The organism is Pseudomonas lurida, from assembly GCF_002563895.1.
Classification (GTDB): Bacteria; Pseudomonadota; Gammaproteobacteria; order Pseudomonadales; family Pseudomonadaceae; genus Aquipseudomonas; species Aquipseudomonas lurida.
On the sequence record NZ_PDJB01000001.1, the window covers coordinates 911,486 to 967,626 of the forward strand.

Below are 56,141 nucleotides of genomic sequence, written 5' to 3' on the forward strand. Positions count from 1 at the left end.
CGGCGACGTCGCGGGTGCGCGGCGCATTGAGTTCCGGCTGGTAGGGGATGCAGCCGAGCAAACGGAAATCGCCACTGCGCAACAGCGGCGAATGTTCTTTGAGGCGTGCCGCGAAGGCTTCCATGCTTTCGTCGGTGCGCACCTTGTTAAGGATCACGCCGAGTACCTTGGGGTCTTTTGGGCCGCCAAACAGTTGCGCCTGTAATTCCACGCGGCCCGAGAGTTCGGTGAGCACTTCGTTTTCCGGGGCGGACACCAGGATCACTTCCGCATCCAGGCTCTTGGCCAGGTGCAGGTTGACCCGCGCCGCATAGCTGGCGCTGCGGGTCGGCACCATGCCTTCGACAATCAGCACATCCTTGCCCACGGCGGCCTGCTGATACAGGGTGATGATTTCTTCCAGCAGCTCATCGAGCTGGCCGTCGCCGAGCATGCGCTCGACGTGGGCCAGGCCCAACGGCTGTGGCGGCTTCAGGCCGTGGGTGCGCGCCACCAGCTCGGTGGAACGCTCGGGTCCGGTGTCGCCTGGGTGCGGCTGGGCAATCGGTTTGAAAAAGCCGACTTTCAGCCCGGCCCGCTCAAGGGTACGCACCAGCCCAAGGCTGATGGAGGTCAGACCCACACCAAAATCGGTGGGCGCGATAAAAAAAGTTTGCATGCGAATTCTCTGGAGGTGCATGGCTTGGGTGGCGCTCTATGGCTGAGCGTCTACCGCGAATCAGGCGCCAAGGTTATCGTTATTCGCGCTCCTGCGTACACCAGCCGCAGGCAAAGGGCTGGCCTATTTTTTCAAGGCGTTGCGCGGGATCAAGCACCCAGGCGCGCGACTGCCAGGGTGGCTGGTGGCGCAGGTGCTGAGTGTGGCCGCAGGACAGCTCGGCCACCCAGTGCTGGTCCTCATCCTGGTGGAACCCGATGATGAAGGATGCCGTTGATCGGTCCCGTCCGTCCGGGTTCTGTTCGCTTTCGGGCAAATCCTTGTTTAGACTTGTCCGTTCTTCATTCTTATGCAAAAGGTCTCGCCCCATGACGATCGCCGCTAACAAGGCTGTCTCCATCGACTATACCCTGACCAACGACGCTGGTGAGGTCATCGACAGCTCCGCCGGCGGCGCGCCGCTGGTCTACCTGCAAGGCGCAGGTAACATCATCCCAGGCCTGGAAAAGGCGCTGGAAGGCAAGAGCGTCGGTGATGAGCTGACCGTTGCCGTAGAACCTGAAGATGCCTACGGCGAGTACTCGGCCGAACTGGTCAGCACCCTGAGCCGCAGCATGTTCGAAGGTGTTGACGAGCTGGAAGTGGGCATGCAGTTCCACGCTTCCGCGCCGGACGGCCAAATGCAGATCGTCACCATCCGTGATCTGGACGGCGACGACGTGACCGTTGACGGCAACCACCCACTGGCTGGCCAGCGCCTGAATTTCCAAGTGAAGATCGTTGCCATCCGCGACGCTTCCCAAGAAGAAGTGGCTCACGGCCACGTCCACGGTGAAGGCGGTCATCACCATTGATTGCGGTTTGATCAATAGGTAGCAAAAACGCCCCGACTGGTTCGGGGCGTTTTTTTTTGTGCCCTGAAAATGCACGCAGTTCAAAAACGTGGGAGCGGGCTTGCTCGCGAAGGCGCCCCGACAGCCGACCTGGATGTTGGATCAGGCCGGGTACATATCCGTTATTTAGGTTACGGCTGATATTGGTTCCGCTCTTACAGCGGGTCACTTTGGAAAAGAGCCCCAAAGTAACCAAAAGGCTCTTGCCCCAACACTCGGCACCTCGCTCACGCTCGGTGTGCCCGTAATCCGACAGTGATTTGGGTGGCCGCCGCCACGCGCCCTCCATGGCGCGGGGCGGCTAAACCGGCATCCCTGCCGGTTTACCCCCCAAATCCCTGTCGAATTCCGGCCAGCGTGTTTGATGGGGCGCCTGAGATCAAAAGCACGATCAAGATCAAGATCAAGAGCGACTCGCTTCGCATCGTGGTTAGGGTAGGTTGCAGCAAAAACTGTGTAGATACCTGGGCTCATCGCGGGCAAGCCCGCACATGTTGGTCTGCAAACTCCGGATATAAGGCACAAACAAAAATGCCCCGGACCTTTCGGTACGGGGCATTTCTTAACTGTTTCGCAACCGGGGTTGCGTTGCAGTTGTTACCACTTAGGCTGCAGCAGCAACGCTCAGAGCCTTGATGTGGCCATTCAGGCGGCTCTTATGGCGAGCGGCCTTGTTCTTGTGGATGATGCCTTTATCGGCCATACGGTCGATAACTGGCACAGCCAGAACGTAAGCAGCTTGGGCTTTTTCAGCGTCTTTGGTGTCGATGGCTTTAACTACATTCTTGATGTAGGTACGAACCATGGAACGCAGGCTGGCGTTGTGGCTGCGACGCTTCTCAGCCTGTTTTGCACGTTTTTTGGCGGAAGGTGTGTTGGCCACCGTCGAGCTCCTCGAAAGACTTTTTAGGAAATAGCAAACAAAATAGGCCGCGAATCATGCCGATGACTTGATGGGTTGTCAAGGGCGGCTGATGCGAACTGCTGAGTGGTCGATCTGAAGAGGCGGGTGATTTATTTCCGGCGCTTGACCTGTAAACTCGCGAGCTTTGGCTCTGTGCTGTTGCAGGCGCGCAGTATCGCATAAGTGGGCGCTTTGTTCGCCTGCTGTTTACCTATAGGCGCAAACTCTTTCAATGAATCTGCTCAAATCGTTGGCCGCCGTCAGCTCTATCACGATGATCTCCCGGGTTCTGGGGTTTGTGCGTGACACCCTGCTGGCGCGCATTTTTGGCGCCAGCATGGCCACGGATGCCTTCTTTATTGCGTTTAAATTGCCCAACCTGCTGCGACGGATCTTCGCCGAAGGCGCGTTTTCCCAGGCATTCGTGCCGATCCTGGCGGAATACAAGACCCAGCAGGGCGAGGAAGCCACCCGCACCTTTATTGCCTATGTCTCGGGCCTGCTGACCCTGGTGCTGATGCTGGTGACCGTGCTCGGCATGCTCGCCGCGCCTTGGGTGATCTGGGCCACGGCCCCCGGGTTTGCCAACACGCCGGAAAAATTCGCGCTGACCACTGATCTGCTGCGGGTGACCTTTCCTTATATATTGCTGATTTCCCTTTCATCACTGGCCGGCGCGATCCTCAATACCTGGAACCGCTTCTCGGTGCCGGCTTTCGTGCCGACCTTGCTGAACGTCAGCATGATCATCTTCGCGCTGTTTCTTACGCCGTACTTCGATCCGCCCGTCATGGCCCTGGGTTGGGCCGTACTGGCGGGTGGCCTGGCGCAGTTGCTCTACCAGCTGCCCCACCTGAAGAAGATCGGCATGCTCGTACTGCCGCGCTTGAACCTCAAGGACACCGGCGTATGGCGCGTGATGCGCAATATGCTGCCGGCCATCCTGGGGGTGTCGGTCAGCCAGATTTCGCTGATTATCAATACGGCGTTCGCTTCGCTGCTGGTGTCTGGCTCGGTGTCGTGGATGTACTACGCCGACCGCCTGATGGAGTTGCCGTCCGGGGTGCTGGGCGTGGCCCTGGGCACTATTCTGCTGCCAACGCTGGCGCGTACCTATGCGAGCAAGGACCGCCAGGAGTATTCACGCATCCTCGATTGGGGGCTGCGGCTGTGCTTTGTGTTGGTGCTGCCGTGCGCCCTGGCCCTGGGGATCCTGGCCGAGCCGTTGACCGTGTCGCTGTTCCAGTACGGCCAATTCGATGCTCATGACGCGTTGATGACGCAGCATGCGCTGGTCGCTTACTCCGTCGGTCTGCTCGGCATTATCGTGATCAAAGTGCTGGCTCCGGGCTTCTATGCACAGCAAAACATCCGTACACCGGTCAAAATCGCGATTTTCACGCTGATCGTCACGCAATTGCTCAACCTGGTGTTTATCGGCCCGCTGGCCCATGCCGGCCTGGCCCTGGCCATCAGTGCAGGTGCGTGCATCAATGCCGGGCTGTTGTTTTACCAATTGCGCAAACAGCAGATGTTCCAGCCGCAGCCAGGTTGGGGGCTGTTCGCTCTCAAATTGCTGGTCGCGGTGGGAGCGATGTCGGCAGTGCTACTTGGCTTGATGCACTTCATGCCCGCCTGGGACGAGGGCCATATGCTGGAGCGCTTCATGCGCCTTGGTGGACTGGTTGTCGCCGGCGTGGTGGTGTACTTCGGGATGTTGCTGCTGCAAGGTTTCCGGCTGCGGGATTTCAATCGCAAGTCGCTGAGCTAGAGAGTTTTCCGGGATAAAACGGTTGTTTTATCGATTCGATCCATTTGGCCTGTGCTGTTGCCTGTCGTCCGGGGCCGGGTGTGGTTATAATCGACCACTTTATGAGCAAGAAGCGCGTTATGCAGCTGGTTCGAGGTCTCCACAACCTGCGCCCCGAGCATCGGGGCTGCGTCGCCACTATTGGCAACTTTGACGGTGTTCACCGTGGCCACCAGGCTATCCTGGCCCGGCTGCGCGAGCGTGCGGTCGAGTTGGGCGTGCCCAGCTGCGTGGTGATTTTTGAACCACAGCCGCGGGAATACTTCACGCCCGAGACCGCGCCGGCGCGCCTGGCTCGCCTGCGTGACAAGCTGCAACTGCTGGCTGAAGAGGGTGTGGACCGCGTCCTCTGCCTGGCCTTCAACCAGCGTTTGCAAAGCCTGAGCGCCGCCGAGTTTGTCGACCGCATCCTGGTCGATGGCCTGGGCGTGCAGCATTTGGAGGTCGGTGACGACTTCCGTTTCGGTTGCGACCGCGTCGGGGATTTCGATTTCCTGCAACAGGCCGGCGTCAACCAGGGGTTTACCGTCGAAGCCGCGCAAACCGTCGAACTGGACGGCCTGCGCGTGAGCAGCACCCAGGTGCGTAACGCCCTGGCCGCTGCCGACTTCGCCTTGGCCGAGCGTTTGCTCGGCCGTCCGTTCCGCATTGCCGGACGGGTCCTGCACGGCCAGAAGCTGGCGCGCCAATTGGGCACGCCAACCGCCAACGTGCAACTCAAGCGTCGTCGTGTGCCACTGACCGGGGTTTACCTGGTGAGTGTCGACATCGACGGCCAATCGTGGCCGGGAGTCGCCAACATAGGCGTCAGGCCCACGGTTGCAGGTGATGGCAAGGCCCACCTGGAAGTTCATCTGTTGGATTTTGCCGGTGATCTGTATGACCGGCGTTTGACGGTGGTTTTCCACCAGAAGCTGCGTGAAGAGCAGCGTTTCGCCTCCCTTGAGGCGTTGAAAACGGCGATCAATGCGGATGTCGCCGCCGCCCGTGCACTAGCCGCACCTAGCGCCCATCGCTAACCGAAGAGCCTTAAATGACCGACTATAAAGCCACGCTAAACCTTCCGGACACCGCCTTCCCAATGAAGGCCGGCCTGCCACAGCGCGAACCGCAGATCCTGCAGCGCTGGGACAGTATTGGCCTGTACGGAAAGTTGCGCGAGATTGGCAAGGATCGTCCGAAATTCGTCCTGCACGACGGCCCTCCTTATGCCAATGGCACGATTCACATCGGTCATGCGCTGAACAAGATTCTCAAGGACATGATCCTGCGCTCGAAAACCCTGTCGGGCTTCGACGCGCCGTATGTCCCGGGTTGGGACTGCCACGGCCTGCCGATCGAACACAAAGTCGAAGTGACCTACGGCAAGAACCTGGGCGCGGATAAAACCCGCGAACTGTGCCGTGCCTACGCCACCGAGCAGATCGAAGGGCAGAAGTCCGAATTCATCCGCCTGGGCGTGCTCGGCGAATGGGACAACCCGTACAAGACCATGAACTTCAAGAACGAGGCCGGTGAAATCCGCGCCTTGGCCGAGATCGTCAAGGGCGGTTTCGTGTTCAAGGGCCTCAAGCCCGTGAACTGGTGCTTCGACTGTGGGTCGGCCCTGGCCGAAGCGGAAGTCGAGTACGAAGACAAGAAGTCCTCGACCATCGACGTGGCCTTCCCGATCGCCGACGACGCCAAGCTGGCCGAGGCCTTCGGCCTGGCAAGCCTGGGCAAGCCGGCGGCCATCGTGATCTGGACCACCACCCCGTGGACCATCCCGGCCAACCAGGCGCTGAACGTGCACCCTGAGTTCACCTACGCCCTGGTGGATGTCGGTGATCGCCTGCTGGTCTTGGCCGAGGAAATGGTCGAGGCTTGCCTGGCCCGTTACGAGCTGCAAGGTTCGGTGATCGCGACCACTACCGGCTCCGCGCTGGAACTGATCAATTTCCGCCATCCGTTCTATGACCGCCTGTCGCCGGTGTACCTGGCTGACTACGTCGAACTGGGTTCGGGTACTGGCATTGTTCACTGTTCGCCGGCCTATGGCGTGGACGACTTCGTCATCTGCAAGAAGTACGGCCTGGTCAACGACGACATCATCAACCCCGTGCAAAGCAATGGCGTCTACGTGCCTTCGCTCGAGTTCTTCGGCGGCCAGTTCATCTTCAAGGCCGACCAGCCGATCATCGAAAAGCTGCGCGAAGTCGGTGCGCTGATGCAAACCGCCACCATCCAGCACAGCTACATGCACTGCTGGCGCCACAAGACGCCCCTGATCTACCGCGCCACCGCGCAGTGGTTCATCGGCATGGACAAAGAGCCTACCAGCGGCGACACCCTGCGTGTACGCTCGCTCAAAGCCATCGAAGACACTCAGTTCGTGCCGGCCTGGGGCCAGGCGCGCCTGCACTCGATGATCGCCAACCGCCCGGACTGGTGCATCTCCCGCCAGCGTAACTGGGGCGTGCCGATCCCGTTCTTCCTCAACAAGGAAAGCGGCGAACTGCACCCTCGTACCGTCGAACTGATGGAAGCCGTGGCCCAGCGCGTTGAACAGGAGGGCATCGAAGCCTGGTTCAAGCTGGACGCTGCCGAGCTGCTGGGCGATGAAGCGCCGCAGTACGACAAGATCAGCGACACCCTCGACGTGTGGTTTGACTCGGGCACCACTCATTGGCACGTGCTGCGCGGCTCGCACCCGATGGGTCACGAGACCGGCCCGCGTGCCGACCTGTACCTGGAAGGTTCGGACCAACACCGTGGCTGGTTCCACTCGTCGCTGCTGACCGGTTGCGCCATCGACAACCACGCGCCGTACCGCGAACTGCTGACCCACGGCTTCACCGTCGACGAGACGGGCCGCAAGATGTCCAAGTCGCTGAAGAACGTGATCGAGCCGAAAAAGATCAACGAGACCCTGGGCGCCGACATCATGCGTCTTTGGGTCGCGTCGACCGATTACTCGGGCGAAATCGCCGTGTCGGACCAGATCCTGCAGCGCAGTGCCGACGCCTACCGCCGAATCCGTAATACCGCACGCTTCCTGCTGTCGAACCTGACCGGTTTCAACCCGGCCACCGACCTGCTGGCCGCCGAGGACATGCTCGCCCTGGATCGCTGGGCCGTGGACCGTACCCTGCTGCTGCAGCGCGAGTTGCAGGAGCACTACGGCGAATACCGTTTCTGGAACGTCTACTCGAAGATCCACAACTTCTGCGTGCAGGAGCTGGGTGGTTTCTACCTCGACATCATCAAGGACCGCCAGTACACCACTGGCGCCAACAGCAAGGCACGCCGCTCGGCACAGACCGCGCTGTACCACATCTGCGAAGCGCTGGTACGCTGGATCGCTCCGATCCTGGCCTTCACTGCTGACGAACTGTGGGCATACCTGCCGGGCGAGCGTAACGAGTCCGTGATGCTCAACACCTGGTACGAAGGCCTGACCGAACTGCCGGCCGACTTCGAACTGGGTCGCGAGTACTGGGAAGGCGTGATGGCCGTGAAGGTTGCGGTGAACAAAGAGCTGGAAGTGCAACGTGCGGCCAAGGCCGTCGGTGGCAACCTCCAGGCCGAAGTCACCCTGTTTGCCGAGGAAGGCCTGACCGCCGACCTGGCCAAGCTGAGCAACGAGCTGCGCTTCGTACTGATCACCTCCACGGCGAGCCTGGCCCCATTTGCCCAGGCCCCGGCGGATGCGGTCGCCACCGAAGTACCGGGCCTCAAGCTCAAAGTGGTCAAGTCGGCCTTCCCGAAATGCGCCCGTTGCTGGCACTGCCGTGAAGACGTTGGCGTGAACCCTGAGCATCCGGAAATCTGTGGTCGTTGCGTCGACAACATCAGCGGTGAAGGCGAGGTTCGTCACTATGCCTAATTCAGCCAGTCGTTTCGGACGTCTGGGCTGGCTCGTCTTGAGTTTGCTGGTCCTGGTCATCGACCAGGTCAGCAAGGCTCATTTCGAAGGCTCCCTGGAAATGTTCCAGCAGATCGTGGTGATCCCGGATTACTTCAGCTGGACCCTGGCCTACAACACCGGCGCGGCGTTCAGCTTCCTCGCCGACGGTGGTGGCTGGCAGCGCTGGCTGTTTGCCGTGATCGCCGTCGTGGTCAGTGCGGTGCTGGTGGTGTGGCTCAAGCGTCTTGGCCGCGATGATACCTGGCTGGCTATCGCCTTGGCCCTGGTGTTGGGCGGCGCGCTGGGCAACCTGTACGACCGCATTGCCCTGGGCCATGTGATCGACTTCATCCTGGTGCATTGGCAGAACCGCCATTACTTCCCGGCGTTCAACTTTGCCGACAGCGCCATCACCGTCGGTGCAATCATGCTGGCGTTGGATATGTTCAAGAGCAAGAAAACCGGAGAGACCGTCAATGACTGATCAGGTATTGGCTGAGCAACGCATCGGCCAGAACACGGAAGTCACTTTGCATTTCGCATTGCGCCTGGAGAATGGCGACACGGTCGACAGCACGTTCGACAAGGCGCCGGCCACCTTCAAGGTCGGTGATGGCAACCTGCTGCCAGGTTTCGAGGCGGCTTTGTTCGGCTTCAAGGCTGGCGACAAGCGTACCCTGCAGATCCTGCCGGAAAACGCCTTTGGCCAACCCAACCCGCAAAACGTGCAGATTATCCCGCGGTCGCAGTTCCAGGACATGGACCTGTCGGAAGGCCTGCTGGTGATCTTCAACGATGCGGCAAATACCGAGCTGCCAGGTGTGGTGAAAACCTTCGATGACACGCAAGTGACCATCGACTTCAACCACCCGTTGGCCGGTAAAACCTTGACGTTCGACGTTGAAATCATCGACGTTAAAGCGATCTGACTGACAAAACCGGTTCCTGTGGGAGCTGGCGTGTGCGGGAACGGGCTTGCCTGCAATAGCGTCATCCCGGTGTACCTGATACACCGAGGTGTCTGCATCGCAGGCAAACCAGCCCCCACAAGATCCAATTTCTTGCCGAGCAAGACACGAGGCACAGCATGCAAATCAAACTCGCCAACCCCCGTGGCTTCTGCGCCGGTGTGGACCGGGCGATCGAAATCGTCAACCGCGCCCTGGAAGTCTTCGGGCCGCCGATTTATGTGCGCCATGAAGTCGTCCACAATAAATTCGTGGTCGAAGACCTGCGCGCACGCGGCGCCATCTTTGTCGAAGAGCTGGACCAGGTGCCGGACGACGTCATCGTCATCTTCAGCGCCCACGGTGTTTCCCAGGCGGTGCGTACCGAAGCGGCAGGCCGTGGCCTGAAAGTCTTCGACGCCACTTGCCCACTGGTCACCAAGGTGCATATCGAGGTCGCGCGCTACAGCCGTGACGGTCGCGAGTGCATCCTGATCGGCCATGCGGGTCACCCGGAAGTCGAAGGCACCATGGGTCAGTACGACGCCAGCAACGGCGGGGCCATTTACCTGGTGGAAGACGAAAAAGACGTCGCCAACCTGCAGGTGCACAATCCCGATCGCCTGGCATTCGTGACCCAGACCACCTTGTCCATGGACGACACCAGCCGCGTGATCGACGCGCTGCGTACGCGCTTCCCGGCCATCGGTGGGCCACGCAAGGACGACATCTGCTACGCCACCCAGAACCGGCAGGATGCGGTCAAGCAACTGGCCGACGAATGCGACGTTGTCCTGGTAGTCGGCAGCCCTAACAGCTCCAACTCCAACCGCCTGCGAGAGTTGGCTGAACGCATGGCAACACCGGCGTACCTGATCGATGGCGCCGAAGATATGCAGCGCAGTTGGTTCGATGGCGTTGAGCGTATCGGTATCACGGCAGGCGCTTCGGCCCCGGAAGTGCTGGTGCGCGGCGTTATCCAGCAGTTGCATGCCTGGGGCGCCACCGGTGCCGATGAGCTGGCGGGGCGTGAAGAGAACATCACTTTTTCCATGCCCAAGGAACTGCGGGTTCGCTCACTGCTGTGAGTGCCCGCGTGCCGGGCCGGCCCCGGCACAACGCCTGCTCGGCACTGTCGCTGCGCAGGCTGATGCGCCCGCTGGGTGCCAGTACGATCTGATGCAGGCTTTGCGCCTGGTCCGGGGCACACACATGCACAGTGCCCGCACGAAACCCTCCGCCTGCAAATATCGGCTCGCCCAACCCGCTGAAGCGAACCTGGCTCTTAAGTGGCCCATTGCCTACGATTGGAACCCGCCCACTGTCCTGGTGCTCCAGCAGCACCGGGTTGTCATCGTCCGGGTGGCCGCGTCCGCTTATGTCCACGATCACTCGCCAGCCCAGGCTCCAATCATCGCCCAATGCGTGGATCACCACCGCCCGGTTGCGTGCGATGGCCTCTGCGCGTGCGTAGCGCAGCCCTTGCGCCAGTGATTGAGCTGCACCCAGTCGCTGCTGTGAGCCCAGCAGGCTCGTGAAGCTGGGCACTGCCAGGCTGGCCAGGAGGCCGCTCACGATCAGCCCGAGCAACAGTTCGATCAGGGTAAAACCGCGTTGTTTCATGTGCCATCCCTCCGTGGATGTGGGTGCAGTCCTAGGTATAGCGCCAAGGCTGTCGCGCCGAATGGTGGCCTTTATGTCCAAAGTATTTCCCTTTGTTCCCGTCGCAGCACAGGCGAAAAACCGGCGCTAGTCTTGGGTCGCACAGCAGGTGTTGCCTGCTCTTTCTTGGACCTCGACACGGATGACGACGGTAATGCTTGCCTGCACGAACACCTGTTCGCCCTATACCCCGAACCGGCACCAAGCCGGCATGACGCTGATCGAGGTACTGGTCGCGACGCTGATTCTCGCCATTGGCCTGTTGGGCGCAGCGATGATCCAGCTGAATGCGCTCAAGTACACCGACAGTTCCAGGATGACCAGCCAGGCCAGTTTCATCGCCTATGACATGCTTGATCGGATTCGCGCCAATGCTGGCGCTGACTACGCCTGGGGCCAAGCCGAGCGTGCTGCGCCCAACCGCGCTACCGCCAACGTGCGCGACCTGGACCTGCACGATTTCGAAGCCAATATCCTCGGCTTTGCCGGGGAGAGCGCCACAGGCTCGGTGTCGATCAGTGGAGGCGAGGTGACGGTCAGCATCAGTTGGGATGACAGTCGAGGCGCCAACACGTCGGGCGCCCGGGAAACCTTCACCCTGACCAGCCGCATCGTTGATGAGCAGGAGGTGGCGCAGTGAAGTGTCATGCGCAAGGTTTCAGCCTGGTGGAGTTGCTGTTGGCCTTGGCCCTGGGGATTTTGCTGGTATTGGGGGGCAGCCAACTGGTGATCAACTCCAGAATCACCCACGCGAGCCAGCAGGCTGCCATGTTGCTGCAGGAGGATGCTCGGTTCGTGCTGGGCAAGATGATCCAGGATATCCGCCAGGCGGGCATGGTTGGCTGCCTAGCCACCGGCGCCATCGACAATGCGCCTCTGGCGTTTGATCGCCCTGTCAGCTGGAGTGTCGGGTCGGGTACACGCTCGCTGACGCTGGTGACCACGGATGTCGGCGAGGGCAGTGGCAAGCCGGACTGGACGGTATTGTCCGATTGCACGGGGACCGCCCAGGCCTATCCCGGAAACGCCCCGGCTCCCGCACCTGGGCAGATCCGTTTTGCCGTACGCCAACTCACCTACACCTTCGAAGCGGGTCAATTGAAGGTCAGCACGCCCGCATCGCCCGCCAAGGCGGTACTGGTAGATAACGTCAAGGCGTTCGATATCAGTTTTGGTGTGGCCGCCAACCCCGGGTCGTTAAACGTGGTGCGCTATGACGCTGCTCCGCTCGACACGTCGTTGATACGCAGCGTGCGTATCTTGATGACGCTGCAAGACCCCAGCGGCCGCGTAAAAAATCAAACCTACAGCGTCGTGGCAGCACTGCGCAATCGTCTGGGGTAACGCGTTCATGTCGCTTACTGGGGGGAGTCGTGTACAGCAGGCCGGCATGGTGTTGCTGATCAGCCTGGTGTTTTTGCTGCTGTTGTCGCTGATCGGGTTGTCATCGATGCAGGGCGCGGTCGCCCAGCAAAAGGTCGCCGCCAGCGTCTGGTTGCGTCAGCAGTCGCTGCAAAGTGCCGAGAGTGGCCTGAGGCGCGGGGAGGCGGCCGTACAGCGGTCATTTTCGACGCTGCCGTTATGTCGCTCGATTGTGGCGTGTGCACCGCCAGATGCAGCATTTTCGATACTCAGACCCGGAACAGACCCTGTTTCGGGCGTCACTTGGATGGCGCTCAAGAACGGTTTGTACGGCGTTCAATTCCTTGGGCCAGCGATAGGGCTGGCGCATTTACCGCCGCAAACCCCGGCCGCAGTGTATCGGGTGACGGCAGTCGGGCTGAGCGGTCCCTTGCGCACGGTGCTGGAGAGCATCTACGCGCGGGTAGAAGAGCAGGGCGATTCGCGTTTTCGGCGAGTGGCATGGCGGCAACTTCAATGAGGAGCAATGGAATGGGCACGGACAGCCAAGGCTTTACCCTGGTCGAGCTACTGATTGCCGTGGCCATAACCGCGGTTGTGGCCGGGATCGCATACCCTGGGTACACCGGCCACATTAAAAGGGCGTATCGCGCCGAGATCGTCGTGTTGTTGACCGACCAGGCTCAGCATCTGGAGCGCTTTTATGCGAGGAACGGCACTTTTATTGATGCAAGCGACGTCAGTGCGGGCAATGATCGCTATAGAATCACCGCTGCATTGAACCCTCAGGATTTCCAACTGGTGGCTACGCCCGTCGTCGGCTCGGTGATGACCGGCGACCCTTGCGGCGACTTCAGCCTGACCAGCACCGGTAAGCGAACCAACCCGGGCGCGGCACCTGACATGTCGCGCAAGCTGTGCTGGGGGCAATGATGAAGGTGCTGGATGACTGGGCGCGGGGTGCGCTTGTTCCTATTTATCGGCTGGATCAAATGATGGCAGAGCAACAGCAGGTAGTGATTGTCGGTGGCGGAGTCATCGGTTTGTTGACGGCGTTCAACCTGGCGTCCCAAGGGCAGGCGGTGGTGCTGTTGGAGCGCGCGGGGGTAGGGCAGGAATCCTCTTGGGCGGGCGGCGGCATTGTCTCGCCGCTGTATCCATGGCGCTACAGCCCGGCGGTCACGGCGCTGGCCCATTGGTCCCAGGATTTTTATCCACAGCTGGCGGAGTGCTTGTTTGCGGCGACGGGGGTTGACCCCGAGGTGCACACCACCGGTTTGTACTGGCTGGACCTGGATGACGAAGCCGAAGCCCTGGCCTGGGCTGCGCGTGAAGGTCGCCCATTGAGCAAAGTCGACGTGTCGGCCGCCCATGACGCCGTTCCGGTGCTGGGTGGCGGTTATTCCCAGGCGATCTACATGGCCAACGTCGCCAATGTGCGCAACCCACGCCTGGTCAAATCCCTCAAGGCTGCGTTGTTGGCGTTGCCCGGCGTGACCGTTCATGAGCAATGCCAAGTGACGGGGTTTGTCCAGAACGCCGGCAATGTGGAGGGCGTGGACACCGCTAATGGGCCGATCTTCGGCGATCACGTCGTACTTGCGGCGGGGGCCTGGAGCGGCGAGTTGCTCGCTACGTTAGGCTTGTCGCTACCGGTGGAGCCGGTCAAGGGCCAGATGATTCTGTACAAGTGCGCTTCAGACTTCCTGTCGAGCATGGTCCTGGCCAAGGGGCGCTATGCGATTCCTCGGCGTGACGGACACATCCTGATCGGCAGTACCCTGGAGCATGAAGGCTTCGACAAGACCCCGACCGAAACGGCGCTGGAAAGCCTCAAGGCGTCGGCGGTGGAGTTGATTCCTGCCTTGGCGGACGCCGAGGTGGTCGGGCATTGGGCCGGGTTGCGTCCCGGCTCGCCAGAGGGCATTCCCTACATCGGCCAGGTGCCGGGCTTCAAAGGGTTGTGGCTCAACTGCGGGCATTACCGCAACGGCCTGGTGCTCGCGCCGGCATCCTGCCAGCTGTTTGCCGACTTGCTGCTGGCGCGTGCGCCGATCATTGACCCGACGCCTTATGCGCCTGAAGGTCGGATCAGCGCTGGATAGACTTCGGCCCTTGTTCCAGGTGCGCCTGGGTGCAATACCACTCTTGACGGGAGCTCAAGGCGCGATCCTGCGGCAGATGCACGCCGCAGTGAGCGCAGCGCACCATCAGGGCTGCACCGGGCTCGTTGGCGCGTTGCTGTTTGGCGGCCGGGCTTTTGAATTTACGCCAGAACCATACCGCGGCGGCAATGACGGCAATCCAGAACAGTAGACGAAGCATGATGGGCAGATTCTCGACGAGTAATGCGCCAGTTTAGCCAAGGACGTGCCAGGCGCACAGCGCAATAATACCGCCCACAAAAAAGGAGCCTCGAAAGGCTCCTTCTTGATGGCGCGGGGTGCAATCAGTCGAACACGCCGAACGTCATGTAGCTGAACCACGAGCGGTCCTGGTTGTTACCCAGGGCTTGCGGCTCTTCCTCTTCGATCACGTCGCCGTTCTCGTCGTGGGGCTTGAGCTCCGAAGGAATGGCTTCCTTGGCGTCCTGGTACTGCTTGATCACGTCCTGGTTGGCGCGGGTTTCGCCCGGCGGCAGCGGTGGACGGGACTCGATCAGGCCCAGGGTGTACTTGCTCAGCCACGAGCGGTTGTCCGCTTCGGCTACTTGAGGCACGAACTGGCCGTCTTGCAGGCTTGGATGGTCAGGGTAGTTGAGCTTGAGGGTTTCCAGGCTGGTGCTGGCCAGCTCGTCCAGGTGCAGGCGCTGGTAAGCCTCGGTCATCACGGCCAGGCCGTCACCCACGGATGGGGTTTCCTGGAAGTTTTCCACCACATAACGACCACGGTTGGCGGCCGCTACATAGGCCTGGCGGGTCAGGTAGTAGTGGGCGACGTGGATCTCATAGGAGGCCAGCAGGTTGCGCAGGTAGATCATGCGCTGCTTGGCGTCCGGCGCGTAGCGGCTGTTGGGGAAGCGGCTGGTCAGCTGGGCGAACTCGTTGTAGGAGTCGCGCGCAGCGCCCGGGTCACGCTTGGTCATGTCCAGCGGCAGGAAGCGCGCCAACAGGCCGACGTCCTGGTCGAACGAGGTCAGGCCCTTCATGTAGTAGGCGTAGTCGACGTTCGGGTGCTGCGGATGCAGGCGGATGAAACGCTCGGCGGCGGACTTGGCTGCTTCCGGCTCGGCGTTCTTGTAGTTGGCGTAGATCAGCTCGAGCTGGGCCTGGTCGGCATAGCGCCCGAACGGATAGCGTGACTCCAGTGCCTTCAGCTTCGCTGTGGCGCTGGTGTAGCTATTATTGTCCAGGTCTTTCTGAGCCAGTTGGTACAACTCGACTTCGCTCAGGTTTTCGTCGACGACTTCCTTTGTTGACGAGCAAGCAGCAGTCATGGCGAGGATGGCGATCAGCAGCAGGTGTTTCACTTGCATGGCGGCTTGCGTCCCTATGACGGCCGCTGTCTTGGGCGGGGCCGTCCTGTTATGATGAGCGCCCCGTTGAAAGCCTCGGGGCAAAAGACGCCGTATTTAACCACAAGCGCGCAGCCGAAACCAAAGGCTGTGCCACGCCTAGTCTGAGCATGTCCGATAAAATTGAACTTCGCGCAGAGGTGCCGTCCGAATTGGGCGGCCAACGCCTCGATCAAGTCGCCGCACAATTATTCGCTGAGCACTCGCGCTCGCGCCTTTCCGCCTGGATCAAAGACGGCCGCCTGACTGTGGATGGAGCGGTTATCCGCCCGCGAGACATAGTGCATGGCGGTGCGATTCTTGAGCTGACTGCCGAGCAGGAAGCCCAGGGAGAATGGGTCGCCCAGGACATCGAGCTGGATATCGTCTATGAAGACGACGACATCCTGGTCATCAACAAACCCGCAGGCCTGGTGGTTCACCCGGCAGCCGGGCACGCTGATGGCACCTTGCTCAATGCCCTGTTGCACCACGTGCCGGACATCATCAATGTCCCGCGCTGCGGCATCGTGCACCGCCTGGACAAGGACACCACCGGCTTGATGGTGGTGGCCAAGACCATTCAGGCACAGACGCAGCTGGTCACACAATTGCAAAGCCGCAGTGTCAGCCGCATCTACGAGTGCATCGTGATCGGCGTGGTCGTGGCAGGTGGCAAGATCAATGCACCGATCGGTCGTCACGGCCAGCAGCGCCAGCGCATGGCGGTGATGGAAGGCGGCAAGCAGGCCGTCAGCCACTACCGTGTGCTCGAGCGTTTCCGTTCCCACACCCACGTGCGGGTCAAGCTGGAAACCGGGCGTACCCACCAGATTCGCGTGCACATGGCGCACATCAACTTCCCGTTGGTCGGTGATCCAGCCTACGGCGGTCGCTTCCGTATTCCGCCGGCGGCCAGTGCAACCATGGTTGATTCGCTGAAAAACTTCCCGCGCCAGGCACTGCATGCACGCTTCCTGGAGCTGGACCATCCGACGAGCGGTAAGCGGATGAGCTGGGAATCGCCTCTGCCAGACGATCTGGTCTGGTTGTTGTCGCTGCTCAAGCAGGATCGCGAGGCGTTTGTCGGGTGAATGACTGGCTGCTGCCTGACTGGCCCGCGCCGGCTCAGGTAAAGGCCTGCGTCACCACCCGTGCGGGCGGTGTCAGCCTGGCGCCGTTCGACAGCCTCAACCTGGGCGATCACGTCGAGGATAGCCTTGAGGCCGTCCTTGAAAACCGCCGTCGTCTTACGGATGCCTTTGATATCCAGCCTGCCTGGCTGCGCCAGGTGCATGGCGTGAAGGTGGTCGAAGCCGACCCTGCTCGTACCGTCGAAGCCGATGGTAGCTGGACCAGTACCCCTGGCGTCGCCTGCACCTCCATGACAGCCGATTGCCTGCCGGCACTGTTCTGCAACCGCGCGGGCACTCGCGTGGCGGCGGCTCACGCCGGTTGGCGTGGCCTGGCGGCAGGCGTGCTGGAGGCCGCTTTCGAAAGCCTCGATGCCGCGCCTGACCAGGTGCTGGTCTGGCTCGGCCCTGCGATCGGGCCGCAAGCCTTTGAAGTCGGCCCGGAAGTGCGTGAAGCCTTCATGCAGCAACTGCCGAGCACTGCCAATGCCTTTGTGCCCAGCCGCAACCCGGGCAAGTTCATGGCCGACATCTATAAGCTGGCTCGTCTTCGCCTCGCTGCGCGTGGCGTCACGGCTGTCTATGGCGGTGGGTTCTGCACGGTGACCGACCCGCGCTTCTTTTCCTACCGGCGCAGCCCCCGCACCGGGCGTTTTGCCTCCCTTATCTGGCTTGACCGCTAGACTCAGTTGATCTGGGTCAACATGGGTTCACATCAACCTTCTGTCGCTTGAATCTTCCAGAATCCACCCCATCTATAAGGGTATCTGGCAGGTTTCTTCATTCAGGATGTGTTTATCGCGAGCACACTCGCTCGCACATAGCTCCGGCCTGCTCAAAAGGAAGGTGACTAATGCGTATTGATCGTTTAACCAGCAAATTACAGTTGGCACTGTCTGACTCGCAATCCTTGGCGGTGGGCCTCGACCACCCGGCCATCGAGCCTGCGCACTTGATGCAGGCGCTCCTGGAACAGCAAGGTGGTTCTATCAAGCCCTTGCTGATGCAGGTGGGGTTCGACGTCAACAGCCTGCGCAAGGAGTTGAGCAAAGAGCTCGACCAATTGCCGAAAATCCAAAACCCGACCGGCGACGTGAACATGTCGCAGGATCTGGCGCGCCTGCTTAACCAGGCAGACCGTCTGGCCCAGCAGAAGGGTGACCAGTTCATCTCCAGTGAGCTGGTGCTGCTCGCCGCCATGGACGAGAACAGCAAGCTCGGCAAGTTGTTGCTGGGCCAGGGCGTAAGCAAGAAAGCCCTGGAAAACGCCATCAACAACCTGCGTGGCGGCGACGCGGTGAATGACCCCAATCATGAGGAGTCGCGCCAGGCCCTGGATAAATACACCGTCGACCTGACCAAGCGCGCCGAAGAGGGCAAGCTTGACCCGGTGATCGGGCGTGACGATGAAATCCGTCGCACCATCCAGGTGCTGCAGCGTCGTACCAAGAACAACCCGGTGCTGATCGGTGAGCCTGGCGTGGGTAAGACCGCGATCGCCGAAGGCCTGGCCCAGCGCATCATCAATGGTGAAGTGCCGGACGGCCTCAAGGGCAAGCGCCTGCTGTCCCTGGACATGGGCTCCCTGATCGCCGGTGCCAAGTTCCGCGGTGAGTTCGAAGAACGCCTGAAATCCCTGCTCAACGAGCTGTCGAAGCAGGAAGGGCAGATCATTCTGTTCATCGACGAACTGCACACCATGGTGGGCGCCGGTAAAGGCGAGGGTTCCATGGACGCTGGCAATATGCTCAAGCCCGCTTTGGCGCGGGGTGAGTTGCACTGCGTCGGTGCTACAACGCTCAACGAGTACCGCCAGTACATTGAGAAGGACGCGGCCCTTGAACGTCGCTTCCAGAAAGTGCTGGTAGAAGAGCCGAGCGAAGAAGACACCATTGCGATCCTGCGTGGCTTGAAAGAGCGCTACGAGGTCCACCATAAAGTGGCGATCACCGACGGCGCGATCATCGCGGCGGCCAAATTGAGCCATCGCTATATCACTGACCGTCAGTTGCCCGACAAGGCCATTGACCTGATCGACGAAGCGGCCAGCCGTATCCGCATGGAAATCGACTCCAAGCCGGAAGTGCTCGACCGTCTCGATCGACGCCTGATTCAACTGAAAGTTGAGTCCCAGGCCCTGAAGAAAGAAGAAGACGACGCGGCGAAGAAACGCCTGGAAAAACTCCAGGAAGAAATCGTCCGTCTGGAGCGCGAGTATTCGGACCTGGAAGAAATCTGGACGTCGGAAAAAGCCGAAGTGCAGGGATCGGCACAGATCCAGCAGAAGATCGAGCAGTCGCGCCAGGAACTGGAAGCTGCACGCCGTAAAGGCGACCTGAACCGCATGGCCGAGTTGCAGTATGGGGTGATCCCGGACCTGGAGCGCAGCCTGCAGATGGTCGACCAGCACGGCAAGCCTGAGAACCAACTGCTGCGCAGTAAGGTGACCGAGGAAGAAATTGCCGAAGTCGTCTCGAAGTGGACCGGTATCCCCGTGTCGAAAATGCTCGAAGGCGAGCGCGACAAGCTGCTGAAGATGGAGCACTTGCTGCACCAGCGTGTGATTGGCCAGGAAGAGGCCGTGGTGGCGGTGTCCAATGCGGTGCGGCGTTCGCGGGCCGGTTTGTCCGACCCGAACCGTCCGAGTGGCTCGTTCATGTTCCTCGGCCCGACCGGCGTGGGTAAGACCGAGCTGTGCAAGGCCTTGGCCGAGTTCCTCTTCGATACTGAAGAGGCCATGGTGCGCATCGATATGTCCGAGTTCATGGAGAAGCACTCTGTGGCTCGCTTGATCGGCGCGCCACCAGGCTACGTGGGCTACGAGGAGGGCGGTTACCTGACCGAAGCCGTACGGCGTAAGCCTTATTCGGTGATCCTGCTGGACGAGGTCGAGAAGGCGCACCCGGATGTGTTCAACATCTTGCTGCAGGTCCTCGAGGACGGCCGTCTGACCGACAGTCACGGACGTACCGTGGACTTTCGCAACACGGTCATCGTGATGACCTCCAACCTGGGCTCGGCGCAGATCCAGGAGCTGGTAGGTGATCGTGAGGCCCAGCGTGCTGCGGTGATGGATGCGTTGACCTCGCACTTCCGCCCGGAATTCATCAACCGGGTCGATGAAGTGGTGATCTTCGAGCCTCTGGCGCGGGATCAGATCGCGGGTATCACCGAGATCCAGTTGGGCCGCCTGCGCAGTCGTCTGGCTGAGCGTGAGCTGGATCTGGAGCTGAGCAGCGAGGCGTTGGACAAGCTGATCGCGGTGGGTTACGACCCCGTCTATGGCGCACGGCCGTTGAAGCGTGCGATCCAGCGCTGGATCGAGAACCCGCTGGCCCAGTTGATCCTGTCGGGCAGCTTTATGCCAGGCACCAGCGTCACGGCGACTGTGGAAAACGACGAAATCGTCTTCCACTGAGCCCAGCCTGTTGGCTCATGAGAGAAGGCCCCGCACTGCGGGGCCTTTTTTTTCGATAGGGCGTTGAACTGTAAGGCAAAGGCTTGTAAAGTGCGCCCCGCAGCAACGTCAGCCCACGGGTTTCTTCTCCCCAAGAAGAAATCAGAAAGAAGCGCAAATCATTGTCTTAAAAGCAATTTAAAGGGTTGACAGGGGTTTTTAAGATTGTAGAATAGCGCGCCTCAGACACATGAACGTAGCGATACGGACAGGTTGAAGAGAAGGTAACACGCAGTAAAAGTTGTACTTTGAAATATGCAGTTCCGTGATAGCTCAGTCGGTAGAGCAAATGACTGTTAATCATTGGGTCCCAGGTTCGAGTCCTGGTCACGGAGCCAATTTCAAACCGGGGTATAGCGCAGTCCGGTAGCGCGCCTGCTTTGGGAGCAGGATGTCGGGAGTTCGAATCCCCCTACCCCGACCATATTTGGGTCGTTAGCTCAGTTGGTAGAGCAGTTGGCTTTTAACCAATTGGTCGTAGGTTCGAATCCCACACGACCCACCATTTTTGAGACCAGTTAACGCTGGAATCGAATCTTAAGATCAGAGGCCAAAAGCACTGATCGAAGAAGGCGACTGATAGGTCGCCTTTTTTTTACCGGGGTATAGCGCAGTCCGGTAGCGCGCCTGCTTTGGGAGCAGGATGTCAGGAGTTCGAATCCCCTTACCCCGACCATATTAAAAATCCTCGTATCGAAAGATACGGGGATTTTTTTTGCCTGCTGAAAAGATCAGGTGCGGCGCAAAAAAATGTGGGAGCGGGCTTGCCTGCGATAGCTGGGCCTCAGTCAATACACGTATTGCTGAGCCACCGCTATCGCGGGCAAGCCCGCTCCCACAAGGGTTTGCGTTATTAATGCAATTTCAGGCGCGGCTCGGTCCCACGGCCAATCTTGCTCCCCAGCATCAGCATCGCCGTGCGGAAGAACCCATACAGCGCCATCTGGTGCATGCGGTACAGCGACACATAGAACATGCGCGCCAGCCAGCCTTCCAGCATCACGCTACCGGTGAGGTTGCCCATCAAGTTACCCACCGCCGAGAACCGTGACAGCGAAATCAGCGAGCCGTAGTCGGTGTACTTGTAGCTCGGCAGGTCCTTGCCCTCGATGCGCAGTTTCAGCGACTTGGCCAGCAACGATGCTTGCTGGTGGGCTGCCTGGGCCCGTGGGGGGACGTTGCGGTCGGTGCCCGGTTGCGGGCAGGCGGCGCAGTCACCAAAGGCGAAGATATTCTCGTCGCGGGTGGTTTGCAGGGTCGGCAGCACCTGCAGTTGATTGATGCGGTTGGTTTCCAGGCCATCGATGTCCTTGAGGAAGCCAGGTGCCCGAATGCCGGCCGCCCAGACCTTGAGGCTGGCCGGGATAACCTGGCCGCTGCTGGTGATCAGCGCATCGGCAGTCACTTCGCTCACTGCCGAGTTGGTCAGTACCGTCACCCCAAGCTTCTCCAGGGTTTTATGCACAGGTACGCCAATACGCTCGGGCAGGGCAGGCAGTACCCGTGGGCCGGCCTCGATCAGGGTGATGTGCATGTTTTCCGGCTTGATGCGGTCCAGGCCATAGGCGGCCAGTTCGTGGGCAGCGTTATGCAGCTCGGCCGCCAACTCGACCCCTGTGGCCCCCGCGCCGACGATGGCGACGCTGATTTTTTCCACCACATCGGTCTGCCCGGCGTGGGCGCGCAGGTAGTGGTTGAGCAACTGCTGGTGGAAGCGCTCGGCCTGCTTGCGGGTGTCGAGGAACAGGCAGTGCTGCGCGGCACCCTCGGTGCCGAAATCGTTGGTGGTACTGCCGACCGCGATCACCAGGCTGTCATAGCCCAGCACGCGCGCGGGCACCAGCTCGCGACCTTCTTCGTCGAGGGTGGCGGCCAGCTGGATTTTCTTCTGTTCACGGTCAAGCCCACTCATGCGCCCCAGTTGGAACTCGAAGTGGTTCCATTTGGCCTGGGCGACATAATTGAGTTCGTCTTCCGAAGAGTTCAGCGAACCGGCCGCCACTTCGTGCAGCAAGGGCTTCCAGATATGGGTCAGGTTCGCGTCCACCAGAGTGATGCTGGCGGTGCCGCGCTTGCCCAGAGTCTTACCCAGGCGGGTAGCCAACTCCAGGCCGCCGGCGCCGCCGCCGACGATAATAATACGATGGGTCATGGGGATATCTCGCAAGGCTAAAAGAAATCGGAGCAGTCACCCCCGCGAGCGCCAGGCAGCTCATAGCGTCAGGTAACTCAAAAGTCGGCTCAGCAAGCCAAGGCCGATCACCACTACCAGCACCACACCAAGGAGCAGCCACGGCCGGAAAGGCTTGCGCTCGACTCGGTTCTGGGAGAGTTGCAGGTACTCTTCGACATGCTGTTGGTCATCGGGGTTCAGGCGGCTGGTCATAAAGGCCTCGTCAGGTAGACGTTGCAAAAGGGCGCCACGTTACAGTCCGGGGGCTCAGAGGCTGATGCCCACGTCGAACACTATGCTGCGGCCCAGGTTGTTGCGCAAGAAATCCGGGGCGTCCGGGTGGGCGAACAACACCCGTGCAAAGGTCGGCCCCACCAGTGACAACGAGCGCCAGCCCTGGCGCAGGTATTCCGTCGGCGGCGGGAAGTGGCTATTGAGGTCGAGCACTTCACGCTTGAGGCTGGTGAAGGCGACGATATCCAGCTCCCCCAGGTCCATCCCGCGTTCCTTGTAGTTATGGGCCTTCTTGCGCAGCGTGGGCGCCAGGCGCAGTAAAAACTCATGGGCCGGGATGCGTCGCGGCTTGGCCTCGCGCCGTACCAGTTGGCTCAGGGAGAAGGCGCTGCGTCGGCGCAGCAACTCGTCGCGCCACTCGTCATTCAGGCGGCGACCCTCGTCCAGCACGAAAAACACCTCGAAGCTGGCATCGCGAAACAGCACGTCCGGCGGCTCTTGACCGGCGGCGTGGAATTCTTCGGCACGGTAGGGCACGTTCAAGCCTTGCAGCAGGCGCTGGCAGACCCAACGCTCACGCTCCCATTTGCGGGCATTGGACAAGAATGCGTTGGCTTGTTCGGCCGCTACGGTGAGCAGGCGCAAGTAATCTGAGTCATCCATAGCTAGCAGCTTAGCGCCCAAATGATGACCGCAGGAAGTCCCGCTGCAAAAGGTCGGTGTAGACTGGACACTCGAGCGTCCAACCGGGTGAGAGGAGTGTGCAGTGAAGTTTCTAGCCGTGGTTTTATTGGGGCTGTTGCCCGTGTGGGCCCAGGCCATTGAAGTGGGCGAACGCCTGGCCCCTTGGACCTTGTTGGATCAATTTGACCAGGCTTACACCTTGGATAACCAGGCGCAGGTCTTGCTGGTTGCGCGCAGCATGGACGCCGCCAAGCAGGTGGATGCGGCGCTGCAGGGCCAACCCAAAGGCTATCTCGAGGCGCGACACGCCGTGTTTGTCGCTGATATCCAGCGCATGCCGCGCCTGATCGCCAAGCTGTTTGCCGTGCCGGCCATGCAGTCCTACAGCTACCGGGTCATGCTGGACCGTGATGCACGCATCGCGCCGCGTTATCCGGGGGCTGTGGATAAAGTGCTGTGGCTGCAACTGGATAACGGCAAGCTGGTCGCCCAGCACGAATACAGCTCGGCTGCAGATCTGCGCCAGGCCCTGGAGCAGGTGAAGCCGTGATCAGTGCGGCCGTGTTGGCGCCGGCAACCCTCGGCATCGGCTGGCTGCTCTATGCACCTGTAGTGGTGTGGGCCCTCCTGCGTTCACCCTGGGTCGAGCTATTCGCCGACCGGCGGCGCCAGCACTTACTGTTCGGCACCGTGTTTGCGTTGTTCATGCTGTGGCTCGTGCGGCGGGATTTTGATACGGGGGTGTCCTACCACTTCATTGGCATGACCGCCGTGACCCTGCTGCTGGATTGGCCACTCGCAATGGTCGGCGGCTTTGCCGCCCAGGTGGGCTTGATGCTGTTGGGGCGCCAGGACCTCGCGGCCCTGGGTATCAACGGCCTGCTGCTGATCGTGCTGCCGGTGCTGGTCACCGAAGCCTGCGCGTTGCTGGTCGAACGCGCGCAACCGCGCAATCCCTTCGTGTATATCTTCTGCTCCGGATTTTTCGCGGCGGCGCTGTCGGCCTTGCTCTGTCTGTTGGCCGGGCTGGGGCTTCTGTGGTTCGACGGCCGTTTCGCCATGCCGGAATGGCTGGAGGATTTCGTCGGCTACCTGTGGCTGATCATCTTTCCCGAAGCGTTCATCAACGGCATGGTGATCAGCGCGCTGGTGGTGTTTTGCCCAGAATGGCTGGAGACCTTCAACCGTACTCGCTACTTGTCGGCCCCCTGGAAGGACGACGATTCACAGCGTTGACCCAGATCAAATCCCACCCGGCCAAGCAGGCCCATGCTCTGCGAAATTTTTCCAGGCAAGTCGGGAGCACGGATCATGAGTGTGTATGAGTGGGCACGGCAGGAGTTGCGCAGAAGCCAGGACGCAGCACAGGAAATCGGTTTCGACCCCGGCCTGACCCTGCGCGCCATGCTCAGCGCGGTGGTGCAGCAGAGCAAGGGTGTGCGCAGCTTCGAAGACCTGGCCGACGAGTTGCAATACCTTGCAGAGAACCTCGACGACCAGCAGGAATACGCCTTTATGCGCCCTTAGTGGCGCTGCGGCAGGTCTTCGGAAAACAGCTCGTCTTCTGCGTCCGGGGCCACGGGAATCTTGTGTTCTTCAGCGGCCCAGGCGCCCAGGTCGATGAGTTTGCAGCGGTCCGAGCAGAACGGCCGGTTGAGGTTGGTCGCTTTCCATTCCACGGGGGCACCGCAGGTTGGGCAATCGACGGTCAAGGGTTGGCTCATGATCGGCCTCCACGCAAAGTAAGGTAAAAGTGATGCAGTCGTTCGACCTCGCTGTGCAGCCAGGCGAGGTCCCGGTCGTTGACCAGCACGTCATCGGCATGGTTCAGGCGATCTTCCCGGCTGGACTGGGCCTTGAGAATCGCGTGTACCTGCTGTTCGTTGATGCCATCGCGCTGCAGGGTACGCTGAATCTGCAGCGATTGCGGCACGTCGATCACCAGGATGCGCTGGGTCATGCTGTACTGGCCTGATTCGATCAGCAGCGGCGACACCAATATCGCGTAGGGTGACTTCGCGCGCGCCAGGTGGCTGCGAATTTCTTCGCCAATCAGTGGGTGCAGCAAGGCTTCGAGCCAGCGGCGCTCTTCGGGCACTTCAAAGATCAGCTTGCGCAATGCGCCGCGGTCCAGCTGGCCGTCAGGCTGCAGCACGCTGGCACCAAAGTGCTCGGCAATACTCGCCAGTGCCGGCCGACCAGGCTCGACCACCCAGCGGGCGGCGTGGTCGGCGTCCACCAGGTCGATACCCAGGTCGATGAAGTGCTGGGCCGCCGCGCTTTTACCGCTGCCGATGCCGCCGGTGAGGCCAAGAATCCAGGGTGTTGCAACAGAAGTGGTCATCTGAAACCGACAGACTGCAAATAGAAGTCGGTTATTTGACCACCCCAGAGCAATGCAATCCAGCCGGCAATCGCCAGATACGGACCAAATGGCATCGGTGCCGATGCCTGGGCCTTGCGCAGGCGCATCAGGATCAAGCCCACGAACACACCTACCAGCGACGACATCAACAGCGTCATCGGCAGGATCTGCCAGCCGCCCCAGGCACCGAGCAGCGCCAGCAGCTTGAAGTCACCATGGCCCATGCCGTCCTTGCCGGTAACCAGCTTGAACAGCCAGAACACGCTCCACAGGCTCATGTACCCGATCACCGCGCCCCACAGGGCATCGGGCAGTGTCGTCAGCAGTCCGAACCCGTTGACGATCAGCCCCAGCCACAGCAGCGGCATCACCAGCACATCCGGCAACAGTTGGTGATCGGCATCGATCAGGCTCATCGCCAACAACCCCCAACTCAGTACCAGCACCGCGCCCGCTGGCCAGCCAAAGCCGAAATGCCAGGCAACCCAGGCCGAGATCAACCCGCACGCCAGTTCAGTGAGCGGATAACGGACGCTGATTGCCTTTTGGCATTGGGCGCAGCGGCCTCGCAGAAACAGGTAGCTGAGCAGTGGGATGTTTTCCCTCGGGCGTATCGGATGGTTGCACTGCGGGCAGCAGGAGTTGGGGTGCATCAGGTTGTAGGTCGGGCCGGCAGGTTCAGCGGGCAAGCCGAGTACTTCGTGGGCCTGCGCACGCCATTCCCGTTCGAGCATCTTTGGCAGGCGCCACACCAGTACGTTGAGAAAACTGCCGACGATCAGTCCCAGCACTGACGCCAGCGCAATAAATGCCCAGGGGTGGCCAGCCAGCAGCAGGCTCAAAATGCGCTCCCCAACTGGAATACCGGTAAATACATCGCGACCACCAGTGCGCCGACGATCCCTCCCAGTACCACCATAATCAGCGGCTCCATAAGGTTGGTGAGGTTATCGACCACGTTATCCACATCGGCCTCGTAATGGCTGGCGACCTTTTCCAGCATGCTGTCCAGCGTGCCTGATTCTTCGCCGATGGCTGTCATCTGGATCGCCATGCGGGGAAACAGGCCGCTGGCGACCATGGATTGATTCAATTGCATGCCCGTCGCTACGTCGCGTCGCATATGTTCGATTGCCTGTCTGAACGGCCCTGAACCGGCGGCCCCGGCCACCGAGTCCAGCGCCTGCACCAACGGAACGCCGGCGGCAAACGTGGTGGAAAGCGTGCGGGCGTAGCGGGCCACGGCGGATTTGCTCAGCAGTTTGCCTGCCAGGGGCGTTTTCAACAAACAGCTGTCCAGCCAGGCACGAACATCGGCGAAGGTACGGTAGGCGTGGCGCAACCCCAAGCCTGCCGCAAGAATGCCCAGCGCGATGATCCACCAGGCTTTCTGCATGAATTCGGAAAGGGCGATCACCTGCAATGTGAAGCCAGGCAGCTTGCCGTCGACGCCGGCGAACAGCGTCTGGAACTGTGGCACGACGTGGACCAGCAGCACGCCGGTGACGAGACTGGCGACCACCAGCACGGTGATCGGATAGGTCATGGCTTTTTTGATCCTGGCCTTTAGCTGTTCGCTCTTCTCTCGGTGGATTGCCACGCGTTCCAGCAAGGTTTCAAGGGCTCCGGCCTGTTCGCCGGCGGCTACCAGGTTGCAGTACAGCGCGTCGAAATAATGAGGTTGCTTGCGCAGCGCCTCGGCAAGGCTGGTGCCGGCGGCAATCGCCTGTTTCAACCCTTGCACCAGCTTACGCATGGGCCGGTTGTCGAAACCTTCACCGATGACGTCGAAGGCTTGCAGGAGAGGAATCCCGGCCTTGAGCAGCGTAGCCAGTTGGCGCGTGAACAGGGTGATGTCCGCCGGCTTGATCGAGGGTACGAAGCTCGGCAGCACTGGGGATTTCTTGCGCACATGCCCAGGGCTGATGCCCTGTTGGCGTAACTGAACCTTGACCCTTGCAACGCTGTGCCCGGTGGTCTGCCCGGACACCCTGCGTCCTTTGCGGTTGATGCCTTCCCAGGCGTAGAGCGTTGAAGCGTTGTCCATGTCACGGTTCCGCACAGAGGTCGTCGAAGATTTATAGCTTAGTCAGGTGACGGATCCGGACTGGCCGGCAGTGCCGGATAAAATGTCAGAATGTGCGTCTTGTGCGCGATTGACCGCTTGCGGATGAGTACACTGGCGCCGCTGCACAACGCGGGGCGCAGGATGCGCCTTGTCATGAGTTCTATCCTGGAGAGTGAATGTGATACGTCAAAAAGGTTTTACCCTGATCGAGCTGTTGATCGTCGTGGCAATCATCGGCATTTTGGCCACCATTGGCCTGCCCATGTACACCACCCACCAGGCCAAGGCCAAGTTCACCGCCGGCCTGGCAGAGATCTCCGCCTTGAAGGCCGGGTACGAGGACACCCTCAACCAGGGCACCGTGCCCACCCTTGCATTGATTGGCGGTACCAGCCCGACAGCCAACTGCAAGATCGAGGTGACGGGGGATGTTGCCACGGGCACGGGCGCTATCCGTTGCGAACTGCTCGACGCACCGGCACCGGTGCTGGGCAAGACCATCAGCCTGACGCGCAGCGCCACCACCGGTTGGAAATGCACCACCACCGCTGAGGCCAACTATGTCGCCAAAGGCTGCGGCGCCGACGGCGCATAAGGGCTAAACCATCCACAGGGAAGTTGAGGTGGCCGATGGCGATATCTTTAGAGCAACGCGGCAGTATTTTTCTGGTAGCAGTGGTATGCCTGCTGATCATCGGGATATGTGCACCGTTCGGTGGGCATGATTTACAGCGGGTCATGCAGGTCACCATCGGGGTCTGTGCGGTGTTGTATGGGCTGTCATTCAGCCGTGCTGAACAGCTGGTAGACCGGCCCACCGCACTTGGCCTGGCGTTGGTCGTTGCGCTGGGCCTGGTGTCGTCAATGCTGGCCCGCCAGCCGCTCTGGGCGCTTGTCGAAGTGGCCGTGTTCGTCAGCTGTGGGGCGATCGCCATGGCGTTTGCCTTGCTGCGTCGTCAGGGGGGCGAGCCGCTGGATCGCGCCTTGATACTGGTGGTGGTGCTGCTATGCCTGATCAAGTCGATTCAATACCTGCATGCGGGCGCGCTCGCGTTTACCAGTGCCGCACGGACACTGGACCCTGACGTGCTGCTGTCTGGCTTTTCCAACAAGCGTTTCTATGGCCAGTTCCAGACGTTCACCCTGCCGCTGCTGGCGCTTCCCTTATTGATCCCGGCACTCTCCCGCTCATTAAAGGGTGCCGTGTTTGTGTTGTTGTGCGTGTGGTGGATGATCGCAATTGGAGGCGGCACGCGTGGCACCTGGCTGGGCATGGGCGCGGCGGGCGTCGTGGTGTCGGTGCTGGGGCCGTGGGGCCGGCGCTGGCTGGGTTGGCAGCTGGCCGCAGTGCTGGGTGGCCTGTTGCTGTATTGGCTGTTGTTTACGGTGCTGGCGGATTACCTGGGGATCCAGATCCTCAATGACGCCCGTGATCGCCTCACCACGAGCCTGTCGGGGCGCGGTCCGATCTGGTGGCAGGCGTGGCATATGCTTGTCGAGCGACCGTGGCTGGGTTTCGGGCCTATGCATTTTGCCGATATCGCCAATGAAATTGCCGCACACCCGCACCAGGCCATCCTGCAATGGGCCAGTGAATGGGGTGTGCCCTCGGCGTTGTGCGTTGCGGTTCTGGCATGGCGAGGCGGGTGGGCCACCTTCGGCTTACTGCGTAAACGTGGGCAGTGCGCCGAGCGTGCCGACCTGATGCGGCTCTGCCTGTTTGCGGCGTTGGTCGGTGCGTTGGTGCAGTCGATGGTCGATGGCGTGATAGTGATGCCCAACTCTCAAGTCTGGTTGGCGCTGGTGGTCGGCTGGTTGATGGCATTGCATGTGTGGCGAGCCCCATTGGCCGCCGAGCTGCCGTTGGCCTGGCGGGCCTGGAAAATCTTGAGTGTGCTGGCCGTTGGTCTGCTGATCGTGATCGCCGCGCGCGATGTGCCTCACATCAAGCAAGCCCAGCAGCAGTACCTGGACAGCCATGGCGGCTGGCTGCAGCCACGCTTCTGGGCGCAGGGCGTCATTGCTCGCTGACGCCGGCAAGTTGCTGGACGCTCGATGCGGTGCTAGCTTTAGCCCACCGCCCGTGTAGCTCAGCCGGTAGAGCAGCGCACTCGTAACGCGAAGGTCGCAGGTTCGATTCCTGTCTCGGGCACAAAGGCAACAAAGGCGTCACCGTTTTAAAGGCACTGTTTTCAGATGATCCCAGAATGGTTCTGAAGGCCAGACGAGCCGGCATTCGAGCCTGCTCTTTTGTATCTGCGCAACCTTGATGACCCAGATGCATCCCCATTCCTCGATCTAAGAGAACAACATGACCACGACTGAAATGACCCAGGAAGTTCGGCACCAAGCAGCCCTCGAAAAATACCTCGAGGAATCGCCGCAGCTTAGAGAAGAGATCAAGGACCTGAGCGCCGATGATCAGCGCGATCAGATTCAGTGGGCATTCGAGGACGAGGCCGAGAGCCAGGGCTACCAGCCCTGGGAGCTGACCCTCAAATACACCTCGACACCGGAAGAATTCGAAGCGGCACGGCTGGCCTTGCACAAAGAGGCGGCCGAGGTGCTGGGTGTCGAATGGGAAGAGTATTGCGAGATGAATGACTTGGTCGTTTAAAAGCAGCCGCAAGTTTCAAGCTGCAAGCTGTTATCCAGCCTTCTTGCAGCTTGAAGCTTACCGCTTGCAATGCCTTAGATACTAAGGCGCATCGACAAGTCTACCGCCTTCACATCCTTGGTCATCGCGCCAATGGAGATGTAATCCACACCCGTCTCGGCAATGGGCAGCAGGGTGCTTTCATTGATCCCGCCGCTGGCCTCCAGCTTGGCCTTGCCGCCGTTGAGGCGCACGGCTTCACGCATATCCTCCAGGCTCAACTCATCGAGCATGATGATGTCGGCGCCTGCCGCCAGGGCTGCGCGCAGCTCCTCCAGGCTTTCCACCTCGATTTCCACCGGCTTGCCGGGCGCGATCTTGTGGGCAGCGGTGATCGCCTCGGCAATGCCACCGCAGGCGGCGATATGGTTTTCCTTGATCAGGAACGCGTCATACAAACCGATACGGTGGTTGTGGCAGCCGCCGCAGGTGACTGCGTACTTTTGTGCCAGGCGCAGGCCCGGCAGGGTCTTGCGGGTATCCAGCAGCTTGACCTGGGTGCTGGCGACAAAGTCCGCCAAAAATTGGGCGCGGGTGGCGACCCCGGAGAGCAATTGCAGGAAGTTCAGTGCACAGCGTTCGCCGCTGAGCAGCGAACGTGCCGGGCCTTCGAGGTGGAACAGTACCTGGTTGGGGCTGACACGCTCACCATCGGCCACCTGCCAATGCACGGCAACCCTCGGGTCTAGCTGGCGAAACACCGCATCCACCCAGGCTGTACCGGCGATAACCGCCGCGTCGCGGGTAATGATCGTGGCCGTCGCCAGCCGCTCGGCCGGGATCAACTGCGCAGTGATGTCGCCGCTGCCAATGTCTTCCAGCAGTGCGCGGCGCACGTTGGCTTCGATTTCGGCGGTGAGGTCGGCAAGACGGAGATTCGGCATAACAGGCTCCACATACAAAGTGCCTCGATTATAGGGGCAGTGTGCGTTCGAACCCAGGCTCACCACTCATTTACCGCGCATTGGCAGAGTTTGCTGGCGCAACCCCCCTCATATGCAAGATAATCTGGCGCCTTGCAATTGGCGTCATAGCTTTGACGTTCTGGTGATAACCGGTTATCCCTGGTTCCCGACGGGACCCTTACCCGATCTTTCCCCACCCAATACCGCCGTTTCAGGAGGCCAGGATGCACAATGACGGAAAGGTGGTGCCAATCAACAAGGCACACGCTACGCCATCGCCGCTCGCCCGACTGCCGGTGGTGTTGCTGCAGGTCCGCGACAAGGCGGCGCAACAGTTGCAACAAGGTCTTCAGGACCTGTTCGATAACGCCGACGACACATTGTTCGAGATGGCCGACAAGGCGCGCAATAACCGCGATCACCATATTTTCTTCGAAGCCATGCGCGACCTGCGCCTCAAGCGCAAGAATTTCGAACGCGTGTTCATGGAGCGTCTTTTCGAAGCCTTTGCCGGCCTGGGCCAGGCAGGGCGAGGAGAGTTGCAACTGGTACCGGTGGTCTCCTATGACGCGGTGCCGGGTTCCTCCAGGGATAATCTGGAAAAAGCCGTCGCGCTCGAGGCCATGCTGGAGCGGGTGCGGCACCGTGACGGTCTGGCGCTGGGGCAGCTCACGGCGCGTTTGAGCGTTTTGCTCGGCAACCGCCTGGATGATCGTGAGAACCCCCTAGGGCCTGCGCTGCTGTGTGAGTTTTTCTTGCGGGCGGGACGCAGCCTGGGCGTGGAGATCCGCGTCAAACTGATCATGCTCAAACTGTTTGAAAAATACGTGCTCAGCGATGCCGACCAACTCTACGGCGAAGCCAACCAGCTGTTGGTCGCAACGGGTGTATTACCTGAGCTCAAGGCCATACCGTCGCGCCGCCCTGATGGGCGTGCGGACCGTGAACATCCACAAGAAGACAGTTCGCCGGCCGCCGACCAGCCCGCCGACGAAAATGGCCAGGAAGCTTTCGCCGCGCTGCAGCCGTTGCTCACAGGGGTGCGTGGCAGCGTGGCGCCGACACTTGAGGCCAGCGCCGAGCCGCTGCCCATTTCCACCCGAGATCTGCTGCGCCTGCTCTCCCATTTGCAGCAGTACGTGCCGGAGCCGGAGGTAGAAGATGATTTCGACCTGCGTAGCCAGCTAGGACAGTTGCTGACCCGTGTCAGCGTCAAGAGTGGCAAGTCACGGGTGGTGGAAGAGGCGGACGAAGACGTGATCAATCTGGTCGCGCTGATGTTCGAGTTCATCCTCAACGACCGCGCCGTGCCTGATGCCTTCAAGGCCTTGATCGGTCGCTTGCAGATCCCGATGCTGAAAGTAGCGTTGCTGGACAAGAGCTTTTTCAGCCGTGCCAGCCACCCGGCGCGGCGCCTGCTCAATGAAATCGCAGCCGCAGCCTTGGGCAACAGCCCCTGTGAGGACTACGCGCGCGATCACCTCTACCTGCGCATCGAGCAGGTCGTGCAGCGCCTGCTCAACGAGTTTGTCGAAGATGCGTCGATTTTTTCCCAGTTGCTTGCCGAGTTCAGTGCCTTTACCGCCGATGAGCGCCGACGCAGTGACTTGCTTGAACAACACACCCGTGACGCCGAAGCCGGGCGCGTGCGCACCGAAGCCGCCCGCCAGCACGTGGCCGATGTTCTGAATAAACGGCTGTTGGGCAAGGTCCTGCCACGTCCGGTCGTGCAGTTCCTGCAGCAGGCGTGGAGCCAGGTGCTGTTGCTGGCCAGCCTCAAGCACGGCGAACAATCCGTACAGTGGCAAGCGGGGCTGCGCACCATGGACGAGTTGATCTGGAGCGTCGGCCTGCAGCAAGACACCGAAGCCGGGCGCCATTTGCTGGAGCAACTGCCGGGCTTGCTCAAGGCCCTGCGCGACGGCTTGACCAGCGCCGCGTTCGACCCCTTCAGTACGCGCGAATTCTTTGTGCGTCTGCAGGCCCTGCATGTCCAGGCACCGGGAGGCGTCGATGAGTTGATCGAAGTGCGTGAGCCGTTTGTGTTGAGTGCGTTACCCGACCCCGTCACCGACCTGCCGGACAACGACCCCGACCTGCTCAAGGCTCGCCAACTCAAGGTCGGCAGCTGGATGGTGTTCCAGGAAGACGAAGCCAGGACGCTGAGATGCAAGTTGACGGCGATCATGGCACCGGCCAACACCTATGTCTTCATCAGTCGCACGGGGCTCAAGGTGCTGGAGAAGAGCGCCGGCCAACTGGCCTTGGCATTCAAGCGTGGCGCGCTGCATACCCTGGATGATGGCCCTTTGTTCGAGCGCGCGCTGGCCGCCGTCGTGGGCAAGCTGCGTCAACTCAATCACGGCAAGTGATCGCAACCGGAGGGTCGAACGCGGCATACTGGTCACACGTTGTCTCGTTCAAGGAACCTGTATGCAGTTGGACCCCACCAGCGGTTGGTGCCAGGGCATTCGTCATTGCCCTTCGCCCAACTTCAACGAGCGCCCCGCAGGCGAAATCTCACTGTTGGTGGTGCATAACATCAGCCTGCCACCGGCGCAGTTCGGTACGGGCAAAGTGCAGGAGTTTTTCCAGAATCGCCTGGATGTCACGGAACATCCCTACTTTGAGGGGATAGCTGACCTACGAGTGTCTGCGCATTTTCTGATTGAGCGTGATGGCGCGGTGACGCAGTTTGTGTCCTGCCTCGACCGGGCCTGGCACGCCGGGGTCTCGCAGTTCGAGGGGCGGGACACCTGCAATGACTTTTCCCTGGGGGTGGAGCTGGAAGGGACCGATGATCAAGCGTTCACCGATGCCCAATACGCCTCGCTGATCGACCTGACCCGCCAGTTGCTGGCAGCTTACCCAGGCATCACTGCCCAGCGCATTTGTGGTCACAGCGATATCGCTCCGGGACGCAAGACTGATCCCGGCCCCGCTTTTGATTGGGCGCGCTTTCGCAGCGCCTTGCAGGATGGAGGACACGCACGATGAGTTTCCTGGTGTTGGTGCTGGCGGTTTGGATCGAGAAGTTCTCGGCCTTGCGCCAGCGGTTGCAGCGTGACGGCGGTTGGCTGCGTGAACTGGCCAAGCTGGAATCGAGCCCACGCATGGGTAAGCAGCCTTGGCTGGTTCTGACGTTGCTGGTGTTATTGCCGGTGGCCTTGCTGGCGTTGTTGTTGCTGGTGCTGGAACCCGTGGCCTACGGACTGTTGGCGCTGCCGGTGCACCTGCTGATCGTCATCTACAGCCTGGGTCGCGGTGATCTGCTCGCCGGGCTCGGTCCGTTTCGCGATGCCTGGCGGCGTGGCGACCTGCAGGCTGCCGAACATGTGGCCGAGCGCGACCTGAGCCTGAGCGCCGACAGTGGCGAACAATTGCTCGAGCGTGTCCAAGGCCATCTGTTGTGGCAGGCCTACCAGAGCTTTTTCGCGGTGATTTTCTGGTACTTCCTGCTGGGCCCGGTTGCCGCCCTGGCCTATCGCCTGCTGGCGCTGGCGAGTGAGCACAGCAACAACCCCCTGGTGGCCGAACGTGCCGGGCAACTGCGCCACGCCTTCGACTGGTTGCCGGTACGCCTGCTGGCGGCCAGTTTTGCGTTGGTGGGCAACTTCGTCGCGGTGGGGCGCGTGATGCTGCACGAACTGCTGAACTGGGACATCAGCGCTGCCCAACTGGTGGAAAAGGTCGGCTTGGTCGCCGCCGAAATCCCGCAGCCGGCGGTAGGCCCCGACGGCATCAACAGCCTGGACCGGATTTGGGAACTGCTGCTACGTGCGGCGGTGCTGTGGTATGCCGGCTTCGCCATCTGGACCGTGTTGCCCTGACGGCGAGCACGGTCAGGAAATGTGGGAGCGGCTTGCTCCCACAATTGTTTTTGCCGTGTCTTTCCTGTCGTTAACCTTAAGTTACAAAACTCCCTTTCAAATTGAGCTATACAGATGCTGGCTAACTGCCGCCCTGCGCCTCAATAAAAATAAAAGAAAGGGAGTTCACCTGTGAAGAGCTTGCTCTATCCGGCTGTCGCGCTGATGAATCGCCTGAGTTTTGGCATGAAGTTCAGCTTGATCAGCGTGTTGTTCCTGCTGCCCATGCTGGCGACCAACTATTACCTGGTGCGTGATTCGTGGCGTGAATTCCAGGGCACCCGTGTGGAACTGCAAAGCCTCGACTTGCTCGGCAGCAGCCTGGCCCTGCGCCGCGACCTGGAAACCCTTAACAACCAAGTGCAGATCAACGCCACCCTTGGCCAGTCCGGCAAGGCCGGTGACCTTGAGGGCAAGATCGGCACCTTGGAGCAAAGCGTGCTGGGCCGTCTGCAAAGCCTCAATGCCATGACCACCGAGCCTGAGCAAATCGCCGCTTTTGACAGTAAGCGTGATGAGTTGATTGCGGCTTTCAAGGCCCAGCAACAGGAAACATCATTGCTGAGCAAGAGTGCACTGATCGGCAAGTTGCTCAACAAGGCGCAGATGCTCAGCCAGATCATTGCCAGCCAATCCGGCTTGAGCCGTGATCCCCAGAGCGACCTGCGCCAGCTCAGCGAGCTGGTCACCAGCGTGACTCCGCAAATCACCCAGGCCCTTGGCGAAGGGCGGGCAATGGGCGCGTATTCCCTGGGCCAAGGTTTTCTCAATTCGTCATCCAGTACGCGTTTTGACGAGCTGCTGCAGCAGTTGGAAAAACTCCAGGCCGAATATGGCCTGAAGTTGCAGGATGCCCTGGGCGCCAGCAACGCCGCCCACACCGCACTCGATAGCCTGGCCAAGGCCAGCAATGCCAGCCTCAAGCAAGGCAGCGAGTTGTTTGAAGAGCAAGTGGTGGTGGCCGAAACCCTCGACGCGCCCTGGCAGGGGTTCTACGACAGCGTCAGCCAGTTGATGGCCCGGACCTACCAGCTTGATGAAGCCACCCTCGCGTTCCTCGGCCAGCAGTTGGAGCAACGCCTGGCACAGAACCGCACGCACATGGTGGTACTGGTCTCGGCCCTGACGGCGGTGTTCCTGCTGATCTTCTATCTGTACGCAGGTTTCTACGCGTCCACGCGCACCACACTGCGACGCCTGGGGGCGACGATGGACAAGGTGGCGGCCGGTGACATGACGGTCACTTTTGTTGCACATAGCCGCGACGAGTTGGGTGACCTCGGCCAGGTGTTCAACGGTACCGTGGCGAAGATCCATGACCTGATCGAGCGCGTCGGGCATACCGTCAGCCAGGTTGAACTCCAGGCCGGCCAGGTGGAAACGGTCTCGGCCCGGAGCAACCAGGCGGTGTCGGGCCAACGTAGCCAGATCGAGCAGGTGGCGACGGCCATGAACCAGATGTCGTCCACCGCCCAGGAAGTCGCGCGCAGCGCGGCGGCAGCGGTCAACAGTGCCCACAGCGTCAACGATGAAACCGTCAGCGGGCGCGGCCTGGTGCAGTCCCAGCAGGGCAGCATCGCGCGGCTGGCGTCGGAGATCGACCAGTCGGTGCGGGTGATCAACCAACTGGCGACTGACAGCCAGTCCATCAGCAGCGTATTGGAAGTGATCAAGAGTATCGCCGAGCAAACCAACCTGCTGGCCCTCAATGCCGCCATCGAAGCAGCGCGGGCCGGTGAACAGGGCCGTGGTTTTGCGGTGGTGGCCGACGAGGTACGCACCCTGGCGCGACGCACACAGCATTCCACAGAAGAAATCGAACAGATGATCAGTCGCTTGCAGGGCGGTGTGGCGGCGGCAGTCAAGGCCATGGGCAGCAGTCATGAAATGGCGAATGGCACCGTGGGCCAGTCGGAAAAGGTCCAGCAGGCCCTAGAAAATATCCTCGGTGCCGTGGGCATGATCGTTGATCAGAACCAGCAGATCGCCGCTGCCGTAGAGCAACAGACCGCCGTCGCCCACGATATCGACCAGAACATCGTTGCAATCAATCGTGCCGGCGAACATGCCGCTGAAGGCGCACATCAGACCGAGGCCGCGAGCCGGCAGTTATCCATGCAGGTGATCGCGTTGAAGCAATTGATCGGTGCGTTTCGTGTGTAAGTAATGGGCGTAGGAACGGTCGCCTGTTGACGTGGTGCTTGTCCTGATTTCTTGGCGTCTCTTTTCTCGACCCCTGAATGGGTGAAAATTGTTTCACTCGATTCCACGTCCAGGGGAGGCACAGCGATGAGCGCTGCAATCGGCATCAAGGGGCGCTGCGCCCATTGCGACATCACCTTTGAGCTCAAACCTTGGCAACTGAATGCCATTGCCATCGAAGAACCGTTCGATTGCCCTTACTGCCATCGGGTCGTGCAGTTGAGCTGCCCCCATCAATTGCGCCAGTTCAAGGCGCTTGACCACTGGGCGCTGGTTCAACCGAGCATGGTGGTGTTCACCTGCATGGTGCTGATCGTGGCGCTGGTGGCGGAGTGGGTGGGGCTGCTCAGTGTGATCGGTCAGTTCAATGTCTCGCTGGCGGTGCTGCTGATGCACTTCCTGGCGTTGCGTTATGCCCGTTACCGGCAGCGCATGACCCTGGACTTGCAGGTGGTCACGCCGGCTCTACCAATTGAACAGCTCGCACGCATTGCGTGTGCTCGCCTCAGCCAGCAATAGAGCATCGGTGCCCATGCGCTCGGCCAGGGCAGTGCAGATGGCCGGCAGATGCTCGGGGCTATTGCGTTGGCCAGGGAACATGGCAGGTGCCATGTCGGGTGAGTCGGTTTCCAGTACCACTGCATCCAGCGGCAGTTGCGCCAACACCTTGTGCATCCTCAGGGCCTGAGGCCAGGTGGCGGCGCCGCCCAGACCCAGCTTGAAGCCGAGCTTGATGTACTCGCGGGCTTCTTCACGGCTCCCCGCAAACGCATGGATGATGCCGCCGCGGGGCAGGCGAATGCGCTTGAGGGTAGCGATCACCGCTGCGTGGCTGCGACGGACATGCAGCAAGGCTGGCAATTGGAAGTCGACCGCCAGCTTGAGCTGGGCTTCAAACAGGCTTTGTTGGCGGTCGCGGTCCAGGTGTTCGAGAAAGTAGTCCAGGCCGATTTCGCCCACCGCGCACAGTTGCCGGTGGCCTTGCAGGCGAGACAACCAGTCGCCCAATGCCGAGAGGTCAGCGGGGCGATGCTCATCGAGATACACCGGATGCAAGCCAAAGGCGGCGAACAAGCCTTCGTCCGCGTGCACCAGGTCCCACACGCGTTGCCAATTCTGCTGATACACCCCCAACACCACCATGCGCCGCACGCCCACTGTTCGGCTGTGGGCGAGGACGTCGCGGCGATCGCTGTCGAAATCCGGGAAGTCCAGGTGCGTGTGGGTGTCGATCAGCTCCACGCTCAAGCCTCGTGAATGCGCTGCTTGAAGGTTCGGCCGATGGCGTGCACGCCAGGTTGGTACTGTTCCTCTTCGATAGCCGCCAGGGCCAGGCGCAGGGCGGTCTCGGCGATCGACTGATGTTGCTGGGCCATGGCGTTGACCGGCAGCGGCAGGAAGTCCAGCAATTGGGTATCGCCAAAGGTGCCCAGTCGTAGCGGGCGTGACTTGAGCGGGAAGTCATGCAGGGCGTCGAACACGCCTTGCAGCAACACGTAGGAGGTGGTCACCAGTGCGTCAGGCAAATGCCCCAGTCGTTGCAGAAGTTGCTCCATCAGCTGTCGGCCACAGTCGCGGCTAAAGGCTTCAGCGTGTTCGATGATCACCTCGCCGGTGAAACCTTCGAGGGCTTCACGGAAACCGGCGGCACGCTCCTGGCTGATGCTCAGTTCGGGCCGTGCGCCGATCAGCACGATCTGTTTGGGCAACGGTTGCAGCAGGCTGCTGGTTAATTGCTGGCAAGCCTGGCGGTCGTCGCTGACCACCGAGCAGAATTGATCCGAGCCCATCACCCGGTCGATGGCAATCACCGGCAAACCCTTGGCCTGCAGCTCGCGGTAACTGTCGTCGCTGGCCGGCAGGCAACTGGCGACAAACAACGCATCACAACGCCGGGCGCGGAACAGTTGCAGTAATTGGCGCTCGCTGTCGGCGTCGTCGTCGGAGCTGGCGATCAGCAATTGATAGCCACGCGCCCGCGCGCCTTGCTCGAGGAGCTTGGCGATGCGTGCGTAACTGGGGTTTTCCAGGTCGGGCAGGATAAAGCCCAAGGTGCGGGTGTGCCGACTGCGCAGCCCGGCGGCCTGTGGGTTTGGGGTAAAGCCATGGGCTTGCACCACAGCACGCACCCGTTCGACGGTGGCGTTGCTGATGCGTTGCTGTTCGGCCTTGCCATTGATGACGTAGCTGGCGGTGGTCACGGACACACCGGCGAGACGTGCGATATCACTGAGTTTCAAACCGGGATTTCCTTGTTTTCTGGAGCTTGCCCCGACATTTTGTCCAATCGTAACCGATTCCAGCACCCGACCAATGTCTCAGCTCAAGTGCCGAGTGGTTCTTCAAGGATGCGCAATTAACGCGTAGTCTTCCATAAGATCTAGATTAAACGTTTCAGCCAGCGTATTTTTACGACGTTCGCGACTGAGTGGCTACTGCCAATTGACTGCTCAGTCAGTTAATCATGAACACCATTACACTGTTTGTTTAAAACAATACCTAGTGCGCCTCTGCACTAACTAGGAGAACGGCATGCTTGAGCTCACTGTAGAGCAGATTTCCATGGGCCAGGTGGCTGTGGATAAATCTGCTGCCTTGCACCTGCTCGCTGAAAAACTGGTGGCCGACGGCCTGGTCGCCGAGGGTTATCTCAGCGGTTTGCAAGCCCGTGAAGCCCAAGGCTCGACCTTTCTCGGCCAAGGTATTGCCATCCCCCATGGCACCCCCGAAACCCGCGACCAGGTGTTTTCCACCGGCGTGCGTTTGCTGCAGTTCCCCGAAGGTGTGGACTGGGGTGACGGCCAGATCGTGTACCTGGCCATCGGCATTGCGGCCAAATCCGACGAACACCTGCGGCTGTTGCAACTGCTCACCCGCGCCCTCGGTGAAACTGACCTGGGCCAGGCGCTGCGCCGTGCCGGCAGCGCTGACGCCCTGCTGAAACTGCTGCAAGGCGCGCCGCAGGAACTGGCGCTGGACGCGCAGATGATCAGCCTGGGCGTGTCCGCCGACGACTTCGAAGAGCTGGTATGGCGCGGCGCACGCCTGTTGCGTCAGGCCGATTGTGTGAGCAATGGCTTCGCCGCGGTCTTGCAGCAGGTGGATGCGCTGCCCCTGGGCGATGGCCTGTGGTGGTTGCACAGCGAGCAGACCGTCAAGCGCCCGGGCCTGGCGTTTGTCACCCCGGACAAACCCATGCGCTACCTTGGCCAGCCACTCAATGGCCTGTTCTGCCTGGCCAGCCTCGGTGAAGCCCACCAGGCTTTGCTCGAACGCTTGTGCGCCCTGCTGATCGAGGGGCGCGGCCAGGAACTTGGCCGCGCCACCAGCAGCCGCGCGGTGCTCGAAGTGCTCGGTGGGGAGCTGCCCCCCGATTGGCCCAGCGTACGCATTACCCTGGCCAACGCCCACGGTTTGCACGCGCGCCCGGCGAAGATCCTCGCGCAGTTGGCGAAAAGTTTTGACGGCGACATCCGCGTGCGCATCATCGATGGCCCGGTGGGCGCCGTGTCGGTGAAAAGCCTGAGCAAACTGTTGAGCCTCGGCGCGCGGCGTGGCCAGGTGCTGGAGTTTGTCGCCGAACCCACGATTGCGGGCGATGCACTGCCGGCGCTGCTGGCAGCGGTAGAAGAAGGCCTCGGCGAAGACGTCGAGCCACTGCCGACCCTGAGCGCCCAGCCAGAAACCCTCGATATTGAACCGTTGATCAGCGCGCCCTTGTCCGGCAGCCAAATCCAGGCCATCGCCGCCGCACCGGGCATCGCCATCGGCCCGGCGCATATCCAGGTGCAGCAAACGTTCGATTACCCACTGCGCGGCGAATCCTGCGCCGTCGAGCGCCAGCGTTTGCACAGCGCCCTGGCCGAGGTGCGCGGTGATATCCAGGGCCTGATCGAACGCAGCCCATCCAAGGCGATCCGCGAGATTTTCGTCACCCACCAGGAAATGCTCGACGACCCGGAGCTCACCGACGAAGTCGACACCCGCCTCAAGCAAGGCGAAAGCGCTGAGGCAGCGTGGATGAGTGTGATCGAAGCCGCTGCCAAGCAGCAGGAGTCGCTGCAGGACGCGCTGCTCGCCGAGCGTGCCGCCGACCTGCGTGATATCGGCCGTCGTGTGCTGGCGCAACTGTGCGGTGTTGAAACCGCCCAGGAGCCGAGTGAACCCTACATTCTGGTGATGGACGAAGTCGGCCCGTCCGATGTTGCACGGCTTGATCCGGCGCGCGTCGCCGGCATCCTTACTGCGCGTGGTGGCGCGACGGCGCACAGTGCCATCGTCGCCCGCGCCCTCGGCATCCCTGCGTTGGTCGGCGCTGGCCCGGCCGTGTTGCTGCTGGCTTGCGGTACGCCGCTGTTGCTCGATGGCCAGCGCGGCCGCCTGCATGTGGACGCCGACACCGCCACCCTGCAACGCGCCACGGTCGAGCGCGACACCCGCGAACAACGCCTGCAAGCCGCTTCGGCGCAACGCCATGAACCGGCGCTGACCCGCGACGGCCACGCCGTGGAGGTGTTTGCCAATATCGGCGAAAGCGCCGGTGTGGCCAGCGCGGTGGAGCAGGGCGCCGAAGGCATTGGTCTGCTGCGCACCGAGCTGATTTTCATGGCCCACCCGCAGGCGCCGGACGAAGCCACCCAGGAAGCCGAATACCGTCGCGTCCTCGACGGTCTCGCGGGCCGCCCGTTGGTGGTGCGCACCCTCGATGTGGGCGGCGACAAACCGCTGCCGTATTGGCCGATCGCCCAGGAAGAAAACCCTTTTCTCGGCGTGCGCGGCATTCGTCTCACCTTGCAGCGCCCGCAGATCATGGAAGCGCAATTGCGTGCGCTACTGCGTTCTGCGGACAGCCGCCCGCTGCGCATCATGTTCCCCATGGTCGGTAGCGTTGATGAGTGGCGCGCGGCCCGCGACATGACCGAACGCCTGCGCTTGGAAATCCCGGTGGCGGACCTGCAGCTGGGCATCATGATCGAAGTGCCGTCGGCGGCATTGCTCGCGCCGGTGCTGGCCAAGGAAGTCGACTTTTTCAGCGTCGGCACCAACGACCTGACCCAGTACACCCTGGCCATTGACCGTGGCCATCCGACGCTGTCCGCCCAGGCCGATGGCCTGCATCCGGCCGTGTTGCAACTGATCGACATCACCGTGCGTGCCGCCCATGCCCATGGCAAATGGGTCGGGGTGTGCGGTGAACTGGCGGCGGACCCGTTGGCGGTACCGGTGCTGATCGGGCTGGGGGTGGATGAGTTGAGTGTCTCGGCCCGCAGCATTCCTGAAGTGAAGGCGCGCGTGCGCGAATTCAGTCTGAGCGAGGCCCAGGGCCTGGCGCAAAAAGCACTGGCGGTGGGCTCGCCCGCCGAAGTGCGTGCCCTAGTGGAGGCCGTGTAGATGGCAAGGATTCTAACCCTGACGCTGAACCCGGCGTTGGACCTGACGGTACGCCTGGCGCGCCTGGAGCCGGGTGAAGTCAACCGTAGCGAAACCCTGCTGACCCACGCTGCCGGCAAGGGCGTGAATGTGGCGCAGGTGTTGGCCGACCTGGGCCATGAGCTGACCGTGGGCGGCTTCCTTGGTGAGGGCAACCCCCAGGCCTTCGAAGCGCTGATCGCGCAGCGTGGGTTTACCGACGCGTTTATCCGCGTGCCCGGCGAAACCCGCAGCAATATCAAGATTGCCGAGCAGGATGGCCGGGTCACTGACATCAACGCGCCGGGGCCACAGGTGACGGAGCAGGCGCAGAGCGCCTTGCTGGAAAAACTGGCGCAGATTGCTCCCGGCTTCGATGCGGTGGTGGTGGCCGGCAGCTTGCCGCGCGGCGTCAGCCCACAGTGGTTTCAAGGGCTGCTGGAACAGTTGAAACGCGTTGGAGTAAAAGTCGCCCTGGACACCAGTGGTGAAGCGCTGCGTGCAGGTTTGCAGGCCGGCCCGTGGCTGGTAAAACCCAATACCGAAGAGCTGGCTGAAGCCCTGGGCCATGCCACGGATGCAATCAGCCACCTGCATCAGCAAGGTGTGGAACATGTGGTGGTCTCCGACGGTGCGGCGGGCGTGAGCTGGTACAGCCCGGGTGCGGCACTGCACGCCACGCCACCCAGGGTCACGGTGGCCAGTACCGTCGGCGCCGGCGATTCGCTGCTGGCCGGGATGCTGCACGGTTTGCTCAGCGGCGATACGCCGGAGCAGACCCTGCGCCGCGCCACGGCGATCGCCGCGCTGGCGGTGACCCAGATCGGGTTTGGCATCAGCGATGACGCGCAGTTGGCGCGCCTCGAAAGCGACGTCCACGTGCGTACGCTGACAGAACAATAAGAGGGTTTGTGATGAAGTTAGCCATTGTTACCGCCTGCCCGAACGGCATGGTCACCAGTGTGCTGTGTGCCCGCTTGTTGGACGCCGCCGCGCAGCGCCAAGGCTGGAGCACCAGCGTGGAAGTGGTGGACATGCAGCGTCCGGAACGCCAGTTGTCCCAAGCCACCCTCGACGACGCCGAGTGGGTGTTGCTGGTCAGCAGCACGGCGGTGGATATGCAGCGGTTTGTCGGCAAGCGCGTGTTCCAGAGCACGCCCGCCCAGGCGCTGGCAGATGTCGACGCGGTGTTGCGTCGCGGTGCCGAAGAGGCCCAGGTGTATGTTGCTGCCGAGTCTGTGGCCCAGCAGGCGCCGCGCATTGTGGCGATCACCGCCTGTCCCACTGGCGTCGCCCACACCTTCATGGCGGCCGAAGCCTTGCAGCAGACGGCCAAGCGTCTGGGCTATGACTTGCAGGTCGAGACCCAAGGCTCGGTCGGTGCCCGCACACCCTTGAGCCCGCAGGCTATCGCCGAGGCGGACGTGGTGTTGCTGGCCGCCGACATCGAAGTCGCCACCGAGCGCTTTGCCGGCAAGAAGATCTACCGTTGCGGCACCGGCATTGCCCTCAAGCAGTCCGAAGCGACCCTCAACAAGGCCCTCGCTGAAGGTGCGGTGGAAAATGCGGCCAGCGGTGCTGTGGCCAAGAAAGAAAAAACCGGCGTTTATAAACACCTGCTGACCGGGGTGTCGTTCATGTTGCCGATGGTGGTGGCGGGCGGGTTGCTGATCGCCTTGTCATTCGTGTTCGGCATCCACGCCTTTGAGCAGGAAGGCACGCTGGCGGCTGCACTCAAAACCGTGGGTGACCGCGCCTTCATGTTGATGGTGCCTTTGCTGGCGGGTTACATCGCCTACTCGATTGCCGACCGTCCCGGCATCGCGCCCGGCATGATCGGCGGGCTGTTGGCCGGTACCCTGGGGGCGGGGTTTATCGGCGGCATCTTCGCCGGTTTCCTCGCCGGCTACTGCGTCAAGCTGATCACCCGTGCGGTGAAGTTGCCGCAGAGCCTGGAGGCGCTCAAGCCAATCTTGATCATTCCGTTGCTGGCGAGCCTGTTTACCGGCCTGGCGATGATCTACCTGGTTGGCCCACCGGTGGCGCGTTTGCTCACCGCGCTTACCGACTTCCTCAGCACCATGGGCACCACCAATGCGGTGCTGTTGGGCATCCTGTTGGGCGGCATGATGTGTGTCGACCTGGGCGGGCCCATCAACAAAGCCGCGTATGCGTTTTCGGTCGGCCTGCTGGCGGCGTCCAGTGGGGCGCCGATGGCGGCCACCATGGCGGCCGGCATGGTGCCGCCGATTGGCATGGGCATCGCTACGTTCCTGGCACGCCGCAAGTTTGCCCAGACCGAGCGCGAGGCCGGCAAAGCCGCGATGATTCTCGGCATGTGCTTTATCTCCGAAGGGGCGATTCCATTTGCCGCCAAAGACCCGTTGCGTGTCATCCCGGCCAGCATTGCCGGTGGCGCCTTGACCGGTGCACTGTCGATGTACTTCGGCTGCAAACTGGCCGCGCCCCACGGCGGCCTGTTTGTGCTGGTGATTCCGAATGCGATGAACCATGCGCTGCTGTACCTGCTGGCGATTGTCGCCGGTAGCCTGCTGACCGGCCTGGTGTATGCGCTGATCAAACGTCCGGAAACGGTAGAGCTGGCCGTCGTCCCCGCCAAGGCCTGATACGAAAATGTGGGGCTGGCTTGCCTGCGATGCAGGCACCTCGGTGCATCCGTGATGCCGGGGTGATGCATTCGCAGGCAAGCCCGCTCCCACATGTGGCTTCTGTCGTTCTGTGGGCCCGTGTCACACCCGCTTCATCCTGTCGTGGTTAAGTCTGCCTTTTGATACTCAAGAGGGCACCTGCATGAGCCACTTCGATCTCGGCCGTCGCCGCGTGATGCAAGCCGTCGGCGCCGGCCTGCTGCTGCCGGGCCTGGCCCCGGCAGTGATCGCCTCCGTGAAGGACCGACCGCAACTCACCGACGGCGTGCAGTCCGGCGACCTGCTCGGCGATCGCGCCATGATCTGGAGCCGCAGCGACCGCCCGGCCCGCATGGTGGTGGAGTGGGACACCCGCAGCGTATTCAGCAACCCGCGCCGATTCATCTCGCCCCTGGCCGACAACCGCACCGACTTCACCGCGCGCGTCGAACTGACCGGGCTGCCCGCCGACCAGGCGATTTTCTATCGCGTGCACTTCGAAGACGCCCAGACCGGCGTCGCCAGCGAGCCGTGGTTCGGTCATCTGCGCAGTGTGCCGCAACAACGCCGCGACATCCGTTTTGTGTGGAGCGGCGACACCGTCGGCCAGGGCTTCGGCATCAATCCGGACATCGGCGGCATGCGCATCTACGAAGCCATGCGCCTGCGCCTTCCGGACTTCTTTATCCACAGCGGCGATACCATCTATGCCGACGGCCCGGTGCCGGCGCAACTGACCACCGAAAGCGGACGCATCTGGCGCAATATCACCACCGAAGCCAAGAGCAAAGTCGCTGAAACCCTGGATGAGTATCGCGGCAATTACCGCTACAACCTGATGGATGAAAACGTACGCCGCTTCAATGCCGAGGTGCCGCAGATCTGGCAGTGGGACGACCACGAAGTGGTGAACAACTGGTCGCCGAGCAAGCAATTGGATGAGCGTTACCAGACCAAGGACATCAACGCCCTGGTGGGCCGTGCGCGCCAGGCCTGGCTGGAGTATTCCCCCATGCGCCGGCAAAGCGCCGATGGCGGTGGGCGGATTTATCGCAAGCTCAGTTATGGGCCGCTGCTGGATGTGTTCGTGCTGGATATGCGCAGCTATCGCGGGCCCAACGATGACAACCTGGGCGCTGAAAAGCCCTTCCTCGGCCGCGAGCAATTGGACTGGCTCAAGCGTGAACTCAAGGCGTCGCAGGCACAGTGGAAGGTCATCGCCGCCGATATGCCCATCGGCCTCGGCGTGCCTGACGGAGAGGTCAGCCCTGGTGTGGCACGTTGGGAAGCCATCGCCAACAACGACCCAGGCGCGCCGCAAGGTCGCGAGCTGGAAATCGCTGAGCTGCTGGGCTTCTTAAGGGCGCACAAGGTACGTAACCATGTATGGCTGACGGCGGATGTGCACTACTGCGCAGCGCATCACTACCACCCGGATCGAGCCGCGTTCCAGGATTTCGAGCCGTTCTGGGAGTTTGTCGCCGGGCCTTTGAATGCGGGGAGTTTTGGGCCCAACCCGCTGGACAAGACCTTTGGCCCCGAGGTGGTCTTCGAGAAAGCACCGCCGGCGCAGAACACGTCGCCATTCGCGGGTTTCCAGTTTTTTGGCGAGGTGCAGATCGATGGGCAGACGGCGGAGTTGACGGTCATCCTGCGCGACCTGGATGGCATCTCGGTATTCGAACAAAAGTTACAACCGGCGTGACTGAATGCGACCAAGGGTGGGGCAGGCAAGCCAGCTCCCACTCTTGGTCGTCAGCGCCAGGGGGAGGTCAGTAGACGTCGCGGCGATAACGGCCTTGCTCGATCAGCCGTTCCACGGCGTCACTGCCGAGAATGTCCACCAGCGCCTGATCCACCCCGGCCGCCATCCCCTGCAGGCTCCCGCACACATAAATCGCCGCGCCTTCCGATAGCCACTTACGCAGCACCTCGGCCGATTCACGCAGGCGATCCTGCACGTAGATTTTTTCCTCCTGATCGCGGGAAAACGCCAGGTCCAGCAGCGCCAGGTCGCCACTGGCCAACCAGCCTTGCAGCTCGTCCTGGCACAGGAAGTCATGCTTGATACTGCGTTCTCCGAACAGCAACCAGTTGCGCTGTTGGCCGTCGGCAATACGCGCCTTGAGCAAACTGCGCAGGCCGGCCAGGCCGGTGCCGTTGCCCACCAGGATCAGGGGCACCGGGGCTTGCGGCAGGTGGAAGCCACTGTTGCGACGCAGGCGCAGGCTGACGCTGGAGCCGATCGCGGCGTGTTCCGTGAGCCAACCACTTGCCAGGCCCAGGCTGCCGTCGGGGTGGCGCTCCTGGCGCACGATCAACTCCAGCACGCCATCGCTGGCAATCGAAGCGATGGAGTATTCGCGCATGCCCAAAGGCACCAGCGCGTTCACCAGCGCCTGGGCGTGAAGGCCCACCAAGTGCGCGCGGTTGTCTGGCAGTTGGCGGGTGGCCAGGGCTTGGTTGAGGGATTGCGCCAAGCCTTCGATCAATACGCCGTCGCTGCCGGCCAGGCCCAAGCCTTCGAGGAAGTGTTCGATGGCCCAGGGGCAATTGCGCGGCAGCACTTCCACCAGGTCGCCGGCTTCCCAGCGTTGGGGCGACGGGGAGGTGAGGCCCAGCAAATAGACCTCCGAGCCGCTGCTGTCGCGGTTGAGCAGGGTGCGTTGGCTGAGCGTCCAGTTTTCGTACTGGGCGGTCGGCCAGGCGGATGCCGGGGCGTGGCCAGTGAGCTGACCAAGCTGTTGTTGCCAATGCAGCAGGGCGGTGGTGTCGCCGCTGTCCACCTCGACCGGGGCGAACAATGCGTTGCCGCCCTGGTTGGTCAGCCAGAAATGCAGGCGCCGTGCGAAGCCGCAGAAGTGTTCGTACTGACGATCACCCAGGGCCAGCACCGAGTAGTTCAGGCCCTTGAGCGGCAGGTTCTGGCCGAGCACGCTGCGTTCGAAACCACGGGCGCTGTCGGGGGCTTCGCCGTCGCCGAAGGTGCTGACCACAAACAGCGCGTTTTGCGACTGGCGCAGGTCATCCTGGCTGACGCTACCCAGGGGTTGCACCTTCACCGGCAGGCCGGCCGCCTGCAATTGGCCGGCGGTCTGCCAGGCCAGTTGTTCGGCAAAACCACTCTGGCTGGCAAAGCCGATCAGCCATGCTGGCGCATCGCTGTGGTTGGCCGTGAGGCCTTTGCGCGCATCACGTACCTGGCGCTTTTTACGCCGACGGTCCAGGTACAGCAGCCAACCGGTGATGAAGAACAACGGCATCAGCACCGAACTGACGGTGAGGATAATCCGCCCCGCCAGGCCGAAGTAACTGCCGGTGTGCAGTGCGTAGACGCTGGTCAGCAGTCTGGAACCGAGGCGCTTGCTGGCGTACCGGTCGTGGGATTTGACCTCACCGGTGGCCGGGTCCAGGTTGATCTGGTTCAGCGCGCGGTCATGGGGTGAGTTGTCCAGCAGGTAGTAGACGATGGCCGGTTGCCCCGCGACGGCAGGCATGCGGATGTTGTAGGCGCTCAAGCCAGGGCCGGCGTTGCTGTAGATGCTGCTCCAGATCGCGTCGTAGTTGGCCACGGGCGCCGCACCGTCGGGCGCAGGGCCGCGCTTGCGCATGCGTTCATTTTGCGGGGCGTCGGACAGCAGTTTGGTCAGGCCCTGGCTGTACCAGTCGTAGGACCAATACAAGCCGGTCAGTGCCGACAGCAGATAGGCCAGCAGGCACCAGGTGCCGAATACCGAGTGCAGGTCCCAGTTGAAGGCACGGCCCTTTTTGCGCCAGTCCAACGTCAGCCACGCCCGCCAGCTCGCCACCTGGCGCGGCCAGCGCAAGTACAGCCCGGAGAGGCAGAAGAACACCAGGACCAGCGTGCAAGCACCGGTGATGTTTCGCCCGGTATCGCCCATCACCAGGAAGCGGTGGAATTGCAGCAGGAAGCCAAAGACGTCCTGGCCGACCACGTCACCCCTATAGTCGCCGGTGTAAGGGTCGAAATAGCGCAACTGGCCACGGCGCTCGCCGGGCGGCGGGGTGAAGAACACGCGGGCAGCGTTGCCGCTTTCGCGTTCGACGAACAGCATGGCCACGGTCTGGCCTTCGGTGGCCTCCAGCTTGCGCACCAACTCGGCGGGCGGCAGTACGCCGGCTTCGCGTTTTTCCACGGTCAATACGTTGGGGTTGAGCGCCCGCAGAATTTCATCCTGAAACGAGACCGCAGCCCCGGTGATCCCCATCAAGGCCAGCACCAGTCCGGCTGTAATGCCGAAGAACCAGTGCAACTGGAACAGGGTTTTCTTCAACACGTCTGACCGCCTCGTCTATCTGAATATGTAGGGCACGGCGCGCATTATGCCGTGGCTTGTCGAGAAACTTTCTGTTTAACACGCAAAAGCCCCACGCATCCGATGCATGGGGCTTGTTGTTGCGTGGCGTCGCTGCCTAGAAGTGGAAGTTGGTAGACAACAGGGCCGTACGACCGGCCGCCTGGTTGGCGAAGTGTGTCGAGAAAGCCTTGTCGTAATAGGTCTTGTCGGTCAGGTTTTGCACGTTCAATTGCAGGTCGACGTTCTTGCTCAGTTTGTAGCTGGCCATGGCGTCGTAGCGGGTGTAGGACGGTACGTAAACGGTATTGCCAGCATCGCCGTAAACCTGATCGACGTAGAACGCGCCACCACCGATGGTGAGCTTGGGGGTGAGGTCGTAAGTGGTCCACAGGCTGAAGGTATTCTTCGGCGTGTTGGGCATTTGATTGCCTTTGCTTGAACCCGAACTGACCACGCCATTGCGACCATTCAGGCCGGATTTGACCAGTTCGCTGTCGAGGTAGCTGTAGCCCGCGAACACCTGCCACTGGTCGGTGATCTTGCCGCTGGCGGACAACTCCACGCCGTCGACTTGGGATTCACCCGCGTTCTGGTAGGTCAGGGCGTCGACCAGGATGCGGGTGTTTTTCTTCTCGGTACGGAACACCGCGGCGGTCAGGGACAGGCGATCGTGGAACAGGTCCCATTTGGTGCCCAGTTCGTAGTTGACGGTTTCTTCCGGCTGCAGGTCGCTGGTGGCGGCACCGGCCGAGAGTGGGTTGCCGTCCGACCCTTCACCCACCAGGCCACCGGCAGGCGTCGCCGACGTGGCGTAGGAGGCATAGAGGCTGGCGTTTTCCACGGGTTTCCAGACAAGGCCGGCTTGCCAGTTGAAGAACTGGCTGTCTTCTTTGATTTTGCTGCGGCCGGTCGCGGAATCGGTGTTGGCAACGGTGTCGAAGGTGTCGTAGCGCAGGCCGACGTTCAGCAACCATTTCGGGTCCAGCTCGATGGTGTCGAACACATACGCGCCACGGCTGGTGGCCTTGGTGGCGGTGCCGTAATAGTTGCGCGCGATGCTGCCGGACCAGGCGTCATCCGGGTTCGGGTTGCTCAGGGAGGTGCACTGGCCGCCCAGGTTGCCCTTGGCCACGGTACAGATCGGGTTGGCATTGGGGCTGATGGTGTAGCTGCTCACGCGGGTTTCTTCGCCGGTGAACTCCAGCCCGGTGGAGTAGCTGTGCTTGAACCCCAGCGCCTGGAAGCTGCCGAACACATCCGTTTGGTTGGTGGTGGTGGTTGTGGTCGAGACTCGACTGTTGGCGCGGCGCCACACGGTGCCGAACCGGTTGACGTTGAGCTTGCTGTCGTCCGGCTGCGTCAGAATGTAATCCTGGCCTGTGCTGCCGTGGCGCAGGGTGTTTTTCAGCGTCATGCTGTCGTTCAGGTCGTGCTCGATGGAGAACGTGCTGATATCGGCGCGGGTCTTGCGGAAGTCACGGTCCTTGAGGCCATAGAAGTTGTTGCTGTCGCCGCCGTCGTTGGGTTTGTCATGCACGTGGGCGGTGGCTGTCGACGAACCGTAGCCGTAGGGAATGCCCGAGTCCGGCAGGTCGTTGCTTTCCATGTGGTAGTAGCTGAGGTTGACGCGGGTCGGGGTGCCCAGGCCAAAGGTCAGCGACGGTGCCACGCCCCAACGGTCGTAATTGATCGCGTCGCGGCCGGCCACGTTCTGTTCGTGGCTCATCAGGTTCAAGCGGAACGCGGCGCTGTCGTCGAGGAATTGGCGGTTCACGTCGAGTACGTAGCGGCGGGTCTGGTCGGAACCGTAGGTAAAGCCGCCGTTGGTGAAGTCCCGCGCTTGTGGGGTCTTGCTCACCAGGTTGAGGCTACCGCCGGCCGAGCCGCGACCGCCGAACGAGGAGTTCGGGCCTTTGCTGACTTCGATCGACTCGATATCAAAGATCTCGCGGCTTTGGCCGCCGGTGTCACGCACGCCGTCCAGGTAGGTATCGCCCTGGGCATCAAAGCCACGGATGAACGGGCGATCGCCCTGGGGGTTGCCGCCTTCGCCGGCGCCGAACGTAATGCCCGGTACGGTGCGCAACGCATCCTGCAACGAAGTGGCGGCGGTGTCCTTGAGCACTTGCTGGGGCACCACGGTGACCGAGCGCGGCGTGTCGACCAGCGGCGCGGTGTACTTTTGCGACGAGGCCTTTTCGACCTGGTAGGAGGTGGTGTCCTGCTCTTCCCCGGTGATGCTGGTGGCGCCCAGGGAGATGCTGTTGCGCTGGCCTTGTTGTTCAGTGTCTTCGGCCGCCTGCGCCAGGTGGGCGACAGAGCTGGCGCTGAGGGCAACGCCGATGGCCGATGCCAGCATACGTGGTGAACTGGCAGGTATTTTTGTAGTGGTGCGCGACATGACGTGTCCTTTCCCCAAGGATGTGAAGCCGCGGAATATAGGGTGAACAAGACTTTCTATCAATTGCGATACATTGCTAATTGCATTGAATTTACATTCTTTACACTTTTTGCTTACGGTTTTTACGAACTCGTTCGTCTAGGGCGTTTTACACGGCGGATAAGAATCAATACCATTGGCGCCTCTCTGATTTCAGGTGTTGCCCCATGCTGCTGCATATCCCCGGCCTGTTCTCTCCTGAGGAAGTGCAGCGCATTCGCCATGCCCTGGAAAACACCGACTGGGCCGACGGTAAAATCACCGCCGGGCACCAGTCCGCCAAGGCCAAGCACAACCTGCAATTACCCGAGGGCCACCCGCTGGCCAAGGAAATCGGCGGGGCGATGCTCGAGCGGTTATGGAACAACCCGCTATTTATGTCAGCGGCGTTACCGCACAAAGTCTTTCCGCCGCTGCTCAATTGCTACACGGCCGGTGGCAGTTTCGATTTCCATATCGACAATGCCGTGCGCCAGGCCAGGGGCAGCCATGAGCGAGTGCGCACCGACCTGTCATCCACGCTGTTCTTCAGCGACCCGGACGAGTACGACGGCGGCGAACTGGAGATCCAGGACACCTTCGGCCTGCAGCGCGTGAAGTTGCCGGCCGGCGACATGGTGTTGTACCCCGGCTCCAGCCTGCACAAAGTCAACGCCGTGACCCGTGGCGCGCGCTATGCCTCGTTCTTCTGGACCCAGAGCCTGGTGCGCGAAGACAGCCAGCGCACCCTGCTGTTCGAGATGGATGGCGCGATCCAGCAACTGACCCGCGACGTCCCCGACCACCCGGCGCTGATCCAACTCACCGGCACCTACCACAACCTGCTGCGCCGCTGGGTCGACGTCTGATATGGGCTTTTTATTGCGCCGTGAAGAAGTGCTCAACGTCGAACAACTGCAAAGCATGCTCGATGACTCGCCCGTGCGCGCAGCCCAGGCGATCCTGGTGGCGGCGAAGGCGGGTGTGGTGGAGGCCCAGGCCCTGCTCGGGCAGATCCTGCTGGAAGGCCGTGGCATTGCCCGTGATGAAGCGCTGGCGTTGCGCTGGTTCCAGATTGCGGCGAAGGGCGGACACTTGATGGCGCGTAATATGGCCGGGCGCTGTTTGGAGCAGGGTTGGGGGTGTGCGGCTGATGAAGCGGCAGCGGCGCGAGAGTACCGTCTGGCCGCCGAGGCCGGTTTGGATTGGGCGCAATACAATTACGCCAATCTGTTGGCCACCGGGCGCGGTGTTGCCGAAGACCCGCAACAAGCGCTGAGCCTATACCGCCAGGCAGCGGAACAGGGCCATGCCAAGTCGATGAACCTGTTGGGGCGATATCTGGAAGACGGTCAAGTGTGCCCAAGAGATTTGGACGCAGCCGTAGACTGGTACCGTCGTTCAGCCGAAGGCGGCGATTTTCGCGGGCAGTTCAGTTATGCAGCGGTGCTGGCGGACAGAGGCCAGGTTGACGTGGCGTTGGAGTGGTTGCGCAAGGCGCTGGCGGCGGGGAATCTGAAATTTCTGCGGACGGCGTACCAGGCATTGGCATCAGCGGATGATCCGCAGGTGCGGCAGATGGCTTTGGATTATCATCAACGAGCTATGCAGCTAGCCCAATAGCAAGTCGAGACGACGCAGCCCCCACAAAAAAGCCCATGACAGATCATGGGCTTTCGCTTGCAGCGTGCAGCTAAAAACTAACCGCTGCTCTTACACATAGAACGATTTCAACGGCGGAAAGCCATTGAACTCAACCGCGCTGTAGCTGGTGGTGTAAGCACCGGTCGACAGCCAGTACAAACGGTCACCAATCGCCAGGTTCAGCGGCAGGCCGTACTTGTAGTTCTCGTACATGATGTCGGCGCTGTCGCAGGTAGGGCCGGCGATGACCACTTCTTCCATCTCGCCTTTCTTCTCGGTCCAGATCGGGAACTTGATGGCTTCGTCCATGGTTTCGATCAGGCCGGAGAACTTGCCCACGTCGGTGTATACCCAACGCTCGACGGCGGTGCGCGATTTACGCGCAACCAGTACCACTTCGCTGACCAGGATGCCGGCGTTGGCGATCAACGAACGGCCTGGCTCGAGGATGATTTCCGGCAGGTCGTCGCCGAAATCTTCCTTGAGGAAGCGGATGATTTCTTCGGCGTAGGTTTCCAGGCTGTTGGTACGGGTGATGTAGTTGGCCGGGAAGCCGCCGCCCATGTTGATCAGCTTGAGGTGGATGCCGTCTTCTTCCTTCAGGCGTTCGAAGATCACTTTGACCTTGGCGATCGCTGCGTCCCATACGCTGATGTCGCGCTGTTGCGAACCCACGTGGAACGAGATGCCGTACGGCACCAGGCCCAGGTCGCGGGCGAGGATCAGCAGGTCCATGGCCATGTCGGTCTGGCAGCCGAATTTGCGCGACAAAGGCCAGTCAGCCGTGGTCGAGCCTTCGGTAAGGATACGCACATACACTTTAGAACCCGGGGCTGCCTTGGCAATGTTGCGCAGGTCGGCTTCGGAGTCGGTGGAGAACAGGCGCACGCCTTTCTCGTAGAAGTAGCGGATGTCCTTGGATTTCTTGATGGTGTTGCCGTAGCTGATACGGTCGGGGCTGACGCCGCGGTCCATGACTTTGTCCAGCTCGTAGATCGAGGCGATATCGAAGCTCGAGCCCTTGTCTTTCAACAGGTCGATGATCTCGACAGCCGGGTTGGCCTTGACTGCGTAATAGACCTTGGCGAATTCGAAACCGGCGCGCAGGTCATCGTAGGCCTGGCTGATCATCGCGGTGTCGATCACCACGAACGGGGTTTCTTGCTTGTCGGCGAACGCCTTCATTTTGTCAAACGTGGCGCGCGCGAAATAATCTTCGACGTTGATCGACATGCTGGGAACTCCTAAGGGCAAACTGTATTGATCAATGGGTGCAAATGAACGTCCTCCGTATCCCCACTTTGGTTCGCCTACTTCCCAAGGCATGTCGCCGAAAGCAAAAAGGCCATGGGATCTACCGCTGCCCTTGGCCTTGCTGTCTCGTCGTCAGTACTTGAGCCGGATGGATCGTTTCCAGCATGGACGTTCGGCGCGAACTTTAGGGCGTGAGGGGCCATAGATCAACTAAAAATGTCGCGTTTTTGCACGCGTTCGTCGCGCGATAGCGTGCAGCTACTTATGTAACCGACCCGTGTGACGGAATGATGTTCCCCACAAGGGACAATTTGACGGGATATCACGGCCCACCGAGATTCAAATGTGGGAGCGGGCTTGCTCGCAAAGGCGGTGCTTCAGCACCCTATTCAGTGACTGACACGCTGCCTTCGCGAGCAAGCCCGCTCCCACAGTTTTGACCGAGTGGTGTCAGGTTAGGCCAGCGCAGTCTCGGCAGGCGAAACAATACTGGTCTTGCCCCCTCGGGACTTACCGGAGCTCAGGTACTCGGCAATCGACTCCTGGGTCACTTCTCCCAGGAACACTCGCTCGGCATCCAACACCGGCAACCACGAACGGTTGAACTCGTACATACGCGACAGCAGGATGCGCAAATGCTCGTCATACGCCGCCGTGGCGTTGAACTCGCGCAGGTACTGGCCGCAGGTGCCCGTCTGACGGTGCAGGTCGCGCCGGCGCACATACCCCAGTGCCTTGTTCTCGGCACAGGTGACCACCATGTAGCGACGGTCGTGTTCGTCCATCAGTTCCAAGGCGTCCGCCACCGGGGTTTCTGGGCTCACCGACGGGGCGTTGTCCGCCGCGTCTTCGGCTTTCACCAGCAGCAGGCGCTTGAGGGTGCTGTCCTGGCCCACGAAGTTGCTGACGAACTCGTCGGCCGGGTGCGCCAGCAGCGTGTCCGGATGGTCGATCTGCAGCAGCTTGCCGGCGCGGAAGATGGCGATCTTGTCGCCCAGCTTGATGGCTTCATCGATGTCGTGGCTGACCATGATCACGGTCTTGTTCAGCGCGCGCTGCATCTCGAAGAACTCGTTCTGGATCATCT

52 protein-coding genes and 5 tRNA genes (2 of these 57 running past the window's edge) are annotated in these 56,141 nt (G+C 61.3%); 37 read left to right on the plus strand and 20 right to left on the minus strand.

Translation table 11 applies throughout. The annotated features are described in order from the left end of the window. A protein-coding gene (pta, locus tag ATH90_RS04040) for a phosphate acetyltransferase (RefSeq protein ID WP_098465757.1) crosses the window boundary here: on the minus strand, nt 1–658 show its 5' portion. It extends 1,442 nt beyond the left edge of the window; 658 of the gene's 2,100 nt are visible here — the first part of the coding sequence; the start codon lies at nt 656–658; the stop codon falls past the left edge of the window. A gap of 79 nt (nt 659–737) precedes the next feature. Next, nucleotides 738–1,028: a DUF3565 domain-containing protein gene (locus tag ATH90_RS04045; protein WP_069021572.1), complete on the minus strand. Its 291-nt coding sequence runs from the start codon at nt 1,026–1,028 to the stop codon at nt 738–740. On the opposite strand from ATH90_RS04045, the gene ATH90_RS04050 reads away from it, so the two are divergent. Beyond that, nucleotides 1,027–1,512: an FKBP-type peptidyl-prolyl cis-trans isomerase gene (locus ATH90_RS04050; RefSeq protein WP_027606858.1), complete on the plus strand. Its 486-nt coding sequence runs from the start codon at nt 1,027–1,029 to the stop codon at nt 1,510–1,512. The genes ATH90_RS04045 and ATH90_RS04050 overlap by 2 nt on opposite strands. Before the next feature lie 643 nt (nt 1,513–2,155). Here ATH90_RS04050 and rpsT read toward each other — a convergent pair. Next, nucleotides 2,156–2,434 (minus strand): 30S ribosomal protein S20, encoded by a 279-nt coding sequence (rpsT, locus tag ATH90_RS04055; RefSeq protein ID WP_016976313.1) that lies wholly within the window; start codon nt 2,432–2,434, stop codon nt 2,156–2,158. 253 nt (nt 2,435–2,687) lie between these two features. On the opposite strand from rpsT, the gene murJ reads away from it, so the two are divergent. From murJ to ispH, 6 genes are all read left to right on the plus strand, one after another. Then, complete coding sequence (gene murJ, locus ATH90_RS04065) at nt 2,688–4,226, plus strand: murein biosynthesis integral membrane protein MurJ (RefSeq protein WP_034102057.1); 1,539 nt, start codon at nt 2,688–2,690, stop codon at nt 4,224–4,226. Nucleotides 4,227–4,345: 119 nt separating this feature from the next. Then, nucleotides 4,346–5,284 carry a bifunctional riboflavin kinase/FAD synthetase gene (gene ribF / locus ATH90_RS04070; RefSeq protein ID WP_034102059.1) on the plus strand — a complete coding sequence of 313 codons (939 nt, stop codon included), beginning with the start codon at nt 4,346–4,348 and terminating at the stop codon, nt 5,282–5,284. Between the two features lie 14 nt (nt 5,285–5,298). Beyond that, nucleotides 5,299–8,130 carry an isoleucine--tRNA ligase gene (gene ileS, locus ATH90_RS04075; protein WP_034102061.1) on the plus strand — a complete coding sequence of 944 codons (2,832 nt, stop codon included), beginning with the start codon at nt 5,299–5,301 and terminating at the stop codon, nt 8,128–8,130. Continuing rightward, entirely contained in the window at nt 8,123–8,635 is a 513-nt protein-coding gene (lspA, locus tag ATH90_RS04080) for a signal peptidase II (protein ID WP_034102063.1), read from the plus strand. Before ileS ends, lspA begins: the two co-directional genes overlap by 8 nt. Nucleotides 8,636–8,642: 7 nt before the next feature. Continuing rightward, the gene (fkpB, locus tag ATH90_RS04085) at nt 8,643–9,080 is read left to right on the plus strand and encodes an FKBP-type peptidyl-prolyl cis-trans isomerase (protein ID WP_174555872.1); all 438 of its coding nucleotides are present in this window, start codon (nt 8,643–8,645) and stop codon (nt 9,078–9,080) included. Nucleotides 9,081–9,238: 158 nt separating this feature from the next. Next, complete coding sequence (gene ispH, locus ATH90_RS04090) at nt 9,239–10,186, plus strand: 4-hydroxy-3-methylbut-2-enyl diphosphate reductase (RefSeq protein ID WP_034102065.1); 948 nt, start codon at nt 9,239–9,241, stop codon at nt 10,184–10,186. Here the strand turns inward: ispH and ATH90_RS04095 are convergent. After that, nucleotides 10,140–10,721 carry a GspH/FimT family pseudopilin gene (locus ATH90_RS04095; protein WP_098465758.1) on the minus strand — a complete coding sequence of 194 codons (582 nt, stop codon included), beginning with the start codon at nt 10,719–10,721 and terminating at the stop codon, nt 10,140–10,142. The two genes, ispH and ATH90_RS04095, sit on opposite strands and share 47 nt — an antisense overlap. 193 nt (nt 10,722–10,914) lie before the next feature. Here ATH90_RS04095 and pilV point away from each other — a divergent pair, with 193 nt between their 5' ends. From pilV to thiO, 5 genes are all read left to right on the plus strand, one after another. Beyond that, nucleotides 10,915–11,400 carry a type IV pilus modification protein PilV gene (pilV, locus tag ATH90_RS04100; RefSeq protein ID WP_098465759.1) on the plus strand — a complete coding sequence of 162 codons (486 nt, stop codon included), beginning with the start codon at nt 10,915–10,917 and terminating at the stop codon, nt 11,398–11,400. Further along, complete coding sequence (locus ATH90_RS04105; RefSeq protein WP_069021690.1) at nt 11,397–12,104, plus strand: prepilin-type N-terminal cleavage/methylation domain-containing protein; 708 nt, start codon at nt 11,397–11,399, stop codon at nt 12,102–12,104. The genes pilV and ATH90_RS04105 overlap by 4 nt, the downstream gene beginning before the upstream one ends. A 7-nt stretch (nt 12,105–12,111) precedes the next feature. Further along, complete coding sequence (locus ATH90_RS04110) at nt 12,112–12,642, plus strand: PilX N-terminal domain-containing pilus assembly protein (RefSeq protein ID WP_098465760.1); 531 nt, start codon at nt 12,112–12,114, stop codon at nt 12,640–12,642. A gap of 11 nt (nt 12,643–12,653) precedes the next feature. Beyond that, nucleotides 12,654–13,055 carry a type IV pilin protein gene (locus ATH90_RS04115; RefSeq protein WP_034102073.1) on the plus strand — a complete coding sequence of 134 codons (402 nt, stop codon included), beginning with the start codon at nt 12,654–12,656 and terminating at the stop codon, nt 13,053–13,055. Nucleotides 13,056–13,117: 62 nt separating this feature from the next. Further along, entirely contained in the window at nt 13,118–14,227 is a 1,110-nt protein-coding gene (gene thiO / locus ATH90_RS04120; RefSeq protein WP_098467643.1) for a glycine oxidase ThiO, read from the plus strand. Here the strand turns inward: thiO and ATH90_RS04125 are convergent. Together ATH90_RS04125 and ATH90_RS04130 are read right to left on the minus strand one after the other, a co-directional pair. Beyond that, nucleotides 14,214–14,447, minus strand: a complete 234-nt coding sequence (locus tag ATH90_RS04125) for a PP0621 family protein (RefSeq protein WP_034102076.1) — start codon at nt 14,445–14,447, stop codon at nt 14,214–14,216. The genes thiO and ATH90_RS04125 overlap by 14 nt on opposite strands. Nucleotides 14,448–14,571: 124 nt before the next feature. Then, entirely contained in the window at nt 14,572–15,597 is a 1,026-nt protein-coding gene (locus ATH90_RS04130; protein WP_034102078.1) for an outer membrane protein assembly factor BamD, read from the minus strand. Nucleotides 15,598–15,746: 149 nt separating this feature from the next. On the opposite strand from ATH90_RS04130, the gene rluD reads away from it, so the two are divergent. The 7 genes from rluD to ATH90_RS04165 all read left to right on the plus strand — a co-directional run bounded on the left by rluD (nt 15,747) and on the right by ATH90_RS04165 (nt 20,881). After that, a complete protein-coding gene (gene rluD, locus ATH90_RS04135; RefSeq protein ID WP_034102080.1) occupies nt 15,747–16,709 on the plus strand; it encodes a 23S rRNA pseudouridine(1911/1915/1917) synthase RluD in 963 nt (320 codons plus the stop codon). Continuing rightward, on the plus strand, nt 16,706–17,431 hold the full coding sequence (gene pgeF, locus ATH90_RS04140; protein WP_098465761.1) for a peptidoglycan editing factor PgeF: 726 nt from the start codon (nt 16,706–16,708) through the stop codon (nt 17,429–17,431). The genes rluD and pgeF overlap by 4 nt, the downstream gene beginning before the upstream one ends. Nucleotides 17,432–17,601: 170 nt before the next feature. Then, the gene (clpB, locus tag ATH90_RS04145) at nt 17,602–20,166 is read left to right on the plus strand and encodes an ATP-dependent chaperone ClpB (protein WP_034102084.1); all 2,565 of its coding nucleotides are present in this window, start codon (nt 17,602–17,604) and stop codon (nt 20,164–20,166) included. 301 nt (nt 20,167–20,467) lie between these two features. Continuing rightward, nucleotides 20,468–20,543, plus strand: a tRNA-Asn gene (locus ATH90_RS04150). Nucleotides 20,544–20,552: 9 nt separating this feature from the next. After that, nucleotides 20,553–20,629 (plus strand) — tRNA-Pro (locus tag ATH90_RS04155). 5 nt (nt 20,630–20,634) lie between these two features. Continuing rightward, nucleotides 20,635–20,710: transfer RNA gene (locus ATH90_RS04160), tRNA-Lys, on the plus strand. Between the two features lie 94 nt (nt 20,711–20,804). Beyond that, nucleotides 20,805–20,881, plus strand: a tRNA-Pro gene (locus ATH90_RS04165). A gap of 177 nt (nt 20,882–21,058) precedes the next feature. Here ATH90_RS04165 and ATH90_RS04170 read toward each other — a convergent pair. The 3 genes from ATH90_RS04170 to ATH90_RS04180 are packed head-to-tail and all read right to left on the minus strand — an operon-like array spanning nt 21,059 to nt 23,275. Further along, nucleotides 21,059–22,357, minus strand: coding sequence for an NAD(P)/FAD-dependent oxidoreductase (locus ATH90_RS04170; protein ID WP_034102086.1), 1,299 nt, complete (start codon nt 22,355–22,357; stop codon nt 21,059–21,061). A 60-nt stretch (nt 22,358–22,417) separates the two neighbouring features. After that, complete coding sequence (locus ATH90_RS04175) at nt 22,418–22,591, minus strand: DUF3094 family protein (RefSeq protein WP_016976295.1); 174 nt, start codon at nt 22,589–22,591, stop codon at nt 22,418–22,420. 54 nt (nt 22,592–22,645) lie between these two features. Then, complete coding sequence (locus ATH90_RS04180) at nt 22,646–23,275, minus strand: DUF1780 domain-containing protein (RefSeq protein ID WP_010213242.1); 630 nt, start codon at nt 23,273–23,275, stop codon at nt 22,646–22,648. A 103-nt stretch (nt 23,276–23,378) separates the two neighbouring features. Here ATH90_RS04180 and ATH90_RS04185 point away from each other — a divergent pair, with 103 nt between their 5' ends. The 3 genes from ATH90_RS04185 (at nt 23,379) to ATH90_RS04195 (ending at nt 24,823) form a co-directional block, all read left to right on the plus strand. After that, nucleotides 23,379–23,846 (plus strand): FAD/FMN-containing dehydrogenase, encoded by a 468-nt coding sequence (locus tag ATH90_RS04185; protein ID WP_098465762.1) that lies wholly within the window; start codon nt 23,379–23,381, stop codon nt 23,844–23,846. Next, nucleotides 23,843–24,532, plus strand: coding sequence for an energy-coupling factor ABC transporter permease (locus ATH90_RS04190; protein WP_098465763.1), 690 nt, complete (start codon nt 23,843–23,845; stop codon nt 24,530–24,532). Before ATH90_RS04185 ends, ATH90_RS04190 begins: the two co-directional genes overlap by 4 nt. A 75-nt stretch (nt 24,533–24,607) precedes the next feature. Continuing rightward, nucleotides 24,608–24,823 carry a hypothetical protein gene (locus ATH90_RS04195; protein WP_003171680.1) on the plus strand — a complete coding sequence of 72 codons (216 nt, stop codon included), beginning with the start codon at nt 24,608–24,610 and terminating at the stop codon, nt 24,821–24,823. Here the strand turns inward: ATH90_RS04195 and yacG are convergent. Genes yacG through ATH90_RS04215 form a run of 4 tightly spaced genes read right to left on the minus strand, consistent with a single transcriptional unit; the run spans nt 24,820 to nt 27,708 of the window. Beyond that, nucleotides 24,820–25,020: a DNA gyrase inhibitor YacG gene (gene yacG, locus ATH90_RS04200; RefSeq protein WP_034102092.1), complete on the minus strand. Its 201-nt coding sequence runs from the start codon at nt 25,018–25,020 to the stop codon at nt 24,820–24,822. The two genes, ATH90_RS04195 and yacG, sit on opposite strands and share 4 nt — an antisense overlap. After that, nucleotides 25,017–25,640: a dephospho-CoA kinase gene (gene coaE, locus ATH90_RS04205; protein WP_069021704.1), complete on the minus strand. Its 624-nt coding sequence runs from the start codon at nt 25,638–25,640 to the stop codon at nt 25,017–25,019. Before coaE ends, yacG begins: the two co-directional genes overlap by 4 nt. Next, nucleotides 25,637–26,503 (minus strand): prepilin peptidase, encoded by an 867-nt coding sequence (locus ATH90_RS04210; RefSeq protein ID WP_098465764.1) that lies wholly within the window; start codon nt 26,501–26,503, stop codon nt 25,637–25,639. Before ATH90_RS04210 ends, coaE begins: the two co-directional genes overlap by 4 nt. After that, complete coding sequence (locus tag ATH90_RS04215) at nt 26,500–27,708, minus strand: type II secretion system F family protein (protein WP_098465765.1); 1,209 nt, start codon at nt 27,706–27,708, stop codon at nt 26,500–26,502. Before ATH90_RS04215 ends, ATH90_RS04210 begins: the two co-directional genes overlap by 4 nt. 202 nt (nt 27,709–27,910) lie before the next feature. Here ATH90_RS04215 and ATH90_RS04220 point away from each other — a divergent pair, with 202 nt between their 5' ends. The 4 genes from ATH90_RS04220 to ATH90_RS04235 all read left to right on the plus strand — a co-directional run bounded on the left by ATH90_RS04220 (nt 27,911) and on the right by ATH90_RS04235 (nt 30,346). Beyond that, nucleotides 27,911–28,324 carry a pilin gene (locus ATH90_RS04220; RefSeq protein WP_034102485.1) on the plus strand — a complete coding sequence of 138 codons (414 nt, stop codon included), beginning with the start codon at nt 27,911–27,913 and terminating at the stop codon, nt 28,322–28,324. 35 nt (nt 28,325–28,359) lie between these two features. Continuing rightward, nucleotides 28,360–29,760, plus strand: coding sequence for an O-antigen ligase family protein (locus tag ATH90_RS04225; protein WP_098465766.1), 1,401 nt, complete (start codon nt 28,360–28,362; stop codon nt 29,758–29,760). Nucleotides 29,761–29,808: 48 nt separating this feature from the next. After that, a tRNA-Thr gene (locus ATH90_RS04230) sits at nt 29,809–29,881 on the plus strand. Between the two features lie 159 nt (nt 29,882–30,040). After that, nucleotides 30,041–30,346 carry a DUF6388 family protein gene (locus tag ATH90_RS04235; protein ID WP_034102101.1) on the plus strand — a complete coding sequence of 102 codons (306 nt, stop codon included), beginning with the start codon at nt 30,041–30,043 and terminating at the stop codon, nt 30,344–30,346. Nucleotides 30,347–30,420: 74 nt separating this feature from the next. On the opposite strand, the gene nadC is transcribed toward ATH90_RS04235, so the two are convergent. Beyond that, a complete protein-coding gene (nadC, locus tag ATH90_RS04240) occupies nt 30,421–31,269 on the minus strand; it encodes a carboxylating nicotinate-nucleotide diphosphorylase (protein ID WP_034102102.1) in 849 nt (282 codons plus the stop codon). A 245-nt stretch (nt 31,270–31,514) separates the two neighbouring features. On the opposite strand from nadC, the gene ATH90_RS04245 reads away from it, so the two are divergent. From ATH90_RS04245 to ATH90_RS04265, 5 genes are all read left to right on the plus strand, one after another. Then, entirely contained in the window at nt 31,515–33,662 is a 2,148-nt protein-coding gene (locus ATH90_RS04245; RefSeq protein WP_034102103.1) for a DUF1631 domain-containing protein, read from the plus strand. Between the two features lie 61 nt (nt 33,663–33,723). Further along, the gene (gene ampD / locus ATH90_RS04250; protein ID WP_034102104.1) at nt 33,724–34,287 is read left to right on the plus strand and encodes a 1,6-anhydro-N-acetylmuramyl-L-alanine amidase AmpD; all 564 of its coding nucleotides are present in this window, start codon (nt 33,724–33,726) and stop codon (nt 34,285–34,287) included. Continuing rightward, nucleotides 34,284–35,120, plus strand: a complete 837-nt coding sequence (gene ampE, locus ATH90_RS04255) for a regulatory signaling modulator protein AmpE (RefSeq protein ID WP_098465767.1) — start codon at nt 34,284–34,286, stop codon at nt 35,118–35,120. Before ampD ends, ampE begins: the two co-directional genes overlap by 4 nt. Nucleotides 35,121–36,617: 1,497 nt before the next feature. Continuing rightward, nucleotides 36,618–37,322 (plus strand): methyl-accepting chemotaxis protein, encoded by a 705-nt coding sequence (locus tag ATH90_RS29845; RefSeq protein ID WP_397457480.1) that lies wholly within the window; start codon nt 36,618–36,620, stop codon nt 37,320–37,322. A 126-nt stretch (nt 37,323–37,448) separates the two neighbouring features. Next, nucleotides 37,449–37,880: a hypothetical protein gene (locus ATH90_RS04265; protein WP_034102107.1), complete on the plus strand. Its 432-nt coding sequence runs from the start codon at nt 37,449–37,451 to the stop codon at nt 37,878–37,880. On the opposite strand, the gene ATH90_RS04270 is transcribed toward ATH90_RS04265, so the two are convergent. Together ATH90_RS04270 and cra are read right to left on the minus strand one after the other, a co-directional pair. After that, nucleotides 37,827–38,603: a TatD family hydrolase gene (locus ATH90_RS04270; RefSeq protein WP_069021719.1), complete on the minus strand. Its 777-nt coding sequence runs from the start codon at nt 38,601–38,603 to the stop codon at nt 37,827–37,829. The genes ATH90_RS04265 and ATH90_RS04270 overlap by 54 nt on opposite strands. A 2-nt stretch (nt 38,604–38,605) precedes the next feature. Further along, nucleotides 38,606–39,601, minus strand: coding sequence for a catabolite repressor/activator (gene cra / locus ATH90_RS04275; protein ID WP_098465769.1), 996 nt, complete (start codon nt 39,599–39,601; stop codon nt 38,606–38,608). Between the two features lie 292 nt (nt 39,602–39,893). Between cra and ptsP the strand changes: the two genes are divergently transcribed. From ptsP to ATH90_RS04295, 4 genes are all read left to right on the plus strand, one after another. After that, nucleotides 39,894–42,752 carry a phosphoenolpyruvate--protein phosphotransferase gene (gene ptsP / locus ATH90_RS04280; RefSeq protein WP_098465770.1) on the plus strand — a complete coding sequence of 953 codons (2,859 nt, stop codon included), beginning with the start codon at nt 39,894–39,896 and terminating at the stop codon, nt 42,750–42,752. Then, nucleotides 42,753–43,673: a 1-phosphofructokinase gene (pfkB, locus tag ATH90_RS04285; RefSeq protein WP_098465771.1), complete on the plus strand. Its 921-nt coding sequence runs from the start codon at nt 42,753–42,755 to the stop codon at nt 43,671–43,673. An 11-nt stretch (nt 43,674–43,684) separates the two neighbouring features. Then, on the plus strand, nt 43,685–45,397 hold the full coding sequence (locus tag ATH90_RS04290) for a PTS fructose-like transporter subunit IIB (RefSeq protein WP_034102112.1): 1,713 nt from the start codon (nt 43,685–43,687) through the stop codon (nt 45,395–45,397). 184 nt (nt 45,398–45,581) lie between these two features. Further along, nucleotides 45,582–47,123, plus strand: a complete 1,542-nt coding sequence (locus tag ATH90_RS04295) for an alkaline phosphatase D family protein (protein WP_034102113.1) — start codon at nt 45,582–45,584, stop codon at nt 47,121–47,123. A 67-nt stretch (nt 47,124–47,190) separates the two neighbouring features. Here ATH90_RS04295 and ATH90_RS04300 read toward each other — a convergent pair whose 3' ends face one another. Beyond that, on the minus strand, nt 47,191–49,716 hold the full coding sequence (locus tag ATH90_RS04300; protein WP_098465772.1) for a PepSY domain-containing protein: 2,526 nt from the start codon (nt 49,714–49,716) through the stop codon (nt 47,191–47,193). Between the two features lie 136 nt (nt 49,717–49,852). After that, nucleotides 49,853–52,138 (minus strand): TonB-dependent receptor, encoded by a 2,286-nt coding sequence (locus ATH90_RS04305; RefSeq protein ID WP_098465773.1) that lies wholly within the window; start codon nt 52,136–52,138, stop codon nt 49,853–49,855. Nucleotides 52,139–52,344: 206 nt separating this feature from the next. Here ATH90_RS04305 and ATH90_RS04310 point away from each other — a divergent pair, with 206 nt between their 5' ends. Both ATH90_RS04310 and ATH90_RS04315 read left to right on the plus strand, forming a co-directional pair. Then, entirely contained in the window at nt 52,345–53,025 is a 681-nt protein-coding gene (locus ATH90_RS04310) for a Fe2+-dependent dioxygenase (RefSeq protein WP_098465774.1), read from the plus strand. Between the two features lies 1 nt (nt 53,026). After that, nucleotides 53,027–53,779, plus strand: a complete 753-nt coding sequence (locus tag ATH90_RS04315) for a tetratricopeptide repeat protein (protein WP_098465775.1) — start codon at nt 53,027–53,029, stop codon at nt 53,777–53,779. A 90-nt stretch (nt 53,780–53,869) separates the two neighbouring features. Here ATH90_RS04315 and ATH90_RS04320 read toward each other — a convergent pair whose 3' ends face one another. Together ATH90_RS04320 and ATH90_RS04325 are read right to left on the minus strand one after the other, a co-directional pair. Then, nucleotides 53,870–55,033 carry a type III PLP-dependent enzyme gene (locus tag ATH90_RS04320; protein ID WP_034102119.1) on the minus strand — a complete coding sequence of 388 codons (1,164 nt, stop codon included), beginning with the start codon at nt 55,031–55,033 and terminating at the stop codon, nt 53,870–53,872. A 476-nt stretch (nt 55,034–55,509) separates the two neighbouring features. Beyond that, nucleotides 55,510–56,141, minus strand: partial view of an osmoprotectant ABC transporter ATP-binding protein OsmV gene (locus ATH90_RS04325; protein WP_098465776.1) — the 3' portion only. The gene runs 526 nt beyond the window's last position; the window shows 632 of its 1,158 coding nt (coding positions 527–1,158); its start codon lies beyond the right edge, outside the window — the gene reads right to left on this strand; the stop codon is at nt 55,510–55,512.

What these genes read in the sequence shown, in the direction of transcription:
- ATH90_RS04050 (WP_027606858.1), top strand. Translation starts at nt 1,027, where the DNA reads ATGACGATCGCCGCTAACAAGGCTGTCTCCATCGACTATACCCTGACC.
- ATH90_RS04045 (WP_069021572.1), bottom strand. Translation starts at nt 1,028, where the DNA reads ATGGGGCGAGACCTTTTGCATAAGAATGAAGAACGGACAAGTCTAAAC.
- murJ (WP_034102057.1), top strand. Translation starts at nt 2,688, where the DNA reads ATGAATCTGCTCAAATCGTTGGCCGCCGTCAGCTCTATCACGATGATC.
- ribF (WP_034102059.1), top strand. Translation starts at nt 4,346, where the DNA reads ATGCAGCTGGTTCGAGGTCTCCACAACCTGCGCCCCGAGCATCGGGGC.
- ileS (WP_034102061.1), top strand. Translation starts at nt 5,299, where the DNA reads ATGACCGACTATAAAGCCACGCTAAACCTTCCGGACACCGCCTTCCCA.
- lspA (WP_034102063.1), top strand. Translation starts at nt 8,123, where the DNA reads ATGCCTAATTCAGCCAGTCGTTTCGGACGTCTGGGCTGGCTCGTCTTG.
- ispH (WP_034102065.1), top strand. Translation starts at nt 9,239, where the DNA reads ATGCAAATCAAACTCGCCAACCCCCGTGGCTTCTGCGCCGGTGTGGAC.
- ATH90_RS04095 (WP_098465758.1), bottom strand. Translation starts at nt 10,721, where the DNA reads ATGAAACAACGCGGTTTTACCCTGATCGAACTGTTGCTCGGGCTGATC.
- pilV (WP_098465759.1), top strand. Translation starts at nt 10,915, where the DNA reads ATGCTTGCCTGCACGAACACCTGTTCGCCCTATACCCCGAACCGGCAC.
- ATH90_RS04110 (WP_098465760.1), top strand. Translation starts at nt 12,112, where the DNA reads ATGTCGCTTACTGGGGGGAGTCGTGTACAGCAGGCCGGCATGGTGTTG.
- ATH90_RS04115 (WP_034102073.1), top strand. Translation starts at nt 12,654, where the DNA reads ATGGGCACGGACAGCCAAGGCTTTACCCTGGTCGAGCTACTGATTGCC.
- thiO (WP_098467643.1), top strand. Translation starts at nt 13,118, where the DNA reads ATGGCAGAGCAACAGCAGGTAGTGATTGTCGGTGGCGGAGTCATCGGT.
- ATH90_RS04125 (WP_034102076.1), bottom strand. Translation starts at nt 14,447, where the DNA reads ATGCTTCGTCTACTGTTCTGGATTGCCGTCATTGCCGCCGCGGTATGG.
- ATH90_RS04130 (WP_034102078.1), bottom strand. Translation starts at nt 15,597, where the DNA reads ATGCAAGTGAAACACCTGCTGCTGATCGCCATCCTCGCCATGACTGCT.
- rluD (WP_034102080.1), top strand. Translation starts at nt 15,747, where the DNA reads ATGTCCGATAAAATTGAACTTCGCGCAGAGGTGCCGTCCGAATTGGGC.
- clpB (WP_034102084.1), top strand. Translation starts at nt 17,602, where the DNA reads ATGCGTATTGATCGTTTAACCAGCAAATTACAGTTGGCACTGTCTGAC.
- ATH90_RS04170 (WP_034102086.1), bottom strand. Translation starts at nt 22,357, where the DNA reads ATGACCCATCGTATTATTATCGTCGGCGGCGGCGCCGGCGGCCTGGAG.
- ATH90_RS04175 (WP_016976295.1), bottom strand. Translation starts at nt 22,591, where the DNA reads ATGACCAGCCGCCTGAACCCCGATGACCAACAGCATGTCGAAGAGTAC.
- ATH90_RS04180 (WP_010213242.1), bottom strand. Translation starts at nt 23,275, where the DNA reads ATGGATGACTCAGATTACTTGCGCCTGCTCACCGTAGCGGCCGAACAA.
- ATH90_RS04195 (WP_003171680.1), top strand. Translation starts at nt 24,608, where the DNA reads ATGAGTGTGTATGAGTGGGCACGGCAGGAGTTGCGCAGAAGCCAGGAC.
- yacG (WP_034102092.1), bottom strand. Translation starts at nt 25,020, where the DNA reads ATGAGCCAACCCTTGACCGTCGATTGCCCAACCTGCGGTGCCCCCGTG.
- coaE (WP_069021704.1), bottom strand. Translation starts at nt 25,640, where the DNA reads ATGACCACTTCTGTTGCAACACCCTGGATTCTTGGCCTCACCGGCGGC.
- ATH90_RS04215 (WP_098465765.1), bottom strand. Translation starts at nt 27,708, where the DNA reads ATGGACAACGCTTCAACGCTCTACGCCTGGGAAGGCATCAACCGCAAA.
- ATH90_RS04225 (WP_098465766.1), top strand. Translation starts at nt 28,360, where the DNA reads ATGGCGATATCTTTAGAGCAACGCGGCAGTATTTTTCTGGTAGCAGTG.
- ATH90_RS04235 (WP_034102101.1), top strand. Translation starts at nt 30,041, where the DNA reads ATGACCACGACTGAAATGACCCAGGAAGTTCGGCACCAAGCAGCCCTC.
- nadC (WP_034102102.1), bottom strand. Translation starts at nt 31,269, where the DNA reads ATGCCGAATCTCCGTCTTGCCGACCTCACCGCCGAAATCGAAGCCAAC.
- ATH90_RS04245 (WP_034102103.1), top strand. Translation starts at nt 31,515, where the DNA reads ATGCACAATGACGGAAAGGTGGTGCCAATCAACAAGGCACACGCTACG.
- ampD (WP_034102104.1), top strand. Translation starts at nt 33,724, where the DNA reads ATGCAGTTGGACCCCACCAGCGGTTGGTGCCAGGGCATTCGTCATTGC.
- ampE (WP_098465767.1), top strand. Translation starts at nt 34,284, where the DNA reads ATGAGTTTCCTGGTGTTGGTGCTGGCGGTTTGGATCGAGAAGTTCTCG.
- ATH90_RS29845 (WP_397457480.1), top strand. Translation starts at nt 36,618, where the DNA reads ATGTCGTCCACCGCCCAGGAAGTCGCGCGCAGCGCGGCGGCAGCGGTC.
- ATH90_RS04265 (WP_034102107.1), top strand. Translation starts at nt 37,449, where the DNA reads ATGAGCGCTGCAATCGGCATCAAGGGGCGCTGCGCCCATTGCGACATC.
- ptsP (WP_098465770.1), top strand. Translation starts at nt 39,894, where the DNA reads ATGCTTGAGCTCACTGTAGAGCAGATTTCCATGGGCCAGGTGGCTGTG.
- pfkB (WP_098465771.1), top strand. Translation starts at nt 42,753, where the DNA reads ATGGCAAGGATTCTAACCCTGACGCTGAACCCGGCGTTGGACCTGACG.
- ATH90_RS04290 (WP_034102112.1), top strand. Translation starts at nt 43,685, where the DNA reads ATGAAGTTAGCCATTGTTACCGCCTGCCCGAACGGCATGGTCACCAGT.
- ATH90_RS04295 (WP_034102113.1), top strand. Translation starts at nt 45,582, where the DNA reads ATGAGCCACTTCGATCTCGGCCGTCGCCGCGTGATGCAAGCCGTCGGC.
- ATH90_RS04305 (WP_098465773.1), bottom strand. Translation starts at nt 52,138, where the DNA reads ATGTCGCGCACCACTACAAAAATACCTGCCAGTTCACCACGTATGCTG.
- ATH90_RS04310 (WP_098465774.1), top strand. Translation starts at nt 52,345, where the DNA reads ATGCTGCTGCATATCCCCGGCCTGTTCTCTCCTGAGGAAGTGCAGCGC.
- ATH90_RS04315 (WP_098465775.1), top strand. Translation starts at nt 53,027, where the DNA reads ATGGGCTTTTTATTGCGCCGTGAAGAAGTGCTCAACGTCGAACAACTG.
- ATH90_RS04320 (WP_034102119.1), bottom strand. Translation starts at nt 55,033, where the DNA reads ATGTCGATCAACGTCGAAGATTATTTCGCGCGCGCCACGTTTGACAAA.